The sequence below is a fragment of the Leptotrichia wadei genome, from assembly GCF_007990545.2.
Lineage (GTDB): Bacteria > Fusobacteriota > Fusobacteriia > Fusobacteriales > Leptotrichiaceae > Leptotrichia > Leptotrichia wadei.
On sequence record NZ_AP019829.2, the window covers coordinates 1,845,487 to 1,903,157 of the forward strand.

44 protein-coding genes and 1 tRNA gene (2 of these 45 only partly in view) are annotated in these 57,671 nt (G+C 31.0%); 19 read left to right on the forward strand and 26 right to left on the reverse strand.

Annotation, left to right across the window (positions count from 1 at the left end):
* The 17 genes from FVE73_RS08490 to FVE73_RS08570 form a co-directional block, all read right to left on the reverse strand.
* Nucleotides 1-32: transfer RNA gene (locus tag FVE73_RS08490), tRNA-Cys, on the reverse strand (it extends 43 nt beyond the left edge of the window).
* Between the two features lie 39 nt (nt 33-71).
* Nucleotides 72-1,151: a tRNA 2-thiouridine(34) synthase MnmA gene (gene mnmA / locus FVE73_RS08495; RefSeq protein ID WP_018499660.1), complete on the reverse strand. Its 1,080-nt coding sequence runs from the start codon at nt 1,149-1,151 to the stop codon at nt 72-74.
* A 25-nt stretch (nt 1,152-1,176) separates the two neighbouring features.
* Entirely contained in the window at nt 1,177-2,049 is an 873-nt protein-coding gene (locus FVE73_RS08500) for a glycosyltransferase family 2 protein (protein ID WP_018499661.1), read from the reverse strand.
* Between the two features lie 35 nt (nt 2,050-2,084).
* Nucleotides 2,085-3,545: a lipopolysaccharide biosynthesis protein gene (locus tag FVE73_RS08505; protein WP_018499662.1), complete on the reverse strand. Its 1,461-nt coding sequence runs from the start codon at nt 3,543-3,545 to the stop codon at nt 2,085-2,087.
* A gap of 336 nt (nt 3,546-3,881) precedes the next feature.
* Nucleotides 3,882-5,471 (reverse strand): glycoside hydrolase family 57 protein, encoded by a 1,590-nt coding sequence (locus FVE73_RS08510; protein ID WP_018499663.1) that lies wholly within the window; start codon nt 5,469-5,471, stop codon nt 3,882-3,884.
* 513 nt (nt 5,472-5,984) lie between these two features.
* Nucleotides 5,985-6,884, reverse strand: coding sequence for a diacylglycerol/lipid kinase family protein (locus FVE73_RS08515; RefSeq protein ID WP_018499664.1), 900 nt, complete (start codon nt 6,882-6,884; stop codon nt 5,985-5,987).
* A 17-nt stretch (nt 6,885-6,901) separates the two neighbouring features.
* The gene (gene recJ, locus FVE73_RS08520) at nt 6,902-9,955 is read right to left on the reverse strand and encodes a single-stranded-DNA-specific exonuclease RecJ (protein ID WP_018499665.1); all 3,054 of its coding nucleotides are present in this window, start codon (nt 9,953-9,955) and stop codon (nt 6,902-6,904) included.
* Nucleotides 9,956-10,216: 261 nt separating this feature from the next.
* Nucleotides 10,217-13,786, reverse strand: a complete 3,570-nt coding sequence (nifJ, locus tag FVE73_RS08525; RefSeq protein WP_018499666.1) for a pyruvate:ferredoxin (flavodoxin) oxidoreductase — start codon at nt 13,784-13,786, stop codon at nt 10,217-10,219.
* A gap of 600 nt (nt 13,787-14,386) precedes the next feature.
* Complete coding sequence (locus FVE73_RS08530; protein ID WP_232058507.1) at nt 14,387-15,229, reverse strand: sulfate ABC transporter permease; 843 nt, start codon at nt 15,227-15,229, stop codon at nt 14,387-14,389.
* A 16-nt stretch (nt 15,230-15,245) separates the two neighbouring features.
* The gene (gene cysT, locus FVE73_RS08535) at nt 15,246-16,094 is read right to left on the reverse strand and encodes a sulfate ABC transporter permease subunit CysT (protein WP_018499668.1); all 849 of its coding nucleotides are present in this window, start codon (nt 16,092-16,094) and stop codon (nt 15,246-15,248) included.
* Nucleotides 16,095-16,230: 136 nt separating this feature from the next.
* A complete protein-coding gene (locus FVE73_RS08540; RefSeq protein WP_018499669.1) occupies nt 16,231-17,262 on the reverse strand; it encodes a sulfate ABC transporter substrate-binding protein in 1,032 nt (343 codons plus the stop codon).
* Nucleotides 17,263-17,313: 51 nt separating this feature from the next.
* Nucleotides 17,314-18,999, reverse strand: a complete 1,686-nt coding sequence (locus FVE73_RS08545; protein WP_018499670.1) for a sulfate adenylyltransferase subunit 1 — start codon at nt 18,997-18,999, stop codon at nt 17,314-17,316.
* Nucleotides 18,999-19,901: a sulfate adenylyltransferase subunit CysD gene (cysD, locus tag FVE73_RS08550; protein WP_018499671.1), complete on the reverse strand. Its 903-nt coding sequence runs from the start codon at nt 19,899-19,901 to the stop codon at nt 18,999-19,001. The genes FVE73_RS08545 and cysD overlap by 1 nt, the downstream gene beginning before the upstream one ends.
* A gap of 42 nt (nt 19,902-19,943) precedes the next feature.
* The gene (locus FVE73_RS08555; RefSeq protein WP_006805883.1) at nt 19,944-20,273 is read right to left on the reverse strand and encodes a 4Fe-4S dicluster domain-containing protein; all 330 of its coding nucleotides are present in this window, start codon (nt 20,271-20,273) and stop codon (nt 19,944-19,946) included.
* Nucleotides 20,257-22,011: an adenylyl-sulfate reductase subunit alpha gene (locus tag FVE73_RS08560; RefSeq protein WP_018499672.1), complete on the reverse strand. Its 1,755-nt coding sequence runs from the start codon at nt 22,009-22,011 to the stop codon at nt 20,257-20,259. Before FVE73_RS08560 ends, FVE73_RS08555 begins: the two co-directional genes overlap by 17 nt.
* A 371-nt stretch (nt 22,012-22,382) precedes the next feature.
* Nucleotides 22,383-23,447: a sulfate/molybdate ABC transporter ATP-binding protein gene (locus FVE73_RS08565; RefSeq protein ID WP_018499673.1), complete on the reverse strand. Its 1,065-nt coding sequence runs from the start codon at nt 23,445-23,447 to the stop codon at nt 22,383-22,385.
* A 4-nt stretch (nt 23,448-23,451) separates the two neighbouring features.
* Entirely contained in the window at nt 23,452-25,161 is a 1,710-nt protein-coding gene (locus FVE73_RS08570; protein WP_039782658.1) for a nitrite/sulfite reductase, read from the reverse strand.
* 631 nt (nt 25,162-25,792) lie between these two features.
* On the opposite strand from FVE73_RS08570, the gene argS reads away from it, so the two are divergent.
* The 7 genes from argS to FVE73_RS08605 all read left to right on the forward strand — a co-directional run bounded on the left by argS (nt 25,793) and on the right by FVE73_RS08605 (nt 31,696).
* Nucleotides 25,793-27,517, forward strand: coding sequence for an arginine--tRNA ligase (argS, locus tag FVE73_RS08575; RefSeq protein WP_026239126.1), 1,725 nt, complete (start codon nt 25,793-25,795; stop codon nt 27,515-27,517).
* Nucleotides 27,518-27,864: 347 nt separating this feature from the next.
* Nucleotides 27,865-28,152, forward strand: coding sequence for a hypothetical protein (locus FVE73_RS08580; RefSeq protein ID WP_018499676.1), 288 nt, complete (start codon nt 27,865-27,867; stop codon nt 28,150-28,152).
* A 20-nt stretch (nt 28,153-28,172) separates the two neighbouring features.
* A complete protein-coding gene (locus FVE73_RS08585; protein ID WP_018499677.1) occupies nt 28,173-29,027 on the forward strand; it encodes a polysaccharide deacetylase family protein in 855 nt (284 codons plus the stop codon).
* A 151-nt stretch (nt 29,028-29,178) separates the two neighbouring features.
* Complete coding sequence (locus tag FVE73_RS08590; RefSeq protein WP_021746977.1) at nt 29,179-29,676, forward strand: septal ring lytic transglycosylase RlpA family protein; 498 nt, start codon at nt 29,179-29,181, stop codon at nt 29,674-29,676.
* 159 nt (nt 29,677-29,835) lie between these two features.
* Nucleotides 29,836-30,546, forward strand: coding sequence for a 3-oxoacyl-ACP reductase FabG (gene fabG, locus FVE73_RS08595; RefSeq protein ID WP_018499679.1), 711 nt, complete (start codon nt 29,836-29,838; stop codon nt 30,544-30,546).
* Between the two features lie 6 nt (nt 30,547-30,552).
* Entirely contained in the window at nt 30,553-31,185 is a 633-nt protein-coding gene (locus FVE73_RS08600; protein WP_018499680.1) for an RNase H1/viroplasmin domain-containing protein, read from the forward strand.
* Between the two features lie 19 nt (nt 31,186-31,204).
* Nucleotides 31,205-31,696 carry a hypothetical protein gene (locus FVE73_RS08605; RefSeq protein WP_018499681.1) on the forward strand — a complete coding sequence of 164 codons (492 nt, stop codon included), beginning with the start codon at nt 31,205-31,207 and terminating at the stop codon, nt 31,694-31,696.
* 237 nt (nt 31,697-31,933) lie between these two features.
* On the opposite strand, the gene FVE73_RS08610 is transcribed toward FVE73_RS08605, so the two are convergent.
* The 4 genes from FVE73_RS08610 to sppA form a co-directional block, all read right to left on the reverse strand.
* Nucleotides 31,934-32,566: a thioredoxin family protein gene (locus tag FVE73_RS08610; protein ID WP_018499682.1), complete on the reverse strand. Its 633-nt coding sequence runs from the start codon at nt 32,564-32,566 to the stop codon at nt 31,934-31,936.
* 44 nt (nt 32,567-32,610) lie between these two features.
* Nucleotides 32,611-33,177 carry an alkyl hydroperoxide reductase subunit C gene (ahpC, locus tag FVE73_RS08615; RefSeq protein WP_018499683.1) on the reverse strand — a complete coding sequence of 189 codons (567 nt, stop codon included), beginning with the start codon at nt 33,175-33,177 and terminating at the stop codon, nt 32,611-32,613.
* A gap of 156 nt (nt 33,178-33,333) precedes the next feature.
* A complete protein-coding gene (locus tag FVE73_RS08620) occupies nt 33,334-34,191 on the reverse strand; it encodes a YitT family protein (protein ID WP_018499684.1) in 858 nt (285 codons plus the stop codon).
* Between the two features lie 115 nt (nt 34,192-34,306).
* Complete coding sequence (sppA, locus tag FVE73_RS08625) at nt 34,307-36,094, reverse strand: signal peptide peptidase SppA (RefSeq protein ID WP_018499685.1); 1,788 nt, start codon at nt 36,092-36,094, stop codon at nt 34,307-34,309.
* Nucleotides 36,095-36,349: 255 nt separating this feature from the next.
* Between sppA and FVE73_RS08630 the strand changes: the two genes are divergently transcribed.
* From FVE73_RS08630 to cobJ, 3 genes are all read left to right on the forward strand, one after another.
* Nucleotides 36,350-36,625, forward strand: a complete 276-nt coding sequence (locus tag FVE73_RS08630) for an ACT domain-containing protein (protein WP_018499686.1) — start codon at nt 36,350-36,352, stop codon at nt 36,623-36,625.
* A gap of 27 nt (nt 36,626-36,652) precedes the next feature.
* Nucleotides 36,653-38,017 carry a PFL family protein gene (locus tag FVE73_RS08635; protein WP_018499687.1) on the forward strand — a complete coding sequence of 455 codons (1,365 nt, stop codon included), beginning with the start codon at nt 36,653-36,655 and terminating at the stop codon, nt 38,015-38,017.
* 95 nt (nt 38,018-38,112) lie between these two features.
* Entirely contained in the window at nt 38,113-38,862 is a 750-nt protein-coding gene (gene cobJ, locus FVE73_RS08640) for a precorrin-3B C(17)-methyltransferase (protein ID WP_018499688.1), read from the forward strand.
* A gap of 133 nt (nt 38,863-38,995) precedes the next feature.
* Here cobJ and adhE read toward each other — a convergent pair whose 3' ends face one another.
* Together adhE and ppc are read right to left on the reverse strand one after the other, a co-directional pair.
* Complete coding sequence (gene adhE / locus FVE73_RS08645) at nt 38,996-41,623, reverse strand: bifunctional acetaldehyde-CoA/alcohol dehydrogenase (RefSeq protein WP_018499689.1); 2,628 nt, start codon at nt 41,621-41,623, stop codon at nt 38,996-38,998.
* Between the two features lie 303 nt (nt 41,624-41,926).
* Complete coding sequence (gene ppc, locus FVE73_RS08650; protein ID WP_018499690.1) at nt 41,927-44,728, reverse strand: phosphoenolpyruvate carboxylase; 2,802 nt, start codon at nt 44,726-44,728, stop codon at nt 41,927-41,929.
* Nucleotides 44,729-45,016: 288 nt separating this feature from the next.
* Here ppc and FVE73_RS08655 point away from each other — a divergent pair, with 288 nt between their 5' ends.
* The 9 genes from FVE73_RS08655 (at nt 45,017) to FVE73_RS08695 (ending at nt 54,273) form a co-directional block, all read left to right on the forward strand.
* Nucleotides 45,017-47,356: an endonuclease MutS2 gene (locus tag FVE73_RS08655; protein ID WP_018499691.1), complete on the forward strand. Its 2,340-nt coding sequence runs from the start codon at nt 45,017-45,019 to the stop codon at nt 47,354-47,356.
* A gap of 30 nt (nt 47,357-47,386) precedes the next feature.
* Complete coding sequence (locus FVE73_RS08660; protein ID WP_018499692.1) at nt 47,387-48,604, forward strand: AAA family ATPase; 1,218 nt, start codon at nt 47,387-47,389, stop codon at nt 48,602-48,604.
* Nucleotides 48,588-49,199: a retron system putative HNH endonuclease gene (locus FVE73_RS08665; protein ID WP_018499693.1), complete on the forward strand. Its 612-nt coding sequence runs from the start codon at nt 48,588-48,590 to the stop codon at nt 49,197-49,199. Before FVE73_RS08660 ends, FVE73_RS08665 begins: the two co-directional genes overlap by 17 nt.
* A gap of 21 nt (nt 49,200-49,220) precedes the next feature.
* Nucleotides 49,221-49,715 (forward strand): hypothetical protein, encoded by a 495-nt coding sequence (locus tag FVE73_RS08670; protein ID WP_018499694.1) that lies wholly within the window; start codon nt 49,221-49,223, stop codon nt 49,713-49,715.
* Between the two features lie 57 nt (nt 49,716-49,772).
* The gene (gene cysS / locus FVE73_RS08675; RefSeq protein WP_018499695.1) at nt 49,773-51,224 is read left to right on the forward strand and encodes a cysteine--tRNA ligase; all 1,452 of its coding nucleotides are present in this window, start codon (nt 49,773-49,775) and stop codon (nt 51,222-51,224) included.
* A gap of 54 nt (nt 51,225-51,278) precedes the next feature.
* Nucleotides 51,279-52,484 (forward strand): bifunctional phosphopantothenoylcysteine decarboxylase/phosphopantothenate--cysteine ligase CoaBC, encoded by a 1,206-nt coding sequence (gene coaBC, locus FVE73_RS08680; protein WP_018499696.1) that lies wholly within the window; start codon nt 51,279-51,281, stop codon nt 52,482-52,484.
* A gap of 68 nt (nt 52,485-52,552) precedes the next feature.
* Nucleotides 52,553-52,786 carry a DUF7336 domain-containing protein gene (locus FVE73_RS08685; protein WP_018499697.1) on the forward strand — a complete coding sequence of 78 codons (234 nt, stop codon included), beginning with the start codon at nt 52,553-52,555 and terminating at the stop codon, nt 52,784-52,786.
* A gap of 12 nt (nt 52,787-52,798) precedes the next feature.
* Nucleotides 52,799-53,269 carry a hypothetical protein gene (locus tag FVE73_RS08690; protein WP_018499698.1) on the forward strand — a complete coding sequence of 157 codons (471 nt, stop codon included), beginning with the start codon at nt 52,799-52,801 and terminating at the stop codon, nt 53,267-53,269.
* Nucleotides 53,270-53,307: 38 nt separating this feature from the next.
* Nucleotides 53,308-54,273 carry a M23 family metallopeptidase gene (locus FVE73_RS08695; RefSeq protein WP_018499699.1) on the forward strand — a complete coding sequence of 322 codons (966 nt, stop codon included), beginning with the start codon at nt 53,308-53,310 and terminating at the stop codon, nt 54,271-54,273.
* Nucleotides 54,274-54,321: 48 nt separating this feature from the next.
* On the opposite strand, the gene aroC is transcribed toward FVE73_RS08695, so the two are convergent.
* The 3 genes from aroC to aroA all read right to left on the reverse strand — a co-directional run.
* Nucleotides 54,322-55,419 carry a chorismate synthase gene (gene aroC / locus FVE73_RS08700; protein WP_018499700.1) on the reverse strand — a complete coding sequence of 366 codons (1,098 nt, stop codon included), beginning with the start codon at nt 55,417-55,419 and terminating at the stop codon, nt 54,322-54,324.
* A 174-nt stretch (nt 55,420-55,593) separates the two neighbouring features.
* On the reverse strand, nt 55,594-57,546 hold the full coding sequence (locus FVE73_RS08705) for a peptidase (RefSeq protein WP_018499701.1): 1,953 nt from the start codon (nt 57,544-57,546) through the stop codon (nt 55,594-55,596).
* A gap of 30 nt (nt 57,547-57,576) precedes the next feature.
* Nucleotides 57,577-57,671, reverse strand: partial view of a 3-phosphoshikimate 1-carboxyvinyltransferase gene (gene aroA, locus FVE73_RS08710; protein WP_018499702.1) — the 3' portion only. It continues 1,201 nt past the right edge of the window; the window shows 95 of its 1,296 coding nt (coding positions 1,202-1,296); the start codon falls outside the window, past its right edge; its stop codon occupies nt 57,577-57,579.

Here is a 57,671-nt window from a genome sequence, read left to right on the forward strand (position 1 = left end):
GACCTCTGCCTAAGCCACTCGACCATGTCGCCACTTGACTTTTATAAGTTTATCATGTTTTCAAACTTTTGTCAAATATTTTTTATTTCTCCTCCACCAACAATCTCATTTTCCAAATAGAATACAATATGCTGCCCTTCAGAATTTTCATGAGTCTTTTCATCAAATTCAAAAATTAATTTATTTTTTTCATCTTCTAAAATCTTTAATTTCCCAGTCAGACCTCTTGAAGAAAATCTTGGACGTGCAGTTAATTTTACTCCAATTATATTTTCCAAACCACAATGAAATTTATAATTTATCACTTCAATTTCCTTTACTAGCAATTCTTCAAAATCCCCCACGACAACTTCATTTGTTTCTGGCCGAAGTTCCAGCACAAAAAACGGCTTTCCCAAATTAAGCCCCAACCCACGTCGCTGTCCAACGGTGTAAAACTGATAACCTATATGCTCTCCAATGATTTTCCCGCTTTTATCCACAAAGTTCCCCTTTTTCACATCATTTCCAAGTACTTTTTTCAAAAATGGAATATATCCGTTCGGAGCAAAGCAGATTCCTTGGCTATCTGGCTTATTGTGTGTATGAATTCCGTTTTGTCTCGCAATTTCTCGAACTTCTGATTTTTTATATTCTGAAAGTGGAAATAAAAATCGCTCCACTACTTCCTTATCCAGCCGATAAAGCATGTAAGACTGATCTTTTCTGTTATTTTTATCCCACAAAAGCACGTTATTTGGGCTAACTTTTGAATAATGCCCTGTTGAAATGTACTTTATTCCCATTTTATCAGCAAATTCCACAAGTTTTCTTATTTTCACCTTTTCATCGCAAATCACACAAGGCGAGGGAGTTTTTCCTGCATTATACATTTTTACAAAATATTCCATCACATCTCTTTTAAATTCCTCCACAACATTTAAAACATAATGGGGAATTTCCAAAGTATAACAAGTATACCTCGCATCATTTATGTCATCCAAAGAACAGCACGTTTTCCCTGGATTTTCCGAAAGTTCATCAGGCAAATGCTTTAATGTAACTCCAATTACTTCATATCCTTGCTGCTTTAACAACAGAGCGGCAACAGAGCTGTCTATCCCGCCGCTCATTCCAACAACAACTTTTTTGTCATCTAATTTTTTATCCATTTTTTATTTTTATTTCTCCTATTTTTTACAACTTAACTTTTTTCCACATAAATTCCCCAACTGGAATTGCAAATATTAAAAATAATTTATTTTTGCTTTCTTTAAATATTTTTCTAAATTTATAGCCCGCCACTTTGCAAAATTTATAATAAACAGCATTATTTAAAATTTTCCGCTTAAAAGTCAACTTTTGAGAATTTATTTCATTGTGATAAAGTGCCTGCCCTTTCGGATTCCTCAACAGTAAATTATTATATTTCGCAGTCAGCCCATCTTCCTGATATTCCTTTATCTCAATTTTCTCATTTACGTAAACCATTTTATATTTCTCACAAATTCTATTATAAACAACTGCTTCCGTAATAAACTTCTCATCTTCAAAAACTGGAAACTTGTATTTTTTTATAATTTCAGTTCTGAACATAATCCCCTTATCGCCCTTAACTCCATACTTATTATAAATTTCAAATTGTGTCGAAATCATTTCCTTTTCTGGAAAACTAGAGCCGATAATTCCCCCATTTGGATAAGTCGACAAATATCCCATTCCAGCAATATCGGCATTCTTTTCATATTTTTTCCAATATTTCAAAATAATTTCAAGCCCATTTTCCACATATTCATCATCTGAATCAAGACAAATAAAAAGTTCCCCATTCGCCTTTTCCGTTGCAAAGTTATAAGCCCTCTGCTTACCGCCATTTTCCTTAAAATAATATTTTATATCCAACTTCTTTTCACACAAAAATTTCTTTACTTTTTCTTTAGTTCCATCAGTAGAACCATCATCCACAATAAGCCATTCAAAGTCTTTAAAAGTCTGCTTTTGAAGCGATTTATACAATTTTTCAAGCAGTTCCTTTCGATTAAAAGTTGGTGTAAAAACTGTAAATTTCATTTTCTAATTCCCCTTATTTTCCAAAAATTTAAAATTTATTGTTTCATAATTTTTCTTTTTATTCCATTTACAAGATTCATAATTTTAGTTAAAACTTCTTTATTTACAAGCAATTTTGTTACTATTACTAAATACACTATTTTCAAACCAAATTTTACTATTGAGATCTGATCATTTGACAAGTAAAATATAACAGGATTCACGATAATTATGAAATATAAAAATAATTTTTTATAATTAAATGAAATCTTATATTTTTTTCTTATAATCATCATTTCCATAATCGCCCTGAACAAAAAGGCAAACAATGTAGTCCATGCCGCAATAATCGGACCAATTTCAGGAAACTTCGGTATAAATATTATATTTCCAGCTAAATTAAATATCATTGCAAACATTGTAAAATAAAAAATGTATATACTGTCTTCGTGAAAATGGAAAAAATAATCTAGACAAAATAATGCCTGTATTACAATTCCAGCCAAAATTAATGGCATATAATTAATCGCCTGATAATAACTTTTTGGAAATATTAATTTTATTCCTTCTGGAGCAAATAATTGTGCAATTACACAGGCAAATGAAATAATCGCAATAAAATTTTCCACACTTCTTGTTATCGTCGGATTTGTCTTATCCTCCTTCATAGCCTCGTAAAACTCTGGTGTCCAGCTATTTACAAAAGATCCCGTAACAACTGATAAAACTCTTCCTCCAGTAAAGGCAAGCGTATATCCACCAACCACCGCAAGCGAAACAAATTTTGCCAAAACAAGTCTGTCACTTAAATTTACAACTTGGTCTGTAAGTTCAATAAAAATAAGTGGCAATCCATTTCGCAGTGAATATTTCACATAATCAAAATTCAGCTTAAATCTAAATTTTCCAAAATAATCTTTAAAATAAAATAAAAAGACTATAAGCAATGCAATTAAATTTGCAAATTGGTTTCCAAAAACTCCCCATTTCAAATATTTTATAAAATAAATTGCTAAAATATAAGTTGTAAAAAGACTTATAACACTTCCTATTGCTACTTTCATATACATTCTCTTCATTCTAAATAAAGTTGTTGAGAGATTATTAAAGGCATTCGCTGTGGCAATTAAAATACTGACAATTATTAAAGGATAATAACTTACTTTGCTTAAATTCACAATGTATGAAAACAGTTTTTGAGCCATTGGCGTAAATAAAAAAATATATGTCAAAATATTAAAAACAACTATTATCAAAGTTGAAGAAAACATATAGCTTCCAAATTCATCTTCATTTTCCTTCAAATCCACATATTTTTTCATCTGAGCATTATATAACCCCAACCCTAAAATTACTGTAAATAGTGACGTAATCGGAGCTAACGTTCCTACAATCCCAAATTCCTCCTGTGTCAGCAATCTCGTTATTATTGGCAAAAACACAAATGAACCCATTTTTGTAACTAAATTCATAAGAGAATAAACCATTGTTCCCTTTAATAAATTTTTATTATCCATCTTTCCTCATTTCTATTTTTTTATTTTTACAAAAAATTAATTTTCTTTGACTAACACCTAATTTGTTACAATTACATATAATTTCAAAATAAGTATATTATTTAAATATAAAATAATATCAGATATATTTTATCCTAATTTTCCTTCAAAATCAAATAAAATTTATTAATATTAAAAAGGAATGCTTTATTAAAAACACTCCTTAATTTATTATTCCTAGTTATCTTTTTATCTATAAAATTTATTAATAATTTTTAAAATATAAGAAATTCAAGATCTTTTATTGCTTTCCTTAAATTCAAAGCTACTCATTACATTTAATGAAAGTATTAAAATTTATAGCCAATCACTTCTATAAATTCTATAATCCATTTCTGGGAAAATATTATCTCTACTTTCAATTTCTCTCAACCAGCTTTCATCCAAGTTGCCATTCTTGTAATCTTCGTAAATTTTGAATAACCTATGAATGTGATCACTTATTTTTTTGTGAGCATAACCAACCATTGTTCCTGTATACATTATAAATTCCCAGCAAGAAGTTTGTGCCATTAACAATTCCCTTGCAGCTTGATTTAATGCTCTGTATTCCAATTCATTGTGAGGCTCTCTTCCATTTGCCAATTCTATCATTTTTTGCGCAGCCTTATGTAAATGTCTGTATGCATAATCATTTGAACCGTCTATCCAAACGTCGTAATAACCATTTGCTCCCCAGCTTGACATACTTACGTCAACTATTTGGTTTGTAGGGTATTTTTGTAAATATTTGTATGGTGTTATTGTAGAAAAATCAGATTCAGCTATTGCTCTGAATACCCATTCTAAGAATATAGGCCCTTCATACCACCAGTGTCCATATAATTCAGCGTCGTAAGGCGATACTACGATAGGTTTTCTATATTTCATTTTTGAAGCAAGGAATTCGATTTGTTTTGAACGATTGAATACAAAGTTATAAGCATGTTCTTTTGCTCTATCTGCTGCTGCCTGCGGATTATAAACTGCTTTATAAGTTCCTTTCTTATCTGTTATTGCATGATATTTTATTCCTATGTTTCTTCTTACTCCATCACTGTGCAAGTAAGGTTTTACAAGTTCATAGTCAAGTTCATATCCTGCATCCTTATGGAATTCACGGTAAAGTCCATCTCCTGGATACCCTGATTCAGAACTCCAAACTTGTTCTGATGATTCCAAATCTCTGGCAAATGCAGCCACATAATTCTTAGTATAAACTGGTGAATAAATACCGTAAACTGGACGTGGATCACTATGCATAATTCCATGCGCATCAACTAAGAAATATCTTATTCCGTGTTTTTCCAAGAATTTATCTTGTCCTGGATAATAAGCACATTCAGCTAGCCAAATTCCCTTTGGATCCCTTCCAAAATTTTTAATATAATCTTTTTTTGCCATAAGCACTTGAGCGTTTACTGCTTCAGGATAATCCTTCATAACTGGTAAAAATCCATGTGTTGCTGTAACTGGAATGATTTCTAAGTTCCCCTGATCTTGAAATTTTCTAAATGCCCCCACTAAATCTTTGTTGTACTTTTCTTCAAATACTTGTCTTGCTCTCGTATTGAACCATAAATTATGTTTTGCAACATTTAGCATGTCAGGATATGGACTTAGTCTTTCCACTTCGTTTTCACAGAATTCGATTAATTTATTTATATGACGAAGATATCTTTCACGTAATAAACCGTCATTTAACATATTTACAAGAGTTCCAGACATTGTAATAGTTATATTCCAAGGAATGTTATCTCTTGTTAAATTTTCAAACATTTCTAGTAAAGGGATATACGTTTCTGTAATCGCTTCGTATAACCAATCTTCTTCTAAAAATTCTTCGTACTCTGGATGTCTTACATACGGCAAGTGTGCATGCAAAACAAGACTAAAATATCCATTCATAATTTCTCCTCCATACCTTTCTAAATTTTTTATATACTATATTTATACCATATTTTTGAAAAAATTCAAAACATTTTTATTCAAAATTTATTGAAAATTTAAATTTTCTTTTTTTATCATAATCTGACATTTCATATTTTAACCTTGCAACAAAATTTTCTAATATCAATCTATTTTATTTCATTAATAACATAATTTTAAAAATTACAAAAAAACTGCCAGCTAAATTCAATTGACAGGCAAAAGTGAGGACAATAAAACAAGAATTTAACTGTTATTTTTGACTGTTAAAAATCAAAAACAATATGATTATAACTGCCAAAACAGTCAAATCCCAATTTGCCATTATTACCACCTCCTGTTCAAGAAAGTGTAATCAAGGTTACATTCCATGATAGACAATTATATACAAAAAAAGTCCTATTCAATTAAAAAATAAAGCCCTTTTCCCGCATTTTTAATTTTACACTAACCTGAACAGGTTTTTTTATTTAAAATTATTATATCATTTTTTCAGCAAAAAATTTTTAATTTTCCGTTAATAAATTCAATTTTTACATCCATATTTTCCCCCTCTTCTCCATCAATACTTACATCAATTTCTTCAACAACTTTTTTTATTTCACATTTTTTGGCTTGTAAAGTTCGGATATAATCGTTATTTGTCAGATTGCTGTTCATTAAGTCGATTAGAATTTTTGGAATATCCATCGGATTGTCAATGTTTTTTACGATTAGAATATCCATAAATCCGTCATTCATACTGGCTTCATCAATTACATTTTCAAATCCGCCAACACTTTTTCCATTCAGAATCGCATATAAAATAGCCTTTTCCTTAATTGTTTTATTCCCATCCAGCACAATATCCAAGTCAAAAGTCTTTATATTTGTAAGTTCTCCAAGTCCATTTATGTAATAAGCAACTTTCCCAAACGTTTTTTTCAGTGTCTTGTCTGTATTGTAGGAAATTTTGGTAAACAGTCCACCAGCATACGAGGACAGGAATACAGTTTTCCCATTAATTAACCCAAAATCAATATTTTTGGCAGTTTTATCTGTAATTTTCTCTATCCAGTTTTCAATATTTTCTTCAATTTTCAATGCTTTTGCAAAATCGTTTGATGTTCCCGTTGGAAATATTGCAACTTCTGGAAATTTAATATTTTTAGAGTAAAGTTCGCTTAAACAACGGCTTAATGTTCCATCTCCACCTGATAAAATCAAAATATCATATTTTTCATTTTTTAAAATCTCTGTAAACAGGTCATAATCCTTATTTATACTATAAAGTGTCAATGTAATCCCTTTTTCCAACAATTTTGTCGTGATCAAATCAAAATTGCTTAAAATCATATTGGCATTTCCAGATTTTGGATTGTAAACCAAAATAGCCTTTTTTAATTTTTCCATACATTTTCTCCTTATTTTCATAAAATCTCATTAACTGAATAATCAGAAAAAATTTTTTCTCCATCTTCCAGCAATTTTTTCAACATAATTTTTTTCTCAATCGGCAAGTATTCCAAAAAAATATTTTTTGCATTTTTTCTTTCCTTTTTTGTAGAATCCTGTAAAAATACTATATTTTCAGGAACTTCAATTTGAATATTCAGCTCTTTAATATTGCTTTTATCTAACTTTTCCGTCTTTATCATAAAATCTTCAGAATTTACTATTACACAAAATCTTTTTTCCACTTCCTTACTTTTATTTTCATCTTCAGTTTTACTTTCACTTAAATTTTTAGTATTTTCTACATTTTGATTTTTTTTTTGATTATCTTCTCCAATTTTTACATAATTTTCATTTGGGTTTTCTGCCTGATTATTTTTTAATTCAATTTCTTCAATTTTTTTATACTCTAACAGTTTCAGGTCTTCTTCAGTTTCAAAATTCTCATTAATTTCAAAATTTTGAATATTTTCAATAGTTTCATAACCAATTTCATTTTGCATTGAAAAATACGATTTTATAATATTTTCCAGTTCTTGTGTGTTTTTATAATTGTAAAATAATGTAAATGGATAATCATTTTCCAAATATTCTTCATTTATATCAAAATATGATTTTATAAAATTATTAAAAACTGACTTTTTTTCAGAATTTATTATAATCTGACTTTTTTTATTGGTCATTTTTTTATAATATATTCCAATTGTAAGCAAAAAGTTTTCAAAGTCTGACATTTTATATTTATATTTTTCTTCTTCATTAAATATATTTTTTATAATCAAGTTTTTATTTTGTCTAAAAAATTGAGAAAGTAAACTTTTAGTTTGTGAATTATATTCCATTTCTCCAATTAAAAATTCTTTTATTTTTTTAAAAATTCCAACTTGTGTATGGTCATAACATTTAAAACTATAATCCTTTTTTACCAAAATATTTACAATACTATGACTTGCAGTCTGTTTTACATCTTCAATTTTCACAGTAAAATTCCAATTATAATACTGATTCAATAATATTAACAAATTTGAAATACTATAATCAAGCCGTCCAATAAATTTTCTCCCCTGAAAAAGTGAAACTTGATCAAATTCCATTTTCATCGTAATTTTCTTTTCTAAATCCAGCTCAATATTCGTATAGAAAATTGACTTCATTGGAAAAGATGTGTTAAAAAGCGAATGATAATAAGACAAAGTATCATCCTTCAGCTGTGATACCTTCACATCCTCAATATACACCTTCGTATAATATCTGTCCTGAAACATCTCTGTCTTCAATTTGTAGACAATATCATAAAATAAATTTTCATTCAGTTCCTTAAAATACTCTCCAGAATTAAACCAGACAGCATTTCTGCTAAAAAATCCTTTCTGCTTTATGTCAAACATTATATGATTCTTATTTTCTCCAATGAACTTTATATTTTCAAAAAGCACATTATTTGTCCTGAAAGTTGGCATTGGATTTCCGAAGCCAAACGGCTTTAAAAGTTCTATCACTTGAAAAAATTCATAAGAAACTTTTTGAATCGGAATTTGCTTGTCAATTTCTATTATTTTTACAAAATCCTCCTCCTTCAGTTTTGTCTTTGCAAATTTATTAATTTTTTCCTTAAATAATTCCAAATTTTTTATTCCAATCGTAAATCCAGCCGCTCCAGAATGTCCCCCAAACTTCAAAAAAAGTTCAGGCATCGACTGCAACGCCTCCAAAATGTTAAAATTCCCGATACTTCGGCAAGATCCAACCGCTATCCCTTCATCTTCCTTCACTTCAATGATAATCGCAGGCTTGTAATATTTATCCACAATTTTGGAAGCCGCTATACCAATTACTCCGTGGTGATATTCAGGTGAATAGTCTACAATTACATAATCTTCCTTCAAATCGCTTTCTTCAATATGCTTTTCCACTTTCTCCACAATTTCATTCTGCAGTTCTTTCCGCTCAAAATTCTTATTAATAAGTTCCTTTACGATTATCTCAATTTCCCTGTCATTATCAGAAATCAAAAGCTTTACAACCATTTTCGCATCTTTAAGTCTTCCAGCCGCATTAAACACAGGTGCTATAACAAATCCCACATCATACGAATTATACTCAGTTTTCTCATTAAAATCCGAATTTTGTGTATTAAATAATTTATATAACAAAAATCTAAGCCCCTTATTTTTTGAACGATTAAGCTGCTCTAACCCAAATTTAGTCAAAATTCTATTTTCTTGGACAAGTGGCACAATATCTGCAACCGTACCAATTGCCACCAAATCGAGATACTTATATGCTTTTACTTTTTTCCCAATTCTTTCATAAAGACAAAGAATCACCATAAAAATAGTCCCAACTCCCGCCAGAAACTCAAAGGAAAACTTATTTTCAGGACGTTTCGGATTAACAACTGCAATAGCAGATGGAAGTTTTCCACCATGCAAATTATGATGATCCGTAATAATTATTGGTAAGTTTATAGAATTTGCAAACTCCACTTCAGGAAATGCTGTAATTCCACAATCCACAGTAATTACCAAATCTGCCCCAGATTCTTTTATTTTCTTCAAAGCCTCATTATTCAATCCATATCCTTCATCCCGAATTGGAATATAATAATTCACATTTTCAGCTCCAAGTTCCTTCAAAGCCATATACAAAATCGAAGTTGAAGTAATCCCATCTACATCGTAATCCCCAAATATCCAAATATTCTTTTTCTCCTCTATCGCCCTTTCAATTTCCAAAACCGTTTTTTCCATATCCTGAAGCCCATAAGGATTTTGAATATTCTCCATTTTAGGATTTAAAAACTTAATCACTTCCTTTTCACTTGTTATCCCCCGCGAATAAAGTATTTTTAAAATATCACTATCAATAAATGAATTTAAATTTGAACCTTCCACAATTTGTTTTTTATTTCCACTCTGTTTTATTTTTTTGGTCCTATCATCAACATTCTGTTTATTATCCCTTTCAATATATTCTCTTTCCTGTCGTGGATTAGGAATAATTTTCGCAGCCCATTTAGTTTTTCTCATAATTTTTTCCCCTCTTATTTTAAACTTTATTTTTATTATTACAACTTTCCCTTTAAGTATTCAAATTAATAATTCTTATTTAAAAAAAAATCACAATATAGTTTAAACCATTTATCTGAATACCTAATAATTTTACCACATTTTTTTATCAAAATAAATCCCAACTATTTTAAATATTTTCTCAAAATAAGAAAAATCCCCTAAAATAAAGGGGATTCTCTCACAAAAAGTTTAAATCATATTTTAATTAAAACCATAGATTTACTCTTCTATTGAATAATCCATTGCTGCCAAACGTTTATAATAATTCCAACTATCTTTAGCATTTTTTAAATTTATTTCTAATAATTCTTTTGCCTTTTCAGGAAATTCTGCAGCTAAAGTCGCATATCTTCGTTCACCTAACAGGAATTCTTCATATTTTTCCCAAGCTGGATTTCTTGTATCCAATTGAAATGGATTCTTTCCTCTTTCAGCTAATCTTGGATCAAATCTGAAAATTGGCCAGTATCCTACTTCTGTTGCCAGTTTTTCTTCTGTCTGGAATTTACCCATACCAGCCTTTATACCGTGTTCAATACAAGGTGAATAAGCTATTATTATTGATGGTCCTGGGTAGGATTCCGCTTCTCTTATCGCTTTTAATGTCTGATTTTGATTCGCTCCCATCGACACTTTTGCCACATAAATATTTCCATAAGTCATTAATATTGCAGCCAAATCTTTTTTCTTAACTGGTTTCCCTGAAGCTGCAAATTTTGCAACTGCTCCAGTTCTTGAAGATTTCGACGATTGTCCTCCTGTATTTGAATAAACTTCCGTATCAAGCACAAGAATATTTACATCATCTCCAGAAGCTAGAACATGATCAAGTCCACCAAATCCAATATCATAGGCCCATCCATCTCCACCAAACATCCAGATAGATTTTTTAATTAAGTATTGTTTTAATTCTAAAATTTCATCTATATTATTTTTTACTTTTTCATTTGCATTTTCAGCATTTTCTTTTTCTAATGCTGTTACTAATTCATCACGTATTTCAGTAGTTTTATCTCCATTATCAAAGTTTTCTGCAAATTTATTGAACAATTCAGCAAGTACTGGCGAAACATCTTCTTTTACCTCTTTCATCCTTTTCAAAATTCTGTGCCGAATTGTATTTACAGCTTGAAACATCCCATATCCGTACTCAGCATTGTCTTCAAATAGTGAAGATGCCCACGCAGGTCCACAACCACTTTCTCCAGTTGTATACGGTGATGATGGTGTTGAAGCTCCGTAAATTGAAGAACATCCAGTCGCATTTGCTACGATCATTCTCTCTCCAAATAATTGTGTTACTAACTTAATATACGGTGTTTCTCCACAGCCTGCACAAGCTCCAGAAAACTCAAATAACGGTTTTGCAAATTGTGAACCTTTTACTGTATTTTTTCCTAAAATTTTGTCCTTATATGAAACATTATTAAACAAATAATCTGTATACTCAACTTCGTTTTTTTCAATTTGAGATTGAGTAGATTTCATAACAATCGCCTTTCCACGTGGAGCAGGACACACATCCACACAAGCACTGCATCCTGTACAATCCAAAGGCGATACTTGAATCTTATAATTCAAATCATTCATTCCACGCCCCAAAGCCTTTATTGTTGGCATTCCTTCAGGTGCTTTTGCCATTTCTTCTTCATCTAATAAGAATGGTCTAATTACAGCATGTGGACAAACATAAGCACATTGATTACATTGTATACATAAATCAGGCTGCCATTCTGGTACTTCTGAGGCTACTCCCCTTTTTTCATAATTTGCAGTTCCAGGTTGAAAACTTCCATCTACCATTCCATTTTCTATAATTGATGAAACTGGTAACTCGTTACCCTTCATATGGTTTATTGGATCTACAATTTTCTTTATAAATTCAGGTTTTGCCGCTTCAATGATTTGTTCATTAACTTCAAGATCTGCCCATTCTGGCAATACTTCAACTTCTTCTAATCCATCAACCCCTCTGTCAATTGCATCCCAGTTTTTCTGAACTACATCTTTTCCTTTTCTTCCGTAACTTCTTTGGGCATATTCTTTCATATATTCCTTTGCTTCTTCGTGTGGAATTACTTTTGAAAGATAGAAAAATGCTGATTGCATAATTGTATTTGTTCTATTTCCCAATCCAATTTCTTTAGCTAATTTTGTTGCATTTATGATAAAAAATCTGATTTTTTTTCTTGCTAATTCTCTTTTTATCTCATTTGGAATATTTTTGACTAATTTTTCCTTATCCCAAATTGTATTTAATAAGAATGTTCCACCTTCTTTTAATCCTGAAATCATATCGTATTTTCCAAGATATGCAGGTGCTGAACATGCTACGAAACCTGGTCTTGTAACTAAGTAAGTAGAATGAATTGGATTTTTGCTAAATCTCAAGTGTGATCTTGTTACTCCTCCTGCTTTTTTTGAATCGTACGCAAAATAACCTTGCGCATACAAATCTGTTTTATCTCCAATAATTTTTATAGAGTTTTTATTCGCTCCAACTGTCCCATCTGAACCAAGTCCGTAAAATAAGCACTCTTTTACATCTTCATTTCCAGTGAAAACTTCATCTTCAAGTGCAAGGGATGTAAATGTCACATCATCAATAATTCCAATTGTAAAATTATTCTTAGGCTCTTTTTGTGCAATATTCTTGAACACTGCTATAATTTGTTCTGGCGTTGTATCCTTTGATGACAGTCCATATCTTCCACCGACAATTTCAGGTGCATTTTCACGTCCATAGTAAAGTGCCTTTACATCCATATATAATGGCTCACCCAATGCTCCAGGCTCCTTTGTCCTGTCAAGTACAGCGATTTTTTTCACACTTTTCGGCATTGCATCAAAAAAATATCTGCTGGAAAAAGGACGATACAAGTGAACATTCAGCACACCTACATTTTCTCCATTTTTATTCAGATAATCCACAACTTCCTTTATTGTTTCATTTACAGACCCCATTGCAATAATAACTTTTTCAGCAGTTTCTGAGCCATAATAAACAAAAGGTGCATAGTTCCGTCCTGTTTTTTCGCTAATTTTTTTCATATAGTCATTTACAATATCAGGTACAGCTTCATAAAATTTATTTTGGGCTTCCCTTGCCTGAAAATAAATATCGTCATTCTGAGCTGTTCCCCTTGTTACAGGATTTTCTGGATTTAATGCTCTTTCCCTAAATTCCTGAACAGCTTTTTTATCAAGCAGGCTTTCAAGAAACTCATAATCCATAACCTCTATTTTATTTATCTCATGCGAAGTCCTAAATCCATCAAAAAAATGCATTACGGGTACTCTCGACTTAATTGCTGTTAAATGTGCAATTCCAGCAAGATCCATAACTTCCTGAACCGAACTTGTCGCAAGCATGGTCCATCCTGTCATTCTAGCAGAATAAATATCCTGATGATCTCCAAATATTGATAACGCCTGTGCAGAAATAGCCCTTGCCGCCACGTGCATTACACCTGGAAGCAATTCCCCAGCTATTTTATACATATTAGGTATTTTTAGCAGTAATCCTTGAGAAGCAGTAAACGTCGTAGTCAAAGCCCCAGTTTGCAACGATCCGTGTACAATCCCCGCAGCTCCAGCTTCCGATTGCATTTCCACAACCTTTACCGGCATTCCAAATAAATTTTCCTTTCCGTATGATGCCCATTGATCTACAAGCTCTGACATAGTTGATGACGGAGTAATCGGATAAATTCCAGCAACTTCCGTAAATGCATAAGCTATATGAGCTGCAGCTTGGTTACCATCCATTGTTTTCATATTTTTTGTCATTTTTCCCTCCAAATTAAAGAATTTTATAATTTATTTACTTAACTTGCATTTATAAAATTCTAGCTATATATAATTATATATTTTCTAGTCCAAATTTGCAATTACTTTTTAACTTTTCTTTCTATTATTTTTTATTTTTTGTAAATACACTATTTATAAGCTCAATAAATTTTATTCTTAGACATATAAATAATTATTTTTAATTTTTATAAAATTGTTATTAATAAAGATTTTTTCTGTAATTTTTATATTTTTTCTTTTTTTTATAAAGCAAAGGGGAACAGTTGCCATCCCCTTTGCAATCCCAGCTCGTCTAAGCATTTTTTAAACAGATTCTAGTATAAATTAATCCGTCGGAGCATTTTTCTGTGCTGGCAAAACTGTTTGAGCATTGCGAGTTTTTTTTCAGTTCAGAAAAATGTCGTAGACTAGCCATAGGTTGTAGGATTTGCGGCAATGAGCAATCCTACGAAAATAAAAAAGGAAAAACATAGTAATATAATAAAATATTTATTAACTAAAATATACAGAAAATAATAAAAAACAATTTAGTTGAATGATTATGAATTAACTATCAAGCAACCCTATTATAAAAATAAATTACTTAATAAATTTATTTTTAGATTTATGCTCAATAATATTTTTTATAATCAGAATAAATATTGAAATTATTACCAAAAGTGAAGATACTGCAAATGCTGATACTATTGACTCTGATGAGCCTGATAGGTATAAAGCGTCTATTTCTAGTGGTAAAGTAAATGTTTTTCCTCTCGCTTTTGATAATGCATTTACTGCTCCAAATTCTCCTAACGCTCTTGCTGTACAAAGGATAATTCCATAAAAAAGTCCCCATTTTATTTGTGGTAATGTTATTTTTCTGAAAATTGTGAATCCGTCTGCTCCCATTAATGCAGCCGCTTCTTCCTCATCTTTTCCCTGTGCATTCAGAATCGGAACGATTTCTCTTGAAATAAAAGGGAAAGTTACAAATACAGTAGCTAAAATTACTCCTGGAATTGCAAATACTATTTTTATGTCAAGTACAAAAAATTTATTTAGATGCTCAATATAAGGTGCTGCCCAGCCCATTCTTCCAAAGGTCATAATGAAGGCAAGACCTGCTATTACTGGAGAAATCGAGAAAGGGATGTCTATTAGCGTTGCCAAAATATGTTTTCCACGAAATGAAAACTTTGTGAGAAGCCATGCTGCCGCCACTCCAAAAAAAGTATTTATAATTAATGCTGATATTGTTGCAATTACTGTTATTTTCAAAGCTGAAAGGACGTATTTATCTGTTAAGCTTCTTATGTAAAATGCCCAGCCTTTTTGAAGCGAATTTACAATAATTGCAATTAGCGGCAATACTAACATAATACCGACAAACAAAATACTTACTGCTATTAATACATACTTTATAATATTATTTTTTTTATCCATCACTCTTTCCCCTTTCCTAAACATTATTTGTCCGCTTGAACTGGTTCATTTGTACTAAATTTATTAAAAATAAAAGTATGAATGAAAATATTAGCATAACTAGAGCAATTACAGTTGCAGAAGGATAATCCACATAATTTAATTTTTGCATAATTACGTAGGAAACAACCTGTGTATGCTCTTTCAAGCTGTTTCCTGAAATGTAAATTACACTTCCATATTCTCCAAGCCCTCTTGAAAAGGCAAGTCCAAATCCTGTCAACAAAGCAGGTCTTATTTCAGGGGAAATTACTTTCCAAAAAGTCGTCTTCCCGTCTGCACCTAAGATGTATGCCGCTTCCTCGTACTGATTGTCTAGCTTTTCCAGAATTGGCTGAACTGCTCTTACCACGAAAGGAATTCCTACAAAAATTAAGGCAATTATTATCCCAATGTGAGTATATGAAATTTTTATCCCAATTTTTGCAAAATATTTTCCAACCATCCCAGTATCAGAATACATTTTTGAAAGTGTGATTCCTGCAACTGCAGTAGGCAAGGCAAAAGGCAATTCAAGCATTCCGTCTAAAAATCTTTTTCCAAAAAAGTCATATTTTACAAGCACCCACGCTAAAATTACTCCGAAAACACAGTTTACAGCGGCAGCGATAAATGAACAGATGACGCTTGTAAAAAATGCATTCAAAACTGGTTTTTCTGTTATAAGTTTCCAAAATTCAGAAGGTGATAGGCGAAAGGAGTAAACTAATATCGAGGCCAGCGGAATTAATATCAAGATTGACAGCATTGTCAACGATATTCCAAATGTCAGTCCAAATCCTGGAATTACAGACTGCTCTTTTCTTCTTAATGCTAATATTTTCATTTTTTCACTCCTTTTATAACAATATCTCCAATTAAAAAATTTTTTGCCTATTCTCTTATGTTAAAAAAAAACTTTTGACAATGAACCTTTGCTGCACAAGTATTATTGCTATTTAATTTTGAAATAATTTATACTTCTAATTTTCATAAATTTTATCAAATAATGCACCTTCATTGAAAAATTTCTCATAGGCTTTTTTCCAGCCACCAAAATCATCTATTTTTGTTAGTTTCATCTTCAAGTCAAATTTATTTTCATATTTTTTTAGAATTTTCTGATTGTAGGGTCTGTAGCCACTTTCAGCGATTATTTCCTGCGCTTTTTCTGAATACAGATATTTCAAGTATTCTGTACTTATCTGATAAGTCCTGTTGCTTTTTGCAACTTTGTCAACTACCGCTACTGTAGGCTGTGCCAAAATACTCACACTCGGATAGACAATCTCATATTTTTCAGGATACTCCCTAATCGTAGCAATCGCCTCATTTTCCCACGCAATCAGTACATCTCCCTGATTATTTTCCACAAAAGTCGTGGTTGCTGCCCTTGCTCCCGAATCCATTACTGCCACATTGTCATAAATATTTTTCACAAAATTTTGAATCTTATACTCATCATTTCCAAATTTTTCACGTCCGTATGACCACGCCGCCAAAAAATTCCAGCAAGCTCCACCGCTGCTTTTCGGATCAGGTGTTATCACTTTTATTCCTTTTTCTGTCAAACTGTTCCAATCCTTAATATTTTTCGGATTTCCTTTTCTTACAAGAAAAACGATTGTAGAGGTATACGGAGAAGAGCTTCCCGGAAATTTGTTTACCCAGTCTTTTTCAAGCAAGTCTACCTTCTCAAGAAGTGCCACATCATTTTCCAGTGCCAAAGTTACCACATCCGCATCAAGCCCTTCAATTACCGAACGTGCCTGTGAGCCTGAGCCTCCATGTGATTGGGAAATTTTCACATCCTGTCCATATTTTTGCCTGTAATATTCTATAAACAGCTTGTTATACTTTTCATACAGTTCACGAGTAGGATCATAGGAAACATTTACAATTTCCAATTTTTTCCTACTTTTTCCAGATTTGCTGTTTTGCCGCATAATTCCGATAAAATAAAGAAAAATAACAATTATAGCAAATATTACTGGTATTTTCAGTTTCTTTAACATGTTCACATTCCCCTTTTTATGAAATCTGTCTATTCAATAATCCGATTAATATTAAATCATATAGAAATTATCCCCACTTACTACTCTTCTGTAAGTTTCAAATTTTGCCCATTTTTTGTGAATTTCCACTTTATTTACATTTTGATTGTAATCTAAAAGATAATTTTTCATATCTTCCCTAGTTTTAATCTGCAATCCAAATCCTGCTGTGTCTAATATTGGCAGTCCTGTAAAATGATAATCTTCCAATTTAACAATATCAAAAATTTTACAGTCTCGCACTAAAACTGCCGCCTCACTTTCAAGTGATATAACGTCAAAATATTGTGGATATTCAAAACTATCTCCTTTTTGAGGCACTTCGTCGCCAACATGGTATGTTCTTTCTTTTGTTCCTTCTTTAGACATTCTCGCATTTTCAAAATCGAAATATAGTTCTTCAAAAATGTATCCGTCAATTTTTATGTCATCCTTTTCAAAATAAGGTTTTTCTCCAATTGTATCAATATTTTCCACTACTCCTGCAGCGGCAGTCTGATGTGAAAGCCTGTCAATCAGTATCAATTCTCCCAAAGCCTTATTTTTTTTGAACAAATCAACAATAACTTTATCTGAAAATTCAATTTTGCAAAATGCAATTTCATTTTTTGTGATACTTTGTGTTTCAATTTTTTCTCCTGTATTCACATCAATTTTATATACAATTTCCTTTAATATTGCGGAAAGTTTCTTTGTTCCAAGTTTTGCCAAATATTCCTTTCCAACTGTCAATTTGTCATCATCCATCCACAATAATACAGCTTCAACCGATTTTGCAACTGGAAGATTTTTATTTTTCGTGATAACAGAACCACGGCTCACATCCACTTCCTTGTCCAGCTGAATTGTAACAGCCTGTCCAGAAAATGCCTCTTCTACATTTTTATCTCCATTTAAAATCGTTTTGACAGTCGCAGTTTCATTACTTGGCAAAACAGTGATTTCTTCTCCAGTTCGTATAATTCCACTTTCAATTTGCCCCTGAAATCCTCTAAATTCATGATTTGGACGGCATACACGCTGGATTGGGATATAAAAGTCTGAATTTTCGTTATTTTCTGTCACATCCACTGTTTCCAAATATTCTATAATGCTCTCGCCCTTATACCAGTCCATATTTTCAGATTTTTTCGTAACATTATCGCCTTCCGTAGCACTCACAGGTATTATTTTTATATTTTCTAATTCCAGTTCCTTCGCTAATTCCTTCACTTCATCAGCAATTTTGTTAAATTTTTCTTCACTATATTTTGCTAAATCCATTTTATTTACTGCAAAGATAAAGTGCCGTATTCCAACCATCGAGCAAATTCTCGCATGCCTCCTTGTCTGTACAAGTACTCCTTTTGTAACGTCCAGAAGTAAAATCGCAACTTCCGCAAAAGAAGCTCCAACCGCCATATTTCGAGTATATTCCTCATGCCCTGGCGTATCAGCCACAATAAAGCTCCGTTTATTTGTTGTAAAATACCGGTATGCCACATCAATTGTGATTCCTTGCTCCCTTTCAGCCATCAATCCATCTAAAAGCAGCGAATAATCGATTTTTCCTCCACGTGAACCGACTTTACTGTCTAAAATTAACGCTTCTTCCTGATCCGCATAAAGCAGTTTAGAATTGTAAAGGATATTTCCAATTAACGTCGATTTTCCGTCATCCACACTCCCACAAGTTATAAATTTCAATAATCTTACCATTAAAAATACCCCTCTCTTTTTCTTTTTTCCATGCTTGCCGCTCCGCTGTCCTTGTCAATAACCCTGCTTGTTCTTTCAGATTCCACCGAACTTAGCGTTTCATCTATTATTTCCTCCAAAGTTACAGCATTTGACTCCACAGCCCCTGATAACGGATAATCTCCTAAAGTTCTAAAACGAACCATTCTAATTTCAGGCTCTTCGCCTTCTTCCAGTCTCATTCTCTCATCATCAACCATTATCAAATTTCCATCTCTTTCTACAACAGGACGTTCTGCCGCCGAATAAAGTGAAACAATCGGTATATTTTCCCTTTGAATATACTCCCAAATATCTTTTTCAGTCCAGTTGGAAATTGGGAAAACTCTAATACTTTCACCTTTACTAATTTCTGTGTTGTAAAGTTTCCACATTTCTGGACGTTGATTTTTAGGATCCCATGCTTGTGCTGCATTTCTAAATGAAAAAATTCTTTCTTTAGCACGACTTTTTTCCTCATCTCTACGACCTCCACCAAATGCCGCAGTAAATCCATATTTATTAAGTGCCTGTTTCAACGCTTGTGTTTTCATAATATCTGTAAATGAAGCTCCGTGGTCAAACGGATTAATATTTTTTTCAACTCCTTCAGGGTTAATATACTCAATCATTTCAATCCCAAGCTCCTTTGCTCTTCTGTCACGAAAATTTATCATTTCCTTAAATTTCCATCCAGTATTCACATGAAGAAACGGAAAAGGCGGCTTTTCAGGATAAAATGCCTTCATTGCCAAATGCAGCATAACCGAGCTATCCTTACCAATTGAATACAGCATGACAGGATTCTCACATTCAGCCGCAACTTCCCGAATAATATATATTGCTTCCGCTTCCAGTTCATCTAAATGAGATAATTCATTCATATATAAATCACCCTTTCTTTTTTTATTTTTTATTAAATTTCATCAATATTTATTCGCATCTTTCCTGTTTATATCAATTTCCTCCACAGTTCCATCCCTTTTTTCAATAATCCATTTCAGAACATCTCCTTCTTCTTTAGTTGTCATCGTACTTCCATTTCCGCCAATATCTGCCCCAAGGAAAAATGAAATTGCCTGAACCGGACATTCCTTCACGCAGGAAACACAGCCCCAGCAATCTTTCGGATATTGCATAACCGCCTTTTCAATTTTCATGTCATCCACTTTCTGCATTTCAATTAAAGTCCCTGGACATACCAACGTACATTTTGTACATCCTATACACACATACGGATCAATTACTATGCTCATATTTCTCCTCCTTAACAATTTCCCTCGTAAATACTTCCAGTTCTCCGTTAACTAACCTCGAATTCACATATTTAAAATAGTTTTCATCAGTTTCAGGATAATCCAGATTCTCATTAAATGAATGCCATCTCGTTTCCTTCCTGAAAAAAAGATGCTCAATTAGCGATTTACACACTATCAATCTCTCTTTCAGCTCATAAGCAAACATTAGATCATGCATATTTTCTGCCGAAAGCTCATCAGAAAGCTCTATAAGCTGATCAATTTTCTGTTTTGCCAAATTTAGCTGCTTTTCATTAAATTGATAGTTTGTTGAGATTCCACCTGCATATTCATCCATAATTTTTTGCATCCCTTCTTCCATATCTTCCGTTGAAAATCTTTTGGCTTCTGTATTTCTTATTTTTTCATACTGATTAATAATTTGATTTTTTTGTTCATTCAAGAAGTTTTCCACATTTTCATCAATTTTTCCACAATTAATATTTTTTTCATCAGCTAACTTTGAAATTATGTCAAGCGCCGCAATTTCACCTTCAGCCAATGCACCTGTAACATATTTCTGTGGACAACCTCCAGCTACATCTCCAGCCGCATAAAGCCCATTAATTGTAGTTTCTCTGTTCGTATTTACCCAAAAGCCGCTTGCAGTATGCCCTCCGACAATATACGGCTCTGTCCCTTCAATTTCAACATCCTGCTCATTCGGATTCTTTCCGCTTTCAATCCATTTCAATGTCTGACTTGGCGCCATATTCAAATATGCCTTTAACAAACTTTCACTTTCTTCTTCACTAATTCCACTTGTCTTTAGATAACAAGGCCCATTTCCAAGTTGATTTTCTCGCACAGTTCCATAAACACGCTCACTAGTCGTAAGCCCATATTTGTCCTCATAAACCACCCCTCTTGAATTTACCTGTTTCGCTCCAACTCCTTGAGCAATCGTTCCAACTGGCGCAATTGTGTCCTTACATCTCAAAGCAATAAATCTCATCTCAAAAGTTGTCATTTCTGCTCCAGCCAGAATTCCCATTGCATATCCTGCCCCTGTATTAAATGGCGGATACCACATCTTATGCCTTGAAAATCCAGGATTATTAGGCTTATAAAGTCCAGCCGCTCCTCCAGTCGAAATTATCACTTTTTTCGCCCTAATCACAATAGCTTCTTCTTTTTTTATAGAAAATCCAACCGCGCCATAAACTTTCCCGTCCTTCACAAGCAAATCCGTAATATTAAGTGTATTCAGAACTCTCACATTTTTTGTCTTTTTCACAGCATCAGCAAGTATCGGCTTAAAATTTTCTCCATTTATTTTTATATTTCTATTTCCACGTGCAACATACTCTCCATTCTCATCTTTCAAAATCACAAGCCCCAACTTTTCCACTTCAGCGGTAATCTCATTAAATCTATTCGCAGCAGTAATTAACAAATCGTGCCGCACAATTCCATTGGCATCCTTTGCCGCATAATCCACATAATCCTGTGGCACACGCCCTTTCACATTATACGCATTTATTGCATTAATCCCAGCCGCAAGACACCCGCTCCTCTTAATATTCGCCTTCTCTGCCACAATTACCGATAAATCAGAATTTTTTCCAAGCGTAATCGCTGCATAACATCCAGCAGTCCCCCCACCAATAATCAATACATCCGTTTCCAATTCCTTTATTTCAATTTTTTTTCTTTCTTTATTATTTTTATTTTTGTCAGCCTTATTCTCTACCATAAAATTACCTCACAACTTACATCTATTTAGCTTATTCTATAAACTTACTTTTTTATAATTTTACTGTTATAGATTATTGTTATTAAAAATATCTTTCCTAATAATTTTTATACTTTTTCTTTTTTCTAAACGTAAAGGGGATCAATCGCCATCCCCTTTACAATCCCCGCTTGTCTAAGCATTTTTTGAAAACAAAAATTAAACTCGCTTTGCTCAGACAGTAATTTTTATTTTTAAAAAATCACGACATTTTTAATTTAGTTATAAACTGTTATTTTAATTAAAAATTATTATTAATTAAATAAATATTCTATAAAAGTTCAAAGACAAATTAACTTAAATATTATATAAAAAATCTTTTTTCAGTTTTTTTAAATAACTACATCATTTTGATTTCTTGTATTTTCATTTTCCACAATTTCCACTTCCTCATTTTTCCCAAAGGCATAGGCACGATATATGTAGATATTGACTTCTTCTCCCACAGATACAGCATCTTCTTCAATTTTTCGGTTTCCTTTTATCAAAATTCCGTTTATTTGTACACCAATTTCTACTTCTTTTCCACGAAACAATGTATATTTAACAATTCCACTCTCTGTTGAAGCTGAATATCTAAATTTTTCATTTGCCTTTATAATACTTACGTTTTCTGGACGAATTATTGCTTTTTGTCCATTTTTTAAGTTTTCAAAACCTTTAAATCTGTTTATATTTTCCAATTCTATTGGATTTCCCATAAATTTGGCTACAAATGCTGTTTTGGGATTGGAATAAATTTCTTTTGGACTTCCAATTTGTTCGATTCTTCCCTTATTTGTTACAATGATTTCATCCGCCACTTCTATTGCCTCTTCCTGATCGTGCGTTACAAAAATGCTCGTAATTCCCACTTTGTCAATTGTTTCACGTAGCCAGTTCCGAAGTTCCTGCCTAACTTTAGCATCAATTGCAGCAAAAGGCTCATCTAACAGCAATAATTCAGGATGAGGAGCTAATGCCCTTGCAAATGCCACTCGTTGCCGCTGTCCCCCTGAAAGCTGATTTGGATATCGTTTCCCAAGCCCTTTAATATTTACAAGTTCCATCAATTTCTCCACTCGCTCTTTAATAACAGACTTTTTCTCTTTCACAATTTTCAACCCAAAAGCGATATTGTCAAAAACCGTCATATAACGAAACAACGCATAATTCTGAAAAACGAAACCAATTCCTCTTTTACTAGGTGAAACATCATTCACGACTTTTCCATCAATTATAATTTCCCCAGAATCAGGTGTTTCTAATCCCGCAATCATCCGTAAAATTGTGGATTTTCCACTTCCGCTTGGTCCTAGCAAAGCCACCAGCTTTCCTTTTCTAATGCCTAAATTTATATTGTCTGACGCTTTGTAGCTATTGTACATTTTGTTAATATTTTTTAGTTCCACATACATTCATCTACCACGCCCTTTCCATATCAGCTTTACGGAAATCATTGAAATCAACCACTTCAAGTTCAAATTCCTTGTATTTCTCTATCAGCTCAATAAACCTTTCTTCATGTACAAACTCCTCAAATTCAATATTTTCCTCTTTTATGATATTTGCAATGTCCTCAAGGAAATATGGAATTTTACTTGCCTTTATTTCTCCCACGATTTCATTCAGCTTGACAGTTTTACCTGTAAATTCTCCTCTTGCAAAAATTGCAAAGTATTCTCCGTCTTTTTTTCTTCTTCCACTAAATCCAAGTTTCGCTATCTGCGGTGTCGCACAGGAATTTGGACATCCAGCGATCTTTATTTGTGGCAAATAATTTGTAAGCTCCCTTTTTTCCTCATTTTCAAAATATTTAAAAATATAGTCCAGTATCGGCGGAGTATCTAAAATACCAACATTACAAGTTGTACTTCCAATGCAAGAATATGAGTTGAAAAATTCATTTCCGCCATAATATTCTTCCATAATTTCTTTTAATTTTAAAACATCTTCTTTTTTTAATCCTTTTACCAAAATACTTTGAAAACTTGTAAGTTTCAATTCAACTTTATAATTTAAACTTTTTACAAACTTAATTAATTTTTCTCCATCTTCCTTATAAATATTTCCTCTTGCAGGTCTTAAATAATATCCATATTCTCCCTTATACTTTCCAGCCACAATATTTCTGTCGCTTTTTACAAATTCATCATTTTTAATGCTTTCATCTGTATTTTCTTCGCTGGAAAATAATTCTATTTTTTTCAATTTCTTTTCTTTATCCAAAATTTCTCTTTCATCAAGCAATTTTCTCGTATAAATTTTAAGACTGTCCCCTTTTTCAGCATAGAAATTAGAAATATATTCGTTACATAATTCCAAAAATTTTTCTTCTCCCAAATTTAATAAAACATAACGAAGCCTTGCTCTTGCACGAATTTTACGGTTTCCGTGATCATTAAATACACTTCTTATTGCGTGAACGTAATATAAAAATTCATCTTCTTCAATAAATTCTCTTAAAACAATGGCATTAGTTGAAATCGGTCCAATTCCTCCGCCAACATACACACGAAATCCTTTTTTTCCATTTTGAATTACCGCTTGAAATCCAATGTCGTTTATTTTTACATAAAGAGAGTTTTCTTCCTTATTTGAAAAAGCAATTTTATATTTTCTTGGCAAATGCATAAATGTACGGCCGTCTAAAATATAATCTGTTGTAATTTTTGCATAAGGCGAAACATCAAAGACTTCTTCTTCAAATCCGGTTGTTTCTGGTGTAATTACCGCTCTAGTTGAATCTCCACAAGTTGCTTTTGTAAAAAAGTCTCTTTTTGAAATAGTTTCCAGTATATCTGGCAAATTTTTCTTTTTTATTCCATGCAGCTGAAAATCTTGTCTAGTTGTAAGATGAAGCCTTTTATCAGAGTATTTTTGTACAGTATCTAGCAAATACTCAAAATCTTCAATGTCAATCTTGCTTTCAAAAAAACGAGGTCTTATCATATATGTCCCTTTTTTTCTTCCCTCAGTATAAAGTGCAAATGAAGTTCTAACTGCATTCCACTCCTTCTCCTTTTCAGGATCAGTCAATGCTTCCCTTGTAAGATTTATAATAAAATCCAACTCTTTTTTTTCTCTTTCTGCTTCATAATTTTCAATTTTTTCAAAATTATCCAGTTTCATCCCTTCCACCATTCCTCTCTTTTTTCACAAACTTTAGTTTTCTAATTATCTTTTTTATCCAAGTAAAAATCTAATTTTAGACTTTTTTATTAAAACTGCATATTAAAATTTTAATATCTAATTGAAAATAACCTTTATTTTTTTTATCATTATATTTGTATCTACAATTGTATTTTAACATTTTTATAAAAAAACTTCTACAAATAATATTATTTTGATAATCAAAATTTATTTTTTATGTTTTATCTCTTAAATTATACAAATATCGCTAACCGTTTGTAAAAATCTAAAAATTACGATAAATACTGTAGTAATCAAAAATAAAAAATATAGCAGCAAAATACGTGAAAGGCATTATTTTTTTATTCATAATATAAATGATAACTCAAAACTGGAATTTTATTTCAGTTTTTTTATTTAAGAGGGGTTAGTATTAAATGTGAAATTTATAATTATGATAACATTTTTAAATTTATCTCCCAATTTTTCAGTTCTGCATTCAATTTTAAAAAATTTGAAAAAAACTTGCATATATAGTATAATAAAACATATTAAGTTTTTTTAAAAAAGGATTATGCGTTATCCTAAAATTAACGTAAATTTTGAAAGAAAGGAAAAAAATTTTAAAATAATGGAATTGCTGACAATAAAATTAAAAAAGTTGTTTTCAGAAAATATAAATAATATTTTTGGTGCTGATTATGCGGAAAAAATTGATATTCAGAATTCTACTAAAAAGGAATTTGGGGATTTTCAAACAAATTTTGCAATGGTTAGCTCAAAATTAATTGAAAAAAATCCACGTGAAATTGCGAGCACTCTTGTGGAAAATTTTTCAGAAAATGACATCATTCAAAAGTTGGAAATTGCAGGACCTGGATTTATCAATATTTATCTTAAAAACGGTTTTTTAAATGAGGAAATAAAAAAAGTAGAAAATGAAAAATATGACTTTTCATTTTTAAATACCGATAAAACTGTAATTATCGACTACTCTTCTCCAAATATTGCAAAAAGAATGCACATTGGACACTTGAGAAGCACGATTATTGGAGATTCCATCAAGAGAATTTTACAATTTCTAGGATTTCATACACTTGCCGATAACCATATTGGCGACTGGGGAACACAATTTGGAAAACTTATTGTGGCTTATAAAAACTGGCTGGATAAAAAGGCTTATGAAAAAGATCCCATTGGAGAACTGGAAAAAATCTATGTAAAATTTTCAGATGAAGCTAAAATAAATCCTGCTTTGGAAGATGAAGCACGAGAAGAATTGAAGAAATTACAGCTTGGAGATGAAAATAATCAAAAATTATGGAAAGAATTTATTGATATTTCACTAAAAGAATACAATAAAGTTTACGATAGACTTAACGTAAACTTCGATTACTATTTTGGTGAGTCATTTTACAATGATATGATGCCATCGGTTCTTGAAGAATTAAAGCAAAAAGGTATCGCAAAAGAAGATCAAGGTGCATTAGTAGTATTTTTTGAAAATAATAGATTGCCGCCTGCAATTGTTCAAAAGAAAGATGGAAGTTTTTTATATACGACTTCGGATCTTGCTACAATGAAGTTTAGAAAAGATGAGTTAAAAGTCGATGAAGCAGTTTATTTAACTGACGACAGACAGCAAAATCACTTTAAGCAGGTTTTTGAAATTGGAAGAATGTTAGGCGAGCCTTACAATTATAAAAAGACTCACATTGTATTTGGAATTATGAGACTTGGTAATGGAATAATTTTCTCTTCTAGAAGCGGAAACACAATAAGGCTTGTGGATTTGCTAGATGAAGCAAAAGCTCAAGTAAAAAAAGTAATTGATGAAAAAAATCCAGATATTCCAGAAGATGAAAAGGACAAAATTGCTGAAATTGTAGGAAGCGGAGCTATAAAATATTTTGATTTGAGTCAAAATAGAACTTCTGATATAACATTTACTTGGGATAAAGTGCTTAGTTTTGAAGGAAATACAGGACCTTACCTGCAATATACCTACGTTCGGATTATGTCAATTTTTAGAAAATTGAAGGAAGAAAATATCGAAGTTAAAAATAACGATATTATTTCGGATGATATGAATGGAATTGAACGTGAACTTGCAGTTGAATTATTAAGATTCCCTCAAGCTGTAGTAAAATCCTATGAAAACTACCGTCCAAATATAATTGCAGATTATTTATTTGACACAGCAAAATTATTTAATAACTTCTATAATTCGAGTTCTATCTTGAAAGAGGAAGATAAAAAAGTAATGGATGCAAGAATTTTACTGGCAAGAAAAACTGCATTTGTATTAAAAGAAGGACTTAGCCTGCTTGGAATAAATACAGTAAATAGAATGTAAATAAAAAAATTTAAATTGTCAATAAAATTTGAAATGTATAGTTTCAGCCCTTAAAATCAATAATAATATATTATCAATTAAAAAAGAGAAAAAAATTAATCAAAAAACAATTTTGATTTAATGGTGGTTTAATTGTTATAGTGTATACTATATTCAGATCGATTAAAAGATCTGAAACCTCAATTAACCCCCCCTTTTATGAGACCTCTTTTTTAAGAGGTCTTTTTTCATTTTATATTCTAAAATTTACTTGATTTAAGAATTTGGTATCAGAGGGTTCAAACATATTTAAATAATTTTATTAAATTAATAACAACAAAATAAAAAAAGAAAAGAGAGGAAAAAAAATGTCAAAACAACACGAATTTATTTATGATTATAGAGATGATCATAATGAAGAAAATAACAAAAAATTAGCAAGAAATGCAATTATTTTACTTGTTATTTCTATATTGCTATTTCTTTTTTCACATTTTGTGCTAATTAAACAAGGTGAAAAATTTAAACAGGAAATTCCAGCATTGAAGGAAAATAAGCAAAAATTGGAAAAGGAAGTTGAAGTTCTTAACGGAAATATAAAACACGGTGAAGACAGTTACAAAAAAGTTGAAGCATTAATTAACAAATATAAATAAGAAATGAGAGGTAATAAAAAATGAAAAAAACATTTTCAGTCATTGGTATAATAGTGGCTATAATTGGATTCATATATTCAGGAGTGCATATTTTTGGTACAACTGCAAAATTTATTGAACACCATAGCTTAGAATCAAGCATAAAAAAATTAACACATGAAAAAAATACAAAAACTGCAGATTTAGCTGCGGTTACTAAGAAAAATGATGATGTAAAAGCACAATATCAAAAGTTAAAAGCTGACAAAAAAATTAAAACAGTTTATTTGACATTTGATGACGGACCTTCAGGACATACTGATCAAATTCTTGAAATCCTGAAAAGAAATAATATAAAAGCTACATTTTTTGTAATCGGAATTGGAAAAAACTTTAAAGACTACAAGAAAATAACTGATCAAGGACATTCAATCGGACTGCACAGCTTTACACATGAATATAAAAAAGTTTATGCAAACGAAGACAGTTTCTTTAAGGAATTTTATCAAATACATGATGCTATAAAATCTACAACTGGGCAAGATGTTAAAATTATAAGATTCCCTGGAGGTTCTAGCAACACTATTGCTTCAAAGGCTTTAAAAACTGCTATCATTAACAGATTGACAAGAGAAGGATTTGTTTATTTTGACTGGAACTGTGACAGTACAGATGCTTCTGGAAATAATGTTCCTGTAGCAAAATTAGTAAAATATGGTGTTTGTACAACTCATCCTGACATTAATGTCCTAATGCACGATACAAATGCTAAGAAAACTACTGTTCAGGCTTTACAGCAAATTATAGACGGGTATAAAAAGGCAGGATATACATTTGAAACGTTAAATGTAAACAGCCCTAGAATCCAACATGTTAAACAGCCTGAAATAAAATAATTATAAAATAAGAAAAAAAAAAGTAAATTGACTTTAATAATATGGTATAATTAAGTTAAATATTCTCAAAATAGGTAATAAAAGGAGAGTCTACTAATAAATATCAAATTGGAGAATATGTTTTTATATATTCTTAGTAGCAAATATTAAAATGAGAAAAATAATTACTATGTTTGCGGGTCTGATGGTTTCATTGTCATTAGTTTCAGAAACAAAAACAGATGGAACAAATATAATTTACATAAAAAAAGAAATGATGAAGGCAGCTGATGATGTAGATAATGTAACAGATTTAACTGTTTCCAAAAAAGATGAAACTTCTGAAGCCGCAAAATCAAAAACTTCCAAACATTCACAAAAAGGAATTGCTTCATATTATGGTAAAAAATTACATGGAAGCAGAACAGCAAGTGGAGAAAGACACAATTCAAATGAAATGGTAGCTGCCCATAGAAGTTTACCATTTGGAACAAAAGTTAAAGTTACAAATTTAAGTAACGGTAAGGAAGTTATTGTAAAAATAAATGATAGAGGTCCTTTTGCAAAAGGACGTGTAATAGATTTAAGCTACGGAGCTTTTTCAAAAATTGAAAGTCCAGGAAAAGGGCTTACAAATGTAAAATTAGAAGTTCTAAATAATTTATACTAAATCCCATTTAAAAAACAGAAATTAAATTTTATGTTATTTGCTCCTATTGCAAAAAACTCATAATTAATTTACTATTTAAATGGGAAATAGTATTAATTAAAAATTCAAAGCCAAAAAATTAGAAATTAGAAAAATTAAAAATAGGAAGGTGGAAGTATAGTGTTAAATGGTAAAATTGCATTAATTACAGGTGGTTCAAGAGGAATTGGGAAGGAAATTGCATTAAAATTTGCAGAAAATGGAGCTACAGTTATTTCTGGGGATTTAATTGATCCTGATTACAGCCATGAAAATGTTTCACATATAAAATTAAATGTTACAGATAGAGAAAATATCAAGGAAGCTGCAAAGGAAATCAAGGAAAAATATGGAAGACTAGATATTCTTGTAAATAATGCAGGAATTACAAGAGATGCATTGCTTCAAAGAATGAAGGAAGCTGACTGGGATTTGGTAATTGACATTAACTTAAAAGGTGTTTATAACGTAATGCAAGGATTTGTTTCACTACTATTAAAAAGTAAAGCCTCAAGTGTAATTAATATGGCTTCTGTTGTCGGAATTGATGGAAATGCAGGGCAAACTAACTATGCCGCTACTAAAGGTGGAGTAATTGCTATGGCAAAAACTTGGGCAAAGGAATTTGGTAGAAAAAATCTTAGAGCAAATGCAATTGCACCAGGATTCATAGAAACAAATATGACTCATGCATTGCCTGAAAAAATTGTAGAAAATGTACTTGCAAATACTCCTCTTAGAAAAATGGGAGATGCTGAAGATGTAGCAAATGCAGCATTATATTTGGCAAGTGATATGTCTAAATTCGTTACAGGACAAGTTTTAAGAGTTGACGGAGGATTGAACTTATAATCTACAATGTCAAAAAATCAAAAATTTTATGCTTATTTCATTATAGATACAAATGAAACTGGAATACTCGAAAACTGGACGGATTGTCAAAAAAAAGTAAGTGGAAAAAAAGCCCGTTATAAATCATTTAAAAGTCTTTTAGAAGCACAAAACTGGTTAAATTCTGGAGCAAATTATGAAAAAAAAGAAAAAAAGAATTTAACAGAATTGTACTCTGAACTGGAACGTGATGCAATTTACTTTGATGCAGGAACAGGACGAGGTAATGGCGTAGAAGTCAGGCTAACTGATTTTGAAGGCAATTCATTACTTCACAAAATTATGGACAAAAAAATTATCAATGAATTTGGAAATTATTATGTTGCCGACACCAGAACAAATAATTTTGGTGAATTAGTCGGTATTTATACAGCTCTTGTCTATGCAAAAAAATATGATACAAAAATAATTTGTGGAGATAGTTCGATAGTCATTGAATATTGGACTAAAGGCCGATATAACAGTTCTAACCTTGAAAATGATACAGTTGAACTCATAAAAAAAACTACCCTAATGAGAAATGAGTTTGAAAAAAAAGGAGGAATTGTAAAAAAAATCTCTGGAGATATCAATCCAGCTGATTTAGGTTTCCATAAATAATATTAATCAAGGAGATTTTATGAAAAAATTACTATTACTAATGATGATGCTTGTAATGTCTGTTATTGGGACAGCTGCAAAAAAAACTTTAAATAGATCTTTTGAAGGACAATATGTAAGATCAACAAATACTTTTACTTATGTAAAAGATAATTTAATATTCCCAAATAAAACAATTAACTATACAGTAAAAGATGATTCTGGATTATTAGATCAAATTTATAATTTCATTGGTTCAAAATATGGAGTTACAGATACTGATATTATCGTTTTAGATGTTAATGGTGTTGTTTCTAATAAAAATAAAACTATAACAATAAAAAAAGTAACCAATTATCAAATACCTGAAGATAGATTACATCCATCAGCATTTGGATTACCATCATCATCAACTACAAATACAAATACTGAAACTAATGAAAATACAACAGGTGTATCAAATGATGAAACTAAAGCACCAAATACACCAAATTTAAATAATACTGGTTCATTCTTTAATCAAGAAAATTAATATTTAAATTATTTTTTTAAAGAGACTTTTTTCAAATGAATTAAGTCTCTTTTTTATATTTTTTATCAAATAATGAACAATCTTATTCTTTTTAATTGATTCAATAAAAAAATGTATCTTTAAACATTAAAGCCTATTGATACATTTTTAATTTCATAATTTCACAAGTTTTTTATTTTCTCAATATTTTTTAGATAAATCAATTTTCAGTTACTTAAATTTTGCTTTAATCTTATTCTAGGCATTAGCAATAAGATTTATCAACTCTTCAATAGTTTTAGCACCAACTGATTTTTGCTCTCCATTTATAAATACAACTGGTACTGCCTGAATATCTTTTTCCTTTGCTTCTTCAAAGAATACTGCACTATCAACCATTGTTACTGTAATATTCTTATTATATGTTGAAATAAGATTTAAAGCTTGAATTACATCTGGACAATGTGTACAAGATAATGAAACAAATGTCTCAACATTTAAAGGCTTATCAACAGACTCAACTTTTGAAAGCTGATCTCCTTCTAATTTTTTCCCAAGCCCAGCTAATCCTAAAACTGCTAGGATAAAGCTATTAAATTCATGTCCGCCAGGAATTCCTGAAAAATTAATTCCTGTATTTTCTCCATCCTTTAAAATTGTAAAAGATGTTGGGCGAGTAATATTCGCTTTATCCAAATCAGCCTTATCATTTTCAAACGATTTTTTCACATAGTTTACTTTTTCAGAAATTGCATCAACTTCTTTTAGAAAACTATCTAATTCCTTTGATTTTTCACTATCATCTAAAAATGCAACCAATTCAATATTTGCGTTGATTTTATCAAAATAACCTTTTAACTGTTCTACAATATTACTGTCTAATAAAGCCATTTTCCCTCCTTCTAAATAATTTTTTACAATTTATTTTTTAATTTTTAGATTTTACCTACTAAATCTAATCCTGGTTTTAAAGTAGCTTCTCCTTCTTTCCATTTTGCTGGACAAACTAATCCTGGATTATCGGCTACGAATTTTGCAGCTTTTGCTCTTCTTACAAGTTCTGAGGCATCTCTTCCGATTCCTTCGTCATTTACTTCATAAGCAACGATTTTTCCTTCTGGATTTATAATAAATGTTCCTCTGTAGGCAAGTCCGCTTTCTTCATTTAATACTTCAAATTCTCTTGAAATAGCTTTTGTTGGATCTCCAATCATTGTAAATTTAACTTTTCCGATTGCTTCAGAATGATCATGCCAAGCCTTGTGTGTAAAATGAGTATCAGTACTTACTGAATAAACATTAAATCCTAATTTTTCCAATTCTTCCCTATGATCTTCTAAATCTTCCAATTCTGTAGGACATACAAAAGTAAAATCAGCTGGGTAAAAAACCACAACATTCCATTTCCCTAAAAAGTCCTTCTCAAAACTTACTTCTCTAAATTCTTCATTTTGATAAGCCTGTGCTGTAAAATTTTCAATTTTTTTTCCTATTAGTGACATAATTTCCTCCTAATTATTAATATTATTGTTTTTAATTTGAAATGATTACAATTATTTCTTAATTACATTATATCATAAAATAGAAATTTGTCAAATATTTTTTTCCCATTTTATTTTATAGCCTTTAATTTTATTTTACAATTCTTTTTTTCAATGCTAATGCAGCTGATCAAATCCTTCACCAAAGACTTTTGTTGTATCTGTAACTGTAACAAAAGCAGTAGGATCGTGTGCCTTTAAAAATTTTCTTAATTGTATAAATTGTCTTCTTTCAATGATTGTAAGCAGAACATCCTTTTCAGTTCCAGAATATCCTCCTATTCCTTTTAAAATAGTGCATCCTCTATCAAAGTCCTTTAAAATATAATTTAATACAAGATCCTTATTGGAAGTAATAACCATAATCTGTTTACGTGAATTAAATCCTTCAATAAATTTATCTGTAATGAATCCTGTTACATAAACACTTAATAGTCCAACAAGCCCCAATTCCACACCAAATGCAAAAATTGCCAAAAGAGTAACGATAGCATCAACAATGAAACTGGACATTCCGTAGCCGATGTGGCAATACTTGTTAATAATTCTCGCAATTATTGAAGTTCCGCCTGTGGAAGCCTCATATAAATAAATAATTGTTATTCCTAAGGCACAAATTGCACTTCCAAAAACTGTGGCTAGAAATATGTCTTTAGTAATAGTGTAATTGGGATAATATTTTTCAAAAACAGAAAGAAAAAAAGATAAAAGCACAGTTGCATAAATGCTCTTAAATCCAAAATGTCCGCTAATTACGATAAAGGCTAAAGCAAATAAAATTAGATTGCTAATAGCGACAAAAAGTCCTGTAGGAAAGCCAAATAAGCTATTTATAACCAAAGCTAGCCCTGTTACTCCTCCACTTGCTATTTTATTTGGGAAAAAGAAAAACTGTAATCCCATTGCAAGAAAAAGAGTTCCTATTCCAATTAAAAAATATTCTTTAATTAATTTAAAAATTGTTTTTTTATTCATAAAATACTCCCTTCATAAAGAAATTAAAAAAATAAATGAAAATAAAAAACGAAGCTACTTAAAAAAATTTATTTGATAAACACTATTCTTTTTTCGCTTCGCTTAAATTTACTCATTAGTATAAATTCAATTTATATGTTAAATAGTATAATGGTTTGTTTTGATTCTGCATTGCAAAGTCATATTCATTGAATACATTTTTTGCTTGCGGAATATTTTTTTGAAGCTGTGCAGATAAACTAAATCTTTCAGCAATCATTTTTGTAAGAGCCTTTATCTTTTTAGTAAAATCTTCTTCCAAATAAATATTTTCCACAGCATAATTATTACGTAATCCCAAATCTCTTGCCATTATTTTTATAACTTCATCAAGACTTGCAATTCCATCAACCAATTTTATATTTTTAGCCTCATCACCAAGCCATATTTTACCTTGTGCATAATTTTCAAGAATATTTTCATCAATTTTACGACTTTTAGAAACACGTGATTTAAATTCGCTGTATGTTTCCTGCATTGATTGGGTAATTTTATCACGAGATTCTTGTGATAATGGTGCAAAACTATCATTAATGTCTGAATATTTACCCTTTGAAATTGAATTTGAATGAACTCCAAATTTTTCCTGTGCATTGTAGAATTTTGGAATCATTGAAACTACGCCTATTGAGCCTGTAATTGTCGCATTATTGGCAAATACCTTATTTCCTGCCATTGAGATGTAATAACCTCCAGAAGCTGTGGTATCTGACATTGAAACATAAATTGGAATATTTAATTTTGTCAATTCCTGATAGATTACTTCAGAAGCTAGAGCTGAACCTCCACCTGAATTTACACGAAGCACGATACCTCTTAAATTTTTAGTTTGCATTGCTTTTTCAACTTTTTCTAAAATATTGTCGGGAGTTATGACACCTTCTGTAACTCCATTTGGATCGTACATAATTGAACCTTCAGCATAAATTACAGCGATAGTTCCATTTCTAGGATTCCCCACTTTTTCATCCTTTACCCTTTTTTCATAATAGTCAGTAATATCCGCAACATTATCTTCACGAATATTTAAACGTTTTGTAAAATCAGAAAATTGTTCCAGCTTGTCAACTAAGTTTTTATCACGTGCGGCAAATGGTGTTAAATTAGTGTCAGTTCCATTTACAATATCGTTATTTAGTGTATTTTTGTCAATTTTACGATTTTTAGAAATATCTTCAATAAATTTGCCATATCTATTTTCCAAGATTCTTGTAAGTTCAGAACGTAATTCAGGAGTCATCTCATTTCCAGTATAATTTTCCCCATAAGACTTGTAATTTCCAATACGGACAACTTCCATATTCACTCCTAGCTTATCAAAAAGACCTTTATAATACATATCTGAATAATGATAACCTGTCAAATCCAAACTTGCTGAAGCAGATGGAATCATTACAACTTCATTTGCAATGGAAGCTAATTTATAATTGGCATTTGTAATATAAGCTCCAAAAGCATATATTTTTTTATTATTTGCCTTTAATTCCTCAAATTTCTTTGATAATTCCTCTACTTTTGCAGATGACAAATTTACCGTATCTAAAGCAATAATAACTCCCTTTACCTGATTATTTTTCTTTATGTCATCTAAACTATTTAAAACGTCCATATAAGATAAATTTTCTCTATCTGAAAGAAAATCTGAACCTATAACTTTATCCTCAACAACGTCAGAAACATTAAAAAGTATATATTCATAACTTTTTTTAACATTTTCATTTTTATTTTTTGAATTAACAACAGCAATTATTGACATTCCGATAATAAAAATTATAAATATTGATAATGAAAGTTTTAAAAAAAATGAATATATTTCTTTTGCTGTGAATATTAAAAATTTTTTGAAAAAATCCCAAAATTTCATTTTTTATTTTCCTCCTTGTATTTATATAATTTAATAATTTGCAAAAGTTTAGAAAGTTTTATTAAAATTTAAATTTTTCCTTTGTATTTTACTGTTTTCACTTTTACAATCATCTATTTTGCACATTGCTATAAATATGACAAATTATATCACTTTACAAAATAAATATCAATAAATTTTCTACTTGCCAAATATCTAAAATTATGCGATAATTTAATATATGTATAATTTGAATTTAAAAATGGAGGACTGAAAATGAATGATAGAATTGTTATTACAGTTATCGGAGCAGATAAAACTGGAATTGTTGCGAATGTTTCAACAAAATTAAGTGAATTAAACTTAAATATTATTGACATTACACAAAAGGTTTTTGAAGATGATATTTTTGCGATGATTATGCTTGTAGAAGCACCTAAAAATACAGACATAAAAGGGCTTCAGGAAGAATTTAAGGTCTTTGAAGATCAAATAGGTGTAAGAGTTTACCTGCAGCATGAAAATATTTTTAAAACTATGCACAGAATATAGTTCATTATTAAAATTTAGGAGGGAAAAATGAATTTATTACCTGATGAGATACTGGAAACGATAAATATGGTTGAAATGCAGCACCTTGATGTAAGAACTGTAACAATGGGAATAAGCCTACTTGACTGCATTGAGGCAGATGCTCAAAAGACAGCAGAAAATATTTATAATAAAATCACAGAAAATGGAAAAGATTTGGTAAGAATTGCCGATGAAGTAGCAAGTAAATACAATATGCCAATTATAAACAAAAGAGTTTCAGTTACTCCAATTTCAATAATTGGAAATGCAACAGACGCACAAGATTATACAATTTTTGCAAAAGTTCTTGATAAGGCGGCAAAGGAAATTGGAATTGACTTTATTGGAGGATTTTCAGCTCTTGTTGACAAAGGATTTACAAAAGGCGACATTAATCTAATAAACAGTATTCCAAAAGCACTTTCAGAAACAGATAGAGTTTGCTCTTCTGTAAATGTTGGTTCTACAAAATCTGGAATTAATTTGGATGCAGTAAAAATGATGGGAAAGACTGTAAAAGAATTAGCTGAACTTTCAAAAGATAACGATGGATTAGCAGCTGCAAAATTTGTTGTATTTACAAATGCTGTTTCTGATAATCCGTTTATGGCTGGTGCATTTCATGGAGTGGAAAATCCAGATGTTGTACTAAACGTAGGAATTAGTGGACCAGGAGTTGTAAGGCATACGCTTGCAAATATTTCAAAAACTGCAACAATTGATGAAATAACAGAAGCGATTAAAAAAGTAAGTTTCAAAATCACAAGAATGGGAGAATTAATCGGAAAAGAAGTTGCCCAAAGACTTGGAGTTGAATTTGGAATAATAGACTTATCACTTGCACCAACTCCAGCTGTGGGAGATAGCGTTGGAAATGTTTTGGAAGAATTTGGACTAGAATCAGTCGGAGCTTATGGAACAACACTTGCACTTGCAATATTAAATGATGCTGTGAAAAAAGGTGGAGCAATGGCTGCAACTCGTGTTGGCGGACTAACAGGAGCATTTATCCCAGTAAGTGAAGATCAAGGTATGATAGAAGCCACAAGTAAAGGTTATTTGACACTTGAAAAATTAGAAGCAATGACTTGTGTATGTTCTGTTGGACTTGACATGATCGCTATTCCAGGAGATACTTCAGAAGCTGTAATTTCTGGAATAATAGCTGATGAAATGGCAATTGGAATGGTAAACAGCAAAACTACTGCTGTTAGAGTAATTCCAGTTCCAGGTAAAAAAGCTGGAGACCGAGTAGTATTTGGAGGACTTCTTGGAGAAGCTAATATAATAAACATAAATAATTTAGATTGTTCAATATTAATAAACCGTGGTGGAAAAGTAGCACCTCCAATTCAGGCTTTAAAAAACTAATTTAAAATAAATTAAAAAAATATAAAAATAAGAAAGTTAGGATTTATTCTTGACTTTCTTTTTAAACTGTAAATAATAAAAAATAAGGAGATATAATGAATAAAAATGGGAAAATTTATGTAGTAGGAATTGGACCTGGAAAAAAGGCAGATATGACTTTTAAGGCTTATAAGGCAATGAAAAATAGCGATATTATTGTGGGATATAAAACTTATACTGATTTGGTTAAAGAATATTTCCCAAATATTGAAATCAAAAGTTCTAGTATGATGAAGGAGGTTGATAGATGTATAGAAGTTTTGAAACTTGCCAAAGATGGGAAAAATGTGGCTCTAATTAGCAGTGGAGATGCTGGAGTTTATGGGATGGCTGGAATTATGTATGAAGTAATTAATGAAAATGACGATATAGAGGTTGAGATAATCGCAGGAGTTACAGCGACAAATGCTGCTGCTGCAATTGTTGGAGCTCCAATTATGCATGATTATGTAACAATTAGCCTAAGCAATCTTTTAACAGACTGGAAATTGATAAAAAAACGACTGGAATTGGCAGCACAAGGTGATTTTATTGTAAGTTTGTATAATCCAAAAAGTAAAGGCCGAACAACACAGATTGCAGAGGCACAGCAAATTATGTTAAAATATAAGTCAAAAAATACTCCAGTTGCAATTGTAAGAAATGCAGGACGTGAAAATGAAGAATATGAAATCACAACACTTGAAAATATGCTTAATTTTGAAATAAATATGCTTACAATCGTGTTAATTGGAAATTCAAATACTTACATCAAAAAGGGAAAAATGATTACGCCTAGAGGATATGAAAAAAAATATGATTATTAATTTTTATTTATCAAAGAAATTAAATTAACAAGTACCATCGTGGCACTCAAAAAATTATTTTAAAAAGGGATAATCTCAATTATAAGAAAATCCCTTATTTTATTATTTTCTACATCTCTATTAAAAACTCAAATTAAAAACCTAAAATTTTTCCAACTCTTTCTTTTTCATTTTCCCATTCTTTTCCATAATATGATTTCAAGTAAATTTCCCTTAATTCTTCCATCAATGGGTATCTAGGATTAGCTGATGTACATTGATCATCGAAGGCTTCTAATGACATTTCATCTACTGCTTCTAAGAAATCCCTTTCAGGGATTCCCCATTCTTTAATAGTTGCAGGAATACCAATTTTTTTATTTAATTCATTGATTCCTTTAATTAAATTTTCTACTTTTTCCTCTTTAGTATTTCCTCCAAATCCTAAATGTTCTCCCATTTCAGCATATCTTTGCATTGCATCAGGATATCTATATTGTGGGAATAATCCCATTTTTGTCGGAGCTTCAGCTGAATTATAACGGATAACTTCTTCAAGAATTATTGCATTTGCTATACCATGCGGGATGTGGAATTTTCCTCCAAGTTTATGTGCAAGTGAGTGATTTATCCCTAAAAACGCATTTGCAAAAGCCATTCCAGCAAGACAAGAGGCATTTGCCATTTTTTCCTTTGCTTTGATTGCCTTTGCTCCTAATTCTACAGATTCTGGCAAATATTTGAATACAAGTCTTGCCGCTTCTTTTGAATATGGTTTTGTATATTCTGTTGCCATAACTGAAACATAAGATTCAAGCGCATGTGTAAATACATCAATTCCAGAAGCTACTGTAAGTCCTTTTGGCATTGTAAGCATAAGTTCAGGATCGTTAATCGCTACATTTGGTGTCAATGCATAATCTGCAAGCGGATATTTAATTCCTGTTTCATCATCTGTAATTACAGAAAATGGAGTTACTTCTGAACCAGTTCCTGCTGAAGTTGCAACTGCGATAAATTTAGCTTTTTTACCCATTTCAGGGAATTCCACTATTCTTTTTCTAATATCCATAAATCTCATTGCTAAATCTCTAAATCTTAATTTTGGATGTTCATATAATACCCACATAATTTTAGCGGCATCCATTGCAGAACCTCCACCAAGGGCTATAATAACATCTGGATTATATTCAAGCATAGCCTTCGCACCAGCTTGAGCTGAACTTAATGTTGGGTCTTCCTTTACTTCAGAGAATATTCTGTAATCAATATTTAAATTGTCTAATACTTTTGTAATATGTTCTGTATAGCCTAATTCTGCTAATACTTTATCTGTTACGATAAATGCTTTTTTATGTTTTCCTTTTAATTCTTCTAAAGCAGTTGGCAGTGAACCATATTTGAAATAAACTTTTTCAGGAACTCTGAACCATAGCATATTTTCTCTTCTTTCTGCGATTGTCTTTACATTTAACAAATGTTTTACTCCTACGTTTTCTGACACGGAATTTCCTCCCCACGAACCACATCCAAGTGTTAATGATGGCTCTAATTTAAAGTTAAATACATCTCCAATTGCTCCAAGTGAAGCTGGCATATTAATTAATGTACGTCCTGTTTTCATCAGTCTTCCAAATTTATCTATTTTTTCTTTTTCTGCTAAATTAATATACAATGAAGAAGTATGTCCTAATCCTCCAAGTCTTACCAATTCATCAGCCTTTTTGAGTCCATCTTCAAAATCTTCAGCCTTGTACATTGCAAGCACTGGAGATAATTTTTCGTGTGCAAAAGGTTCTTCTATTCCAGTTGAAGTCACTTCTCCAATCAATACTTTTGAATTTTTAGGAATTTCAAATCCTGCCATACTTGCAATAATATAAGCACTTTTACCAACTATATCTGCATTCAGGCTACCATTTTTAAATAATACTTCTCTTACCTTATCTAATTCCTCTTCATTTAAGATATAAGCTCCTCTATTTAAAAATTCATTTCTAACTTTGTCATAAATTTCCTTATCTATAATTACAGATTGTTCTGTTGCACAAATTACTCCATTATCAAATGTTTTAGACATTAGAATATAGTTTGCCGTCATTTTTATATCTGCAGACTTGTCTATTACAACTGGCGTATTTCCAGCTCCAACTCCAATTGCAGGAGTTCCAGATGAATAGGCAGCCTTAACCATTCCAGGCCCACCTGTTGCAAGTATCAAGTCGGCATTTGCCATGAGTTCTCTTGATAATTCAACGCTTGGTTCATCAATCCATCCGATTATATCTTTTGGTGCTCCATATTTTACTGCTGTCTCCAAGGCAATTCTAGCTGTTTCAATTGTTGCCTGTTTTGCTCTTGGGTGCGGCGAAAATATTATTGCATTTCTTGTTTTCAATGAAATTAATGTTTTAAACATTGCTGTAGAAGTTGGATTTGTTGTAGGGACAATTCCTGCGATGATTCCTATTGGAGTTGCAATTTTTTTAACTCCATAAGATCTGTCGTCTTCCAAAACTCCACAAGTTTTTTCATCTTTGTATTTATTGTAAATATATTCAGAAGCAAAGTGATTTTTTATAACTTTATCTTCTACAATTCCCATTCCAGTTTCTGCCACTGCCAAATTTGCCAATGTAATTCTTTCATCATTCATTTTTTGAGCCACTTTTCTAAAAATCTTATCGACTCTTTCCTGATCAAATGTTGCAAATTCCTCCTGAGCCTTTCTAACCCTTTGAATAAGATCCTTCAAACTCTCTAAATCTTTAACTATTGCCATTTTTCCTCCTAAAATAAAGCATATATTTCTCGTTCCACTTATATTATAATAATACTCTATTTTCTAAAAAAACTCAAGTTTTTTTTTTCACTTTTTAATTTTATACTATTTCTAGCGGAATAGTTATAAGTTTTTTGAAAATGATTAAGATCTTTTGTCAGCATAATGTAAAGTATAATTTTTATTTTTTAAATAAAATTTAATATTAATATTTATTTTTTACAAAAAGAGAAACTATTCCAATTTTTATCCTAGAAATAGTTTCTTTATTTTTAAATATCTTTATTACTTATTTTTACAAAATTATCCACTATTACGAAGTCCTGTTGCCAGTCCATTTATTGAAATATGAATGGCTTTTTTAAGTTCTTCTGAATTATCTCCAGCTCTTGAACGTTTTATTAACTCAATTTGCAAATAATTCATCGAGTCAAAATAAGGCAGACGATTTCGCAAGCTACTTACTAATTCCGGATTATCTGCAAGTAAAACATCATTTCCTGTAATTTTTTTCAAAACGTCAATTGTCAAAATCCATTCTTTTGCAATTTCTTTAAAGATTTTTTGTGCAGTTTCCTGATCACTTGCTAATTTTACGTATTCAGAAAAAATTGATAAATCAGATTTTGATAAAACCATATCTACATTTGAAATTGTAGAACGGAAAAATGGCCATTCCTTATACATTTTCTGTAAAATTTCCAAGTTTTTGTCATTATTGTTAATCCATTTTGTAAATGCTGTTCCGACACCGTACCATCCTGGAAGCATTATTCTAGCTTGCGACCAAGAAAATACCCATGGAATTGCTCTTAAACTTTCTAGCGACTGTGTTTTCTTACGTGAAGATGGTCTTGAACCGATATTTAATCCAGCAATGAAGTTTATTGGAGTAACTTCAAAAAAGAAATCTGAAAATCCATCTGTATTGTAAACTAAATCACGATAAGCATGGTAACTCAATTCTGAAACATCTTCTATTATTTTTTCATATTCTTCCCAATTTGCATCTTCTACTGTCAATGCACTTGATTCAAGGGCTGCTGAAACTAATGCTTCCAAGTTTTTCAACCCTAAATCTGGATTTCCATATTTTGCACCGATTACTTCCCCTTGTTCTGTAAGTCTGATTGTTCCATCTGTACTTCCCTCAGGCTGTGCTAAAATAGCTTCATAGCTTGGACCTCCACCACGTCCTACTGTTCCTCCACGTCCATGGAAGAATGAAATTTCCACATCAAATTCACGTCCAATTGCAGTCAATTCCTTTTGCGCCTTATACAATGACCAGCTTGAACTTAGATATCCTCCATCTTTATTACTATCTGAATATCCTAGCATAACTTCCTGTTTTCTTCCCTTTTTATCCATCCATTTTTTCACTAATGGCAAATTAAACCATTTTCTCAAAATATCAGGAGCTGCAACTAAATCTTCAACTGTTTCAAAAAGTGGCACAATTTGCAAATCACAAAATTCATTTCCTTCATTTCCTTTTGCAAGATTGGCTTCCTTTAATAAAATAGCTATTTCAAGCATATCTGAAACACTTGTTGCATGGGAAATCAGATTTTTTTCAATGATCTTATCTCCAAAACGATCTCTTAACGATTTTGCTTTTCTATAAATTGCAAGCTCTGAAGCTAATGTTTCACTTTGCGGAATTGTTGGATCACTTAAAATTCTAGGATCATACTCTAATTCCCTTAATAAAATTTCACATCTGGCATCTTCTGATAAACTTAAATAATCTCCCAAAATATTTGCACTTTTTAAAAGTTCTGCAACACACACTTCATGAACACTTGAATCCTGTCTTAAATCAATTGTTGCAAGATGAAATCCAAATATTTTTGTAGCGCTGATTAAATTATTTAATTTTCCTTGTGTTAAAAATTCACTATTATTCTTTTTTAGTGATTCTGCCACAATTACCAAATCTTTTGTAAATTCACTTGCTGATTTATAAGGTATATCAACTCCATTTTTTCTTTTTGGAGGCAATAAATCACGGTTATACTCGCACAAATTGTAAGCTGTAGCAAGCAATCTGTCTCTTATTGCTGTTAAAGCACGACGGTATGGTTCATGTGTACGATGCGGTGAAACTTCTCCAGAAGCATCAGCTAATTTTTGCAATTCTTCGGTAACATTTGTCATGGCAATTGACATTGACAAATCCCTGTAAATTTCACGAACTACATCTAAATAGTGCTGGAATAATTTAATAGCCTGCTCTTGTGCCGATTTTTCAAGTGTATTTACTGTAACATAAGGATTTCCATCCCTATCTCCACCAATCCACATTCCCATTGTAAGTGGAAGCAGGGCTTGAGATTTTAATTCAGAATTTCCCAATGTTTTTGAAATTTCCTGAAATTTATTCATAAGCCGTGGAATTTCATTGAAAAATGTAATGTTGTAATAACTTAGGGCATTGCTTATTTCATCTGTCACACGCAACTTTGTAGCCCGCAACATTGCAGTTTGCCACCAGATTTGAATACCACGGCTCAAGTCATTTAGCCATTCATTTTCATCAATTTGATGTAATTTTACATTTTCATATTTATCCAGAATATCCGTTAATTTTTTTGTCAAATCCAAAATACTTTTTCTTTGTACTTGAGTCGGATGTGCAGTCAGAACAGGAACAATAGAAACTTTTTCCATAGCCTTTAATATTTTTTCTTGACTAATTCCCTTATTTTTTAGGTTTTTTAATGATTTTTCAAGCGATCCAATTTGAAGCTTATTGGAAATCTTCGCATATCTCTGTTCGTGAGTTTGATACACATCTTCAGCAATATTAGCAAGAGCCGAAAAAATCGAGAAACTTCTTATTACCCTCAAAATTTCTACATCAGTAAGATCTGAACAAAAAGACGACAAATTTTTTCTAGCCTCTTGTTTTTGTGTCTTATAATATTTACTCGAAGCCTCCTTCAACTTTTCAGTAACTTCATAAATATGCAAACCTGCATACCTAAAAATCGTTTCTCCAAGTAAATTGGAAAACAGCTCATTATGAAGGAGCAAATCCTCCTGATGCTTATCCAATTTTACTGACGGTAAAGGAGTTATTGGTAAATTCTTTAAATCCATTTATTTCACACTCTCTTTCTTTTAGTAATTATATTTATTGTCTAAATTATTTATTTTAAGTACTTCACCGTTTAAATTATATCATAAAAAGACTTTATATTAAATAGCGATTTTAAATTATTCCAAAATGTGATATAATTTTAACAAAATAAGACAAGGCAAGGGGAACTGTCGCCATCCCCCTTGTGTTAAAATAAGAAATAAGTAAAATAGAAAATATTTATTAATAAAAATAATCTTAAAATTAGATAGATATTTGAAATTAAAAAGAATGTTGAGGAAAAGAAAATGGAAAAAAATTATGATGTATTGGAATTTTATAAGATAGTTAATGAACTTATTGATTTATCACGATTGGAAAAAACGAAAGAAAAGTTTCTGGATATTGATATTATAAAGGAAAAGTCAGTTTTAGATAAGGAACTTATGCTTATGATGGAGATGATTGACTTTTATAAGTATGATGACGGACTTGAACTTGCGGGACTTGCGGATATTACTAAGATGATGAATTCCATTGATATTATTGGATCTTATTTGAGTGCTGAGGATTTGGCAGTTTTGAAGAAAAATTTGACGATTTTTAGAATTTCTAAAAGCAGGGCTAAGAATGTCAGGGATAAATACAGAGCAATTTGGAATTTGTTTAGTGATGTTGAGGAAGTTAAGGATATTGAAAATTTTATTTCTGAAGCGATTAATGATGAAGGAGTTTTAAAGGATGATGCTTCAATTGGGCTTCGAGATGTCAGAAGGCAAAAACAAAATATTAATGCAAACATTAAGGAGAAATTTGATGAGCTAATTTCTAATAAAAATACACAAAATGCAATTCAGGAAAGAATAGTAACTCAAAGAAATGACAGATATGTAATTGCTGTAAAAACTGATTTTAAAGGGCTTGTAAAAGGGATAGAACATGATAGATCTGCAACTGGAAGTACAGTTTACATTGAACCTTTAAACGTTGTTTCATTGAATAATAAATTACGTGAATATGAAGCTCGTGAACGTGAAGAAATCAGGAAAATATTGCTTAGAATTACAGAAATTGTAAAAACTAAAAAGGAAGAAATTCTGGAAATTAAGGAAATTCTGGAAAGACTAGACTTTATTGATGCTAAAACGACTTATTCAGTTAATAAAAAATGTATCGTTCCCAAAATTATTAACAAGGAATATTTGAAACTAGTTGAGGCAAGACATCCGTTAATTGATGAAAATATCGTTGTGCCAATTAATTTTGAGCTTGGAAACCCTGAAAATATAATGCTTATAACAGGACCTAATACTGGTGGAAAAACGGTAACATTGAAAGTGGCTGGACTTCTTACAATTATGGCATTGTCTGGTATTCCGATTCCTGCAAATGAAAAAACTGAAATTGGGTATTTTCACAATGTATTAGCGGATATTGGGGATGAACAAAGTCTGGAGCAAAATTTATCTTCATTTTCAGGGCATGTTAGCAAAATAAAAGATATAATTGAAAATGCAAACAGTAAATCGCTTGTACTGATGGATGAGCTAGGAAGTGGAACTGACCCAATGGAAGGAGCGGCTTTTGCAATGGCAATCATTGATTATTTGAACAAAAAGCACGTAACTTCAATAATCACAACCCATTATAGCGAAGTAAAAGCTTATGCCTTTAACACAACAGGAATTAAAAGCGCCTCAATGGAATTTAATGTGGAAACATTGTCACCAACATACAGATTACTGGAAGGAATACCTGGAGAAAGCAATGCTCTTATAATTGCAAGAAAATATGGAATTAGCGAAGAAATTATTGAAAATGCGAAAAGTTATATAAGCGAAGATAATCAGCGAGTTGAGGAAATGCTAAAATCAATAAAGGAAAAAAATGATGAGCTTGAAACAATGCAGGCACAATTAGAAGCGACAAGAACTGAACTTGACAAGCAAAAGAGCATTTATGAGCAAAATATGATAAAACTTGAAAATGAAAAAAATGAAATTATAAAACGCGCCTATGAAGAAGCCGACAATTACTTGAAAAATATGCAGGCAAAAGCTAAAAACCTAATTGACAAAATTAACAGTGAAGAATCTAAAAAAGAAGATGCGAAAAACGCTCAAAGAAGCTTAAATATGCTACGTGAGTCATTCATTACGGATAAAAAGAAAAATGTAAAAGAAAAGAAAATTGTTACTCAAAACGTAGATTTTGCTGTTGGGGAAGAAGTGCTAGTAAAAACAATGAACCAAAATGGAAAAATTTTGAAAATAATGCCAAACAACCGTATCCAAGTGCAAACTGGAATATTAAAGCTGGTTGTATCAACTGACGATATTGTAAAAATCCAAAAGAAAAAAACAAATAAATTCAAAAACTTCGCCTCATTAAAACGAACTTCCCAAGTACGAGGAGAAATCGACTTACGTGGAATGAATGCCGACGAAGCAATCGCAGAACTAGAAACATACATGGACAGAGCGATGCTAACAGGCTACCACGAAATTTGTATAATTCACGGGAAAGGAACAATGGTACTGAGAAAAAAAATCCACGAATACCTAAGAACTTCAAAATATGTAACAGAATTTAAAGATGCCAATCAGAATGAAGGTGGAATTGGGTGTACGGTGGTTACTTTGAAGTAGGACATTTGATTTAAAGGAGAATAAAAATTTATGAAAATCAAAAATCTTCATATAAAAGAATTTAAAGGATTGAGAGATATATCTATAAATTTTGAAAAAAATGATGAGCCGTTAGATTTAGTAGTTTTAGCAGGTTCAAATGGAAGTGGAAAAACTAGAATATTAGAAAGTATATTGGATTATTTTAATATTATTCTAGTAGTTCCTGAAGAAGCTCAAAATAAAATAGAATTATTTTTTGAATCAATGGAAGAAAAATGCATAGATAAATTAGGACATGAATTAAGTTTTATGTATTGTTTAAAATTCGGATCTAAAGAAAAAAAAATTAGTGTAGGAAGTGTAGGAGCAAGATATTTAGACATAAAAAAAGAACTAAATATTCTTCCTAAAATAATTTATGCTCCAGCAGAAATGAATTTTAAAAAAATGGATATGGCTTCAACCACTTTGATTCAAGAATACAATTTTATTAATATTGTAAATACAAATTTAGTTAAAGATATTCCTTCTTATATAGCTACAAAAATAATTTCAGCAATATTTAAAAATAAAAATGAAAAGGTTGGAGATGTACAAAAAAAAGTTTTTGATGAAATAAATGAAATATTTGAAATTTTAGATATTGATGTGAAAATTGAGGATATTTCACAAGATGGTAGAAATATACCAATTTTTACAAATTCAGCAGGAGATAAATTTGATATAAATGAATTATCTTCTGGGGAAAAGCAGTTATTTTTACGAACATTAGCGATAAAAATGCTGAATCCTGAAAATTCTATTATTTTGATTGACGAGCCAGAACTTTCGTTGCATCCGAAATGGCAGCAAAGAATTGTCGATGTTTATAGAAAAATTGGAAAAAACAATCAGATTATTATTGCGACACATTCTCCACATATTTTAGGGAGTGTAAGAAAAGAAAATATTATGTTGCTGGATAAAAATGATGAAGGGAAAATTGTGATTAAAACTGGGGATGAGTTCTATGATTCTTATGGACAGCCAACAGAGAGAATATTAGAAGATATAATGGGGCTTAAAACAACTAGAAATCAGGAAATATTTGATAAATTGGAAAAAATTAGAGAAATGGTTAATGAGGATAAGTATGAAACTGATGATTTTAAAAAAGAATATGGTGATTTAAAGGAAATATTGGGGACAATGGATGAGGATATTATGCTTATAAATGCGGAAATTCAAATCAGAAGGAAAGGATTGAAGAATGTTAAAAATAAATAAAACTTCAGAGCCAAACTTTTTGAAAGAATTTAAGAAAAAAGAAAAACCAAAAAATTGGAAAGATTTTGATTTTGAAATAAAAAAAGAATTAAAAAATTATATGTTAGAAAATGAGCAGAAAATCGGAAATAATAGTTATTGTCCTTATTGTGAAAGAAAAATAATTGCAAGTAAAAATAGTCAGATAGAACATATTAAACCTAAAGATAGATTTCCAGAATTATTTTTGGATTATAAAAATTTTATTACAGGATGTCTTAATATTGAGAGTTGTGGCTCAAAGAAAAGCAACAAATGGAGTGATTTGTTTATAAATCCAGTAATTGACAATCCAGAGAAATATTTTTCATATAACAGAATGACGGGAGAAATAATTCCAAGAAAAGATATTTCAGAAAAAGAATTGGAAAAAGTTGAGTACACGATTAAAATATTGAATTTGAATGGTGATAAAAGATTGTTAAAGGGAAGAAAAAGTGTAATAAAAATAATTGAAAATTATCAAAAAACTTACGATGATGAAATATTGAGAGAAATATCTGAAGATTTTGATTTTCCAACATTGAGAAATTTTTTAGTTGAGAGTTTTAAATAATGTAAAAATCGAGGTTTAATTATGGGAAAAATAACTATTATATTTTTATTATTTGGAATATTGCTTTTTTCAGAAAATTATCCAAAAGAAAAAATAATACGAATTATCGAAAAAAATGAAAAATATGAATGTGTTCCTGATAAAAAAGTAAGGAAAATTGGATGGGAATTAAATGGACAGTCTTTTATTGGGCATTTGGATGAGAATGGGGAACGATATGGGGAGTTTAGGGAAATAGATGACGATACTCTTAGAGAATGCTATTTAGAAGATGGATACATTAATTATTATAAAAATCGATATTTTTATAAGGAAAATAAAAAAATATCGTTAATTGTCAGTTATGGTGAGAAAAAAGATAATATTCAATTAATATTAAAAAATGTAAAAGGTATAAGAAGAGCATATTTTTTTGAGCGAAAAGGTAAGAAATATAAAAGGAAAAATTTGATAATGACATTTGATCCAGCTATTATTTTTTATCCTAGTGATTTAATAAAAGAAAAATCGGAATAACTAAAATTAAATGAACCAAAATAAATTAAAAGTTTTCAAAAGCAGGGAGAATAAAAAATGAAACTTTACAACACAATGACAAATAAAATTGAAGAATTTAAGACAATAGAAGAAAATAAGGTAAAAATGTATGTTTGCGGGCCTACTGTCTATAATTACATACATTTGGGGAATGCACGTCCGATTGTGGTTTTTGATATGTTGGCACGATATTTTAAATATAAAGGGATGGAAGTTGATTATGTGCAGAATTTTACGGATGTGGATGATAAGATTATAAACAAATCAATTGAAGAAGGAATTTCTGCAAGTGAAGTTTCAGAAAAATATATAAAGTGTTTTTTTGAAGATATTAACAGGCTGAATATTCTTGATAGTGTGAAAAGACCTAAGGTTACTGAGAATATGGAGAAAATTATTGAGATTATTCAAAAATTGATTGATAATGGGTTTGCTTATGAGAAAGATGGGGATGTTTATTTTGAGGTGAAAAAGTATAAGGATTATGGGAAATTGTCGAATCAGAAAATTGAGGAGCTGGAACTTGGGGCTAGAATTGACGTGTCAGAAATAAAGAAAAATCCGATGGATTTTGCACTTTGGAAAAAGAAAAAAGACGGAGAGCCATTTTGGGTGTCGCCTTGGGGTGAAGGACGTCCTGGGTGGCATATAGAATGTAGTGCGATGGCAAAGAAATATCTTGGGGACACGTTTGATATTCACGGTGGTGGACAGGATTTGGTTTTTCCACATCATGAAAATGAGATTGCCCAAAGCAAGTGCGCTTATCACGGAAATTTTGCAAATTACTGGCTTCATAACGGATTTATTCAGATAAATGGCGACAAGATGTCAAAATCACTAGGAAATTTCTTTTTGCTTCGTGAAATACTTGAAAAATTTTCTGGGAATGTAGTAAGGCTTTTTATTCTAAGCACGCATTATAGAAAGCCGATTAACTTTTCATTCGAGAATATGGAAGATACAAAAAAGGCATTGCAAAATATTGTGAAATCAATGAATAAATTTGAAGGCATTGTTGAAAAATATAAGAATGAAAAAACAGCAGATATTAAGAATTTGGATTTTTCTCAAAAAATTGATGAATTTGATAAGAAATTTGAAGATGCGATGGATGAGGATATGAATACGCCACAGGCATTGGCGACTATTTTTGATCAGATTAGAGAAACGAATAAATTTATTTCTGTAAATAAAGATGAACTTTCTACAATTTATGCTGAAATAGAAAAATCTTATGAATCTTTAAAAAGAAAAATAGGAAATGTTTTTGGAATAGAAATTGAAATGGAAAATTCTGCAAAGGAAGAAGATGGAGAAAATATGGAATTGACTAAAAAACTGATTGAATTGCTGATAAAATTACGAAGTGAGGCAAGAAGCGAGAAAAATTTCAAATTATCTGATGAAATTCGGGATGAATTGAAGGTACTTGGAATAGAAATTAAGGATAATCGGGATGGAACGACAGATTATGACTTTATGTAATTTGAGATTAAATTTGAATAGAATCTGAAAAATTTTGGAAAAATGAGGAAAAATATGAAAAATATTTTAATAGGAGTTACAGGTGGAATTGCAGCATATAAGTCAGCTGGGATTGTGTCGCTTTTGAAAAAGAAGGGATATAATGCGAAAGTTGTGATGACTGAAAATGCTACAAAAATCATTGGACCTTTGACTCTTGAAACTTTATCAAGAAATAGGATTTATGTGGATATGTGGGACAGTAATCCACATTATGAGGTGGAGCATATTTCACTTGCGGATTGGGCGGATATAGTTTTGATTGCACCTGCGACTTACAATATAATTGGAAAAGTTGCAAACGGGATTGCAGATGATATGCTTACGACAATTCTTGCTGCTGTTTCGGTAAGAAAGCCAGTATTTTTTGCTTTGGCAATGAATGTGAATATGTATGAAAATCCGATTTTAAAAGAAAATATTAATAAACTCTCATCTTTTGGGTATAGGTTTATTGATGCAGAAGAAGGATTGCTTGCCTGCAATTATAGTGCGAAGGGTAGAATGAGCGAGCCAGAAGATATTGTCGATGAAATAGAAAGATATAGCATTTTTTCAAAAATAGAAAATTTTGATACTGTGCTAAAAGGCAAAAAAATTCTTATAACAAGTGGAAGAACAAAGGAAAATATTGATCCAATCAGATATTTGTCAAATAATTCAAGTGGAAAAATGGGGTATTCACTTGCTCAAGCGGCTGTTGATTTGGGAGCAGAAGTAACTTTAATTAGCGGGCCTACGGACTTGAAAATTCCAAATGGGCTTGAAAACTTTATTTCTGTGGAATCGACGTTGGAAATGTATGAAAAAGTGGATGAATATTTTAAAAATACTGATATTTTCATAGCTTGTGCGGCAGTTGCTGATTACAGGCCAAAGGAATACAAAAAGGAAAAAATAAAGAAATCCGATTCAGATTTGGTTATGGAATTGGTTAGAAATCCTGATATTTTATTAGAGATGAGCAAAAAGAAGGAAAAACAGCTATTGGTTGGATTTGCCGCAGAAACTAATGAGATAAGGGAAAATGCATTAAAGAAACTGGAAAAGAAAAATTTGGATATTATAGTGGCAAATAATGCGTCTGTAATGGGCAGCGATGAAAATGTGATTGAGATTATTAAAAAAGATAGGACTTCGGTGGAAATTAGTCAGAAAAGTAAGATTGAGTTGGCTTATGATATTTTGAATGAAGTTATTTTTGAGTTGAAAAAGAGATAAAGTTTTTTGAAATTATGGATGTGTAGATTTTTATAAGTTCATTGATTTTGTAAAAGGGAGAATAAATTATGAAATCTGAAAAACAAAAGATAAAAAAAGTGTACATGTTGTATCATAGAGATGAAAAGGATGACGATAAATTAATAGGATTTTTTTCAACAAAGGAAAAGGCATTGGAAATTGTTGGTAAATGGAAAGAAATGAAAGGTTTTAGGGATTTTCCTGAAGGATTTAAAATTAGAACCATGATAATTGGGAAAGATTACTATACAAAAGGGTTTAAATCTAAAAGCCTTAAATAATTAGGAGAAACGATGGAAATATGGATTTTATCACATGGATATGATTATGGAGATGTCTATGATAAATATAAGTGGAATGACGAAGCAAGGTTTTTAGGTGCCTATTATACGAAGGAAGAAGGATTGAAGGCACTGGAAAAATATAAAAAAATCAAAGGATTTTGTTCACATTTGGATGGGTTCTGGCTAGAAAAATGTCGTTTGGATAAATATGCTGGATGGGAAGGCGGTTATGTTACTTATTATAAAGAAGATGAGGTAAAAATTGATAATTCAAAAAATCAAAAATTATATGTACTTTCTCATTTTTATTATACTGGTAAAGATAAAATAAAAGAAAAACATCGAATTTTATCAGTATGTTTGTCAAAATTAGAAGCTAGGAAGAAAATAAAGGAATATCAGAAAATAGAAGGATTTTCTTCACATATTTCTAATTTTTACATTGAAGAATATATTTTGGATGAAGAAAAAAACAAATAAAAGAAGGAGAGGCTATACAAATTTAGCAAATTAATGTTATGGATAATGAAAAGAAAAATATAAATAAAGTTTTGAATGAAAAAAAAGAAAATTTAGAAAAGAGAAATTCAAAATCTAGAAAAAAAACAGGAATAATTTTGGGAATAACAGCTTTATTGATTTTAGGAATTATAATTTTGGGGATGATATTTGGTAGAAAAAATATTAATTTTAGAAATATTGCAACTGAAGATGAAGATGACAAAATTTTTAGAATTAATCCAGTAAAAAATCCACAAGTTACGTATTACAATTTTCGTGGAGAAGTTTATCCTGATTGGGCTAAATTTGGGCTTACTCGAAGTAATGGGGCAAGAGGACATCAAGGAATTGATATTTTTGCATTACCAGGAACGGATGTTTATGCGGTGCTGGATGGAAAAATTGTGGATATGTATGTGGATAAAACAGGGTATGGATTAAATTTTTATTTGGAAGTTGATCCAAAGGAGCTTGAGAAAATAAAAAGAAAAAATTATAAGCCTAAAGAAAGTGCAAGAGAATGGGCATACAGCCCAAATTATGATCCAAATACAATGCAGATAAAATATATTAGATACTGCCATTTAAGCGAAGTAAACGTAAAAATTGGAGATACGGTAAAAGCTGGACAAGTAATTGCTAAAACAGGAACAACTGGAAATGCAAGTGGTACTCACGCTCCTCATCTCCATTTTGAAATAGCTTTTGAAATGCGTGGAAAAGGGCTTACAAACAGAGTCGATCCAGAAATGTACTTTAAAATAAAAAATGGAAATCAGATGTCAAAACATGAAATAAAGATTCAAACTGAAGCAGCTAGAACAGAATGGTTTGAACCAAAAGGGTATGATATTGGATTTAGAAATAAAAGTATATTTTTAGAAAAAAAAGATGATTTACATAAAAAAGAAAAAATAATAAATAATACTAAAAATACCAAAAATTTTAAAAAAGCGAATTTAAAAAAAGTGGGAAAAAAATAAAATAAAAAGCAAGGGACATTCAAATCTCTTGCTTATTTATTTTTTTCTTTACAATGAACGTTTCTTAGCTTCCAAAACCCTATCCAAAATTACAATTGCCGTAGCCGCCTCCAACACTGGCACTGCTCTCGGCACTATTATTGGATCATGTCTTCCATGAACTTCCAAAATATCATTTTTCTTAATTTCAAGATTCACAGTTTTTTGCGCTTTTTCAATCGAAGCCGTCGGTTTTATCGCCACTTTAAATGAAATTGGCATTCCAGTAGTTATTCCGCCTATAATTCCACCATTGTTATTTGTAAATGATTTTATTTCTCCATTTTCATCAAAATACATCTCATCATTAGCTTCATATCCTGTCATTTCTGTAATTCCAAATCCTGCCCCAAACTCTATTCCTTTTGTAGCCGGCACCGAGAAAATCATTCTCGAAAGCTCACTTTCCATGGATTCAAAATATGGATCTCCTATTCCCGCAGGAAGTCCTGTAACCATAAGTTCCACAATTCCACCAAGCGAATTCTTTTCTTCCCTAGTTTTTTCCACAGCCTTTTCAATTTTTTCCACAACTTCCTCATTCAAGACAGGTAAAGTCATATTTCTGAGTTTATTAATATTTTCTTCTGTAATATCGCTTTCCACAAAATCTCTATCTTCAATATCCTTTACTGATTTGATATGTGCTGCAATTAAAATCCCCTGTTCCTTCAAAATCTGTTTTGCAATTGCTCCAGCAAATACCAATGAAGCCGTTATTCGTCCTGAAAAATGTCCACTTCCACGAATATCATTAAATCCGTTATATCTGTTAAATCCACTCCAGTCTGCATGTCCTGGTCTTGGCTTTCTTTTTAATTCACTGTAATCCTTTGAACGCTGATTTGAATTTCTAATAATCATCGCAAGTGGCGTTCCAGTAGTTTTTCCATCAAAAAATCCGCTTAAAATCTCAAATTCATCCTTTTCCACTCTAGGTGTTGTCAATTTTGATCTTCCAGGTGCTCTTCTTCTCATTTCCTGCGAGATAAATTCCAAATCTAGTTCCGTTCCTGCTGGAATTCCGTCAATATTTACGCCCAACGCATTTCCATGCGATTCCCCAAAAATTGAAATTTTATAGTTTTTCCCAAAATTTGCTGCCATTTTCTCACTCCTTCTATTTTATGAAAATTATAACAAAAAATAATTTTTATCTTTTATCAATTTTTCTTTATATATTTTTAAAAAATTCCACAATACTTTAAAAATTTAATTTTTTACTTTATACCCTTTTTTAACAATGTTAATTTCTATTTACAACTTTTAAAATTAAAAATTCTATTTTTCAGCCTTTACTAAATCTTTATAATTTTTAACTTTTGTTTTTTCTTCTTTTGAAAGTAAATTATATAATTTACGAATCATTTCTAAATATGATTTTTTCGTATATTTTTCGCCAGTTCTCTTATTCAATACTATTTTTTCAGCGTTCGGAATATCACTTATCAATTTACTCACAATAATATAAGGCTTCCAATCTTCTGTGTAAATATCACTTTTTCCATTAGGCGTATACTGAGCTGTGTTCAATCCAGCAGTTCCTGAACCCTTTTTAATTTTTCCATCTTTATCACGACCAAGCCATTTATTTTTTAACTGTTCCACTTTTCCACGAGCTTGAGCAGTTTCCCGTCTTTGCTCAAATAGCCACTCAAAAGGATAATCAATTTGATACCCGTATTTCCAAGTCGACATGTGCGATCCCTTGCTAAATTCTCCCCAGTTAATTCCAGTACCTGGTTTTGTATTATCACGAGTTGTCATTTTTCTATCAATTTTATTTTGTTCTTCAACAGAAAGATAGGGATCCCATTCATCATGAGCAATTTCAACTCCTGCAGCCTTAAAATATTCCTGAATCGTTTTCCACAAACTTGTTGCCATCAAATCATCCGCAGCTGTATGAACAAGTACATTATCGTCTGAAATCATGTAATACCAGTTCTGATAGTTCTTTTTATCAAGTCCGAATCCATTAAAGCTGATTGGGTCATTTTCTGGTGAACGTGCCGGTGTACCATTATTCTGAAATTCTTTATTATAATTATTAGACCACTGAGAGCCTAAAATTGCCACTCCCGCAAAAAAATTATCTCTTTGTGCCGCCATATCTAAAAGAAGCATGCCTCCCATAGATTGCCCAGTCCCATAAATACGGCTTTCATTAATATATCCTTTATATTCCTTCAAAACGGAATCCAAAAGTTCCCAAATTGCTGGATTTTCTTCGCTCGAAGAAACAACATCATTAGTAGAACGACGATTTTCTTCAACTTGTGGAACAATGATTATTGCTGGATGTTTCTCTTGAAGTTCTTTACTTGCCATTTTTGCCGCCGCTTTTGAAGAAGTTAGCGAAGCCATTGGATCAGTATCATTTGCTCCTGCGTGTTCCATATGAAGAACAACTGAAATATTTCCTTTATTTTTTTCTAAAATTTCTTTATTTGGAACATAAATTGCATAAGGTAACTCAAAATTCTCATATTTTCCAGTATATTCACTATATGCTTTAGTCACTTTAAATCCTCCATTTTCAATATAATGTATTTTCCAGCCACTACTCTTATCAAATTCTGGTAAAATAATTTTATTTTTATCTGTTGTAATTACTGTTTTTGTAACAGTTTCTTCAGATTGTCTTGTCTGTTTTTCTTCTGATAAAGTATAATTTGAAATTTCTTTTGTTCCTGCATCAATTTTCTCATTTTTCCCAGTAATTTCCCCTATCTGTTTTACACCGGCCATCATTGTACTCGTATAGGATAAATTCTGTCCCATAAGCATATATGCTGTATTCACTTCAATAACAACATATTTTCCTTCTTTAGTACCTCCATTTTTAGAAATTTCCGGCTTATTATTAACATAAACTCTCGTTATTTGTCCTTCATTTCCTTTCGTACCATCTCTATCAATTTCCACAGTTTTCTCAAAGCCATCTTTTTTCTCACTGTAAATCGCATAATCTATAATCTCATAATCACTTTTATCCACAGAATCTGCCTTAATATTCTGATTATATTCAACAATAATTGCCGAAGTTTTCGCACCTTCCAAATCTACAAATCCATAAGATTTAACATTAACAATTGCATTATCAGCTAAAATTGATTTTGATATTTTACTTTTATTCATAGTTTTTGCAACAGAAATAGTACTAAATGCCATTCCTGCTAAAAATAACACCATCATTTCAAAATATAGTTTCTTTTTACAATTTAATTTCATAAAGTTTTCCTTCATTTTTTATTCCCAATTCTACTTTTCAATAATCTCAATCTCTCCACCCATTTTCACAAAATCATCCCAGAAATGCGGATAAGATTTTCTCACACTTTCAGCTTCTTCCAAAA

Bases quoted from the DNA above. Each gene is read 5' to 3' on its own strand.
- mnmA (WP_018499660.1), bottom strand. From the start codon at position 1,151: ATGGATAAAAAATTAGATGACAAAAAAGTTGTTGTTGGAATGAGCGGC.
- FVE73_RS08500 (WP_018499661.1), bottom strand. From the start codon at position 2,049: ATGAAATTTACAGTTTTTACACCAACTTTTAATCGAAAGGAACTGCTT.
- FVE73_RS08505 (WP_018499662.1), bottom strand. From the start codon at position 3,545: ATGGATAATAAAAATTTATTAAAGGGAACAATGGTTTATTCTCTTATG.
- FVE73_RS08510 (WP_018499663.1), bottom strand. From the start codon at position 5,471: ATGAATGGATATTTTAGTCTTGTTTTGCATGCACACTTGCCGTATGTA.
- FVE73_RS08515 (WP_018499664.1), bottom strand. From the start codon at position 6,884: ATGGAAAAATTAAAAAAGGCTATTTTGGTTTACAATCCAAAATCTGGA.
- recJ (WP_018499665.1), bottom strand. From the start codon at position 9,955: ATGAGAAAAACTAAATGGGCTGCGAAAATTATTCCTAATCCACGACAG.
- nifJ (WP_018499666.1), bottom strand. From the start codon at position 13,786: ATGACAAAAAATATGAAAACAATGGATGGTAACCAAGCTGCAGCTCAT.
- FVE73_RS08530 (WP_232058507.1), bottom strand. From the start codon at position 15,229: ATGGATAAAAAAAATAATATTATAAAGTATGTATTAATAGCAGTAAGT.
- cysT (WP_018499668.1), bottom strand. From the start codon at position 16,094: ATGAAAATATTAGCATTAAGAAGAAAAGAGCAGTCTGTAATTCCAGGA.
- FVE73_RS08540 (WP_018499669.1), bottom strand. From the start codon at position 17,262: ATGTTAAAGAAACTGAAAATACCAGTAATATTTGCTATAATTGTTATT.
- FVE73_RS08545 (WP_018499670.1), bottom strand. From the start codon at position 18,999: ATGGTAAGATTATTGAAATTTATAACTTGTGGGAGTGTGGATGACGGA.
- cysD (WP_018499671.1), bottom strand. From the start codon at position 19,901: ATGAATGAATTATCTCATTTAGATGAACTGGAAGCGGAAGCAATATAT.
- FVE73_RS08555 (WP_006805883.1), bottom strand. From the start codon at position 20,273: ATGAGCATAGTAATTGATCCGTATGTGTGTATAGGATGTACAAAATGT.
- FVE73_RS08560 (WP_018499672.1), bottom strand. From the start codon at position 22,011: ATGGTAGAGAATAAGGCTGACAAAAATAAAAATAATAAAGAAAGAAAA.
- FVE73_RS08565 (WP_018499673.1), bottom strand. From the start codon at position 23,447: ATGTATGTGGAACTAAAAAATATTAACAAAATGTACAATAGCTACAAA.
- FVE73_RS08570 (WP_039782658.1), bottom strand. From the start codon at position 25,161: ATGAAACTGGATAATTTTGAAAAAATTGAAAATTATGAAGCAGAAAGA.
- argS (WP_026239126.1), top strand. From the start codon at position 25,793: ATGGAATTGCTGACAATAAAATTAAAAAAGTTGTTTTCAGAAAATATA.
- FVE73_RS08580 (WP_018499676.1), top strand. From the start codon at position 27,865: ATGTCAAAACAACACGAATTTATTTATGATTATAGAGATGATCATAAT.
- FVE73_RS08585 (WP_018499677.1), top strand. From the start codon at position 28,173: ATGAAAAAAACATTTTCAGTCATTGGTATAATAGTGGCTATAATTGGA.
- FVE73_RS08590 (WP_021746977.1), top strand. From the start codon at position 29,179: ATGAGAAAAATAATTACTATGTTTGCGGGTCTGATGGTTTCATTGTCA.
- FVE73_RS08600 (WP_018499680.1), top strand. From the start codon at position 30,553: ATGTCAAAAAATCAAAAATTTTATGCTTATTTCATTATAGATACAAAT.
- FVE73_RS08605 (WP_018499681.1), top strand. From the start codon at position 31,205: ATGAAAAAATTACTATTACTAATGATGATGCTTGTAATGTCTGTTATT.
- FVE73_RS08610 (WP_018499682.1), bottom strand. From the start codon at position 32,566: ATGGCTTTATTAGACAGTAATATTGTAGAACAGTTAAAAGGTTATTTT.
- ahpC (WP_018499683.1), bottom strand. From the start codon at position 33,177: ATGTCACTAATAGGAAAAAAAATTGAAAATTTTACAGCACAGGCTTAT.
- FVE73_RS08620 (WP_018499684.1), bottom strand. From the start codon at position 34,191: ATGAATAAAAAAACAATTTTTAAATTAATTAAAGAATATTTTTTAATT.
- sppA (WP_018499685.1), bottom strand. From the start codon at position 36,094: ATGAAATTTTGGGATTTTTTCAAAAAATTTTTAATATTCACAGCAAAA.
- FVE73_RS08630 (WP_018499686.1), top strand. From the start codon at position 36,350: ATGAATGATAGAATTGTTATTACAGTTATCGGAGCAGATAAAACTGGA.
- FVE73_RS08635 (WP_018499687.1), top strand. From the start codon at position 36,653: ATGAATTTATTACCTGATGAGATACTGGAAACGATAAATATGGTTGAA.
- cobJ (WP_018499688.1), top strand. From the start codon at position 38,113: ATGAATAAAAATGGGAAAATTTATGTAGTAGGAATTGGACCTGGAAAA.
- adhE (WP_018499689.1), bottom strand. From the start codon at position 41,623: ATGGCAATAGTTAAAGATTTAGAGAGTTTGAAGGATCTTATTCAAAGG.
- ppc (WP_018499690.1), bottom strand. From the start codon at position 44,728: ATGGATTTAAAGAATTTACCAATAACTCCTTTACCGTCAGTAAAATTG.
- FVE73_RS08655 (WP_018499691.1), top strand. From the start codon at position 45,017: ATGGAAAAAAATTATGATGTATTGGAATTTTATAAGATAGTTAATGAA.
- FVE73_RS08660 (WP_018499692.1), top strand. From the start codon at position 47,387: ATGAAAATCAAAAATCTTCATATAAAAGAATTTAAAGGATTGAGAGAT.
- FVE73_RS08665 (WP_018499693.1), top strand. From the start codon at position 48,588: ATGTTAAAAATAAATAAAACTTCAGAGCCAAACTTTTTGAAAGAATTT.
- FVE73_RS08670 (WP_018499694.1), top strand. From the start codon at position 49,221: ATGGGAAAAATAACTATTATATTTTTATTATTTGGAATATTGCTTTTT.
- cysS (WP_018499695.1), top strand. From the start codon at position 49,773: ATGAAACTTTACAACACAATGACAAATAAAATTGAAGAATTTAAGACA.
- coaBC (WP_018499696.1), top strand. From the start codon at position 51,279: ATGAAAAATATTTTAATAGGAGTTACAGGTGGAATTGCAGCATATAAG.
- FVE73_RS08685 (WP_018499697.1), top strand. From the start codon at position 52,553: ATGAAATCTGAAAAACAAAAGATAAAAAAAGTGTACATGTTGTATCAT.
- FVE73_RS08690 (WP_018499698.1), top strand. From the start codon at position 52,799: ATGGAAATATGGATTTTATCACATGGATATGATTATGGAGATGTCTAT.
- FVE73_RS08695 (WP_018499699.1), top strand. From the start codon at position 53,308: ATGGATAATGAAAAGAAAAATATAAATAAAGTTTTGAATGAAAAAAAA.
- aroC (WP_018499700.1), bottom strand. From the start codon at position 55,419: ATGGCAGCAAATTTTGGGAAAAACTATAAAATTTCAATTTTTGGGGAA.
- FVE73_RS08705 (WP_018499701.1), bottom strand. From the start codon at position 57,546: ATGAAATTAAATTGTAAAAAGAAACTATATTTTGAAATGATGGTGTTA.